This window comes from Stenotrophomonas sp. YJH_SMC_8, from assembly GCF_059371315.1.
This window is the reverse complement of sequence record NZ_JCAFUL010000012.1, coordinates 56,586-114,256: the sequence shown is the minus strand read 5'-3', so window position 1 is coordinate 114,256 and position 57,671 is coordinate 56,586. Positions and strand designations below refer to the sequence as shown.

The window sequence follows — 57,671 nt, the reverse complement described above, 5'->3', positions numbered from 1 at the left end:
GCCGGCGTACAGGCGCCAGCCGAGGCGGAACAGCACCAGCGCCAGCACGGTGATGCCGATCGACTTGTGCGCGGTGTAGACCCAGAAATACTTGGGGGTCTTGGGCAGTTCACCCATGGTCAGGCCGACCACGCCGAGGGCGAGGATCAGCAGTGCGATCAACCAATGCAGGATCTGGCTGACACTCCCCCAGGCGGCGGGGGTGTTCTTGGCGGTCATGAAGGGTCCTCTAGGGGGCCGTCTTGGGGTCGGAGTGCGGAACGGGAGCGGGAGTTCCCGGGGCGTCGCTGCGGTCGAGGGTGGCTTCAGCCTCGATCCTCAGCTGTACTGCATCACCGATGACGCCCGGCCAGGCGGTGATGCCGAACGCACGCCGGCTCAGTGTGGTGCTGGCGGAGAAGCCGGCGGTGCGTCGGAACGGGGGGAGCGGGTAGCGCTTGATGGCGTTGAGGGTCACATCCAGCGTGATTTCCTGGCTGACCCCGCGCAGGGTCAGCGTGCCGATCACGTGGGCGCGCTTGGCATCGATCGGTTCGACCCGGGTGGAGACGAAGTGTGCCTTCGGGAAACGCTCGCCATCCAGAAGGCTGCGGGCCAGCGTGGCCTGGTTCCATTTGGCATCACCAAGGTCCAATCGCGACACGGGGACCTCGACGTCCAGCGTGGCCTCGCGCCAGTTGTCGGGATCGAACTGCAGGCGGCCCTCGCTGCCGGACACCGTACCCATGGCCTGCGAATAGCCGGCGTGGTCGATGCTGAACAGCACCCGCGTGTGCACCGGATCGAGGCGGTAGGTGTCTGCATCCGCCCAGGCGGGGGCGGTGGCGAGCAGCATCGGCAGCAGGGCCAGGCAGGGACGCATCGATGGCGGGCTCCGGAAGGGGGACGCTGTGATCATACGCACAGGCCCCTGCCAACGATGCGTGCATGGCTGCAACAGTTCGTGGTGGTCCTGCCCCGGCAACAGGCTGTTGCAGCCATGACCCCGGCCCTGTGTGACAATCGGGACAGGACAGGGGGTTCAGGATGACGAGCAGCTGGCGCCTGTGGTGCCTGGGCATCGCGGCAACGGGGCTGCTGCTGTTGGCGTCTGCCACGGCGGCTGCAGCCCTGGACATGGCAGAAACACCACGCCTGCGGCGCTTCGGTGCCGCCGAAGGCATGCCTTCGCGCATGGTGCTGGCGCTGGCCGAAGACCGCCAGGGCCATGTCTGGGCCGCAACCGATGGCGGCCTGGTGCGTTACGACGGCAGCTCGCTGCGGGTCTGGGAACATGATCCGGAACAGCCCGGCTCGTTGCCCGGCAACGAGATCGAGACCCTGCTGGTCGATCCGCTGGACCGCGTGTGGGTGGGCATCAATGGCAAGGGCGTGGCCCGCCTGGATGCCGACCGCGAACGGTTCAAGACCTTCGATGCAGTCAATGGTCCGTGCCTGGGCCAGTTCTGGACGCTGGCCTACGCCGGGGATGCGTTGTGGATCGGCACCAGCAGCCAGGGTATCTGCCGGTTCGGGGAGGACGGCAGCCTGCGTTTCTTCAAGCACGACCCGGCCCGTGCCGACGGCCTGCCCAGCAACACCATCTACAGCAGCCTGGTGGATGCGCGGGGGCGCCTGTGGATCGGGACCGAGGCCGGCGTCGCACGCTGGAACGGCCGTGACTTCGAGCCTGTGGCGCCGCACGAGCTGGGCGCATTGAGCGTGCTGCGGATGAGCCGCGATCCGGATGGCTCGATCTGGGTCGGCAGCCAGAACGATGGCCTGTACCGCATCGACGCGCAGGACCGGGTCAGTCGTCCGCGCTGGAGCGACAGCGCCCGCCTGCGCTCGGCGCTGGTGCTGGCCGATCGCCAGGGCGGCTACTGGGCGGGCACGTCCGACGGCCTGCTGCGAGGCGACGCAAGTGCGCTGTGGCGGCTCGATGGCGACCGCGGCAGTGGTTTCCTCACTGCACAGAGCGGTGTGCTCGATCTGCTGCAGGACCATGAGGGCGGACTGTGGGTGGCCCTGCTGACCCAGGGGCTGGCCTATCTGCCGCCGGACTGGCGCCGCTTCTCGATCTGGAACCAGCTCGATGGCAAGCCGCTGGACAGCCAGTACCTGCTGGGCGCGGCCAGTGACGGCCAGAACTACTACGTGGGTTCGGCGCACGGCGTGTATCAGCTGGATGCGCACGGCACGCTGCGCCTGCTGGCCAGCGACCGCGAGATCGGCAGCGGTGCGGTGTGGTCGGTACTCCCGCGGCCGGACGGGCGCCTGTGGCTGGGGCGTGCCGGCCGCATCAGCGTGTATGACCCGGCCACCCGCGCGCTGCACGATTGGCATATCGATGGAGGTGCCGACCTGCGCCAGCGCATCGACCTGATGCGGCAGGCGCCCGATGGCACGGTCTGGCTTTCGGTGATGAACCTGGGCCTGCAGCAGCGCAGCGCGGATGGCCGGGTGCTGCGCAGCTATCCACTCGACGATTTCCGCAAGGCGGCTGATTCACCCATCGAGCAGATCCGCTTCGATGCCCATGGCAAGGCATGGGTGATGGGCGACATGGGCATCTGGCGTGAGCAGGCTGGGCGCTTCGAAGCGGTGCCGGGGGTCTCGCGCGGGCTGATCTACGACCTGGTGTGGGTGGATCCGCAGCAGCTGTGGCTGGCCCGCCAGGGCGCGCTGGAGCGCTACCAGTGGGATGGCATGAGCCTGCGCCTGATCCAGCGCATTGATGGAAGCGCCGGTGTGCCGCCGGTCAGCATGGGGGGCCTGGCATTGGCCGACAATGGCCGGGTGTGGGCGACCACGCCGCGCGGCCTGCTGCGCTGGGACCCGAAAACACGACGCCTGCAGTTGTTCAATGAACGCGATGGCCTGTCCGATGCCGAGTTCACCAGCCGGCCGCCGGCGGTGAATGCCGATGGCCGCGTGCTGGCCGTGGCCCAGACCGGCCTGGTCGCTTTCGACGTGAATGCCGACGACGTGGCGCTGCCCGGGTCGTCGCTGGTGATTGCCGAGGTGCGCGTGCGCCGCGACGATGCACGCGGCTGGCAGCCGCTGCCGAACACCGGCACCCTGCTGCTGGGACCGGATGATCGCGATCTGCAGATCGATGCGCGGCTGCTGTCGTATGCCAATCCACAGGGCAACCGCTACCGCTTCCGGGTACGCGGGTATGACCAGAACTGGGTGGAGCAGGGCGGCGACGGCCAGCGCACGCTGTCGCGACTGCCCACCGGCAGTTACGTTGTCGAAGTGCAGGCGGCCACCGCCAATGGTGCATGGACGCCTTCGCAGCAGCTGCAGGTGAAGGTGCTGCCACCGTGGTGGCGCAGCGGCATGGCGATCTTCGGCTACATCCTGATCGGTTCGCTGCTGCTGCTCATCCTGGTCTGGTCGATCCGTGCGCGCCTGCGCCGTCGCCAGCAATGGCAGCTGACCGTGCACAAGCAGGAGCTGGCCGAACAGGCCTCGCAGGCCAAGAGCCGGTTCCTGGCCACGCTGGGGCATGAAGTGCGCACGCCGATGACCGGCGTGCTGGGCATGAGCGAGCTGCTGCTGGCCACACCGCTGGACCCGGTGCAGCGCAGCTATGCCGGCTCCATCCAGCAGGCCGGTAGCCATCTGCTGCGATTGGTCAACGATGCGTTGGACCTCGCGCGCATCGAAGCGGGCCGGCTGGAGCTGGATCTGCACCCGTTCGACCTGGCCGGCCTGCTCGACCAGGTGCAGGCGCTGATGCAGCCCATGGCGAAACAGCGCAAGCTGGATTTCCAGCGTGGCGACGATCCGCCCGGCCCGATCAGCGTCAGTGGCGACGAGATGCGCGTGCGGCAGATCCTGCTCAACCTGCTGGGCAACGCCATCAAGTTCACCGAGCGCGGCCATGTCGGCCTGGCCGTGCACCTGGAAGAGAACGGCGGCGGTCTCTGTTTCGAAGTGCACGACAGTGGCCCGGGCATCAATGCCGAGCAGCAGGAGCGGCTGTTCCACCGATTCGAGCAGGCGGAGGGTCCGCGCACGGCCTCGCGCTATGGCGGCAGCGGGCTGGGCCTGGCGATCTGCCAGGAGCTGGCCGTGGCGATGGGCGGGCGCATCGAAGTGGACAGCCAGCCAGGCAAGGGCGCGCGCTTCCGGGTGCGGTTGCCGCTGCCCTGGACCCGGCAGGCCGCCGCCGCCGCGGGCGAAGCGCCTGCGCAGCCGGTGCTGCCGCCACTGCGCATCCTGCTGGTGGAGGACGATGCCACCGTGGCCGAGGTCATCGCCGGCCTGCTGCGCAGCCGCGGCCATGACGTGGTGCATGTGCTGCACGGCCTGGGGGCTTTGTCGGAGATCGCTACCGACGGCTTCGATGTTGGCCTGCTCGATCTCGACCTGCCGGCACTGGACGGCACTGCGATCGCTCGCCAGCTGCGCACCCTGGGCTACGAGCTGCCACTGGTGGCGGTGACCGCCCGCTCCGATGCCTATGCCGAATCGCAGGTGCTCGCTGCCGGTTTCGATGGTTTCCTGCGCAAGCCGGTCACCGGCGACATGCTGGTGGCAGCGATCATCCAGGCTCGCGCCAAACGACAGACCACAACTTGAAAACGTCGGCGCCGGGCGTGAACGGCGCGACTTTCGGTTTACCATGCCGACGCCCGCGGCGCGGGAATCATCAGGGCAGCGTGAGGAGGCAATCGGTGGTGTATCTGCGGGCGGCGATGCTGCTGCTGATCCTCCTGTGCGGCCTGTCACCCGCTGCCGCGCAGCCGGTGCCACCGAGCCCGCGCCAGGTGACGGTGTTCGACGGCCTGCCGTCCAATACCGTCAACCGCATGGCCGAAGACCGCTACGGCTACCTGTGGATCGCCACCAACGACGGCCTGGCCCGTTACGACGGGCGCAACTACCGGATCTGGCGTTCGGAGGATGGCCTGCGCGACAACCGTATCTGGACGGTCCTGGTCGATGCGCGCAACCAGCTCTGGATCGGGACCGAGAACGCGGGCCTGGTACGGATGTCGGCCGACCGCCGCCAGCTGCATTTCTACGACCGCAGCAGCCAGCCGTTGATGGGGACCAACACGGTCTGGAGCCTGGCGACCACCCCCGACGGTGCGATCTGGTTCGGGACCCACGAAGGTGGGCTGTACCGGTTGGACAGCCAGGACCGCCTGCAGCGTTTCCTGCCCGAGGCCAACAATCCACGCAGCCTGCCCGCTGCCTCGGTGCCGTATCTGGCGACGCTGGCCGATGGCAGCCTGTGGGTCGGCACCAAGCATGGCGTGGCGCGCTGGACCGGCACCGACTTCGAGCGGGTCGGCACGGATGTCATTCCCAGCCTGCTGATCAATGGGTTGACCAGCGAACCCGATGGCAGCCTGTGGATCAGTACGATGGCCGGCGCCACGGTGCGTCGCCCCGACGGGCGTTTTGAATCGCCGCCATGGAAACTACCGCCGGGCGAGCAGGTGCTCGGCATGATGCTGCGCGATGAACAGGGCGGGCATTGGCTGGATACCCGTACCGGGCTGGGCCGGGCCGTGGATGGGCAGTACCAGACCGTTCCGCTGTACAGCGCCGTTGCGCGCGGGCCGGTGCGGCCGAACTGGACTGGCGCCTACGAGGACCGCGAAGGCGGCATCTGGTTGGCCAGTACCAATGCCGGCCTGTGGCACCTGCTGCCGCGCTGGTGGCAGTTCTCGGTGTTGTCGCGATTGGAGGATGACGCCGGCTCGCTGCGCAATGCCTTCGTGCTGGGCACCAGCCCTTCCAGCAATGGCGGCATCTGGACGGTCGGCAGCCACGGCGCGCTGGACCGGTTCGATCCCAAGACCGGAAAGATCGAGCAGCACCGCACCTGGGTCAACGGCATGTACTGGCTGTCCTCGGTTCGCGAGGATCGCCGTGGCCAGGTCTGGATCGGCTCGACCGATGCGTTGCTGCGCTATGACCCGAAGCGGCGTGACCTGCGTCGCTGGGGCCGTGATGCCGGGGCCGACGCAACCATGGAAGGGGTCATCGAGTCGATGATGACCTGCGACGGCGACAGTCTGTGGTTGATGTTGCCTGCAGGCCTGCAGCAGCGTGACCTCGACGGTCGCCTGCGCCGCCAGCTGGACAACGGCCAGCGCGGCCTGCAGCAGGGCCAGCTCAACCTCGACGTGGAATGCGGACCACAGGACCACATCTGGCTGGCCAGCAGCCGTGGCCTGCTGCAGTGGCTGCCGGAGAGCGAGCGCTTCCAGCCGGTGCCGGGTGCGCCGGCGACGGCGATCCATGCGCTGCACGTGGGCCGCGATGGCCAGGTCTGGTTGTCGGAGGATGGCCGCCTGTCGCGCTACCGCTGGAGTCAAGGGCGGCTTGAACGGCAGGCGGTGGTCGGCGCGGAGCAGGGTTACCCGGCGATTTCCGCTTCCGGGCTGGTGGTCGACGCACAGGGCGTGGCTTGGGCCACCAGTGCGCGCGGCCTGGTGCGGGTTGGCGCCGACGGGCAGAGCGTGCGCCTGTATGGCGTGCACGACGGCCTGCCCAGCCAGGAGTTCCGCGAGCACACGTTGACGATGTCCGGCGATGGCCATCTGGTCGCCGGTACCCCGGCCGGCGTGGTGGTGTTCGACCCCGAACAGGTGCGGCCGTCGGTGCGGCGCGCGCCGTTGGTGATCGAACGCGTTGAAGTCCGCCGCAACGAGCAGGTACTCGACCTGACCCACGACACGCCGTTGCAGATTGCCGATGGTGACCGTGACCTGCGCATCGTCGCGCGACTGTTGTCGTTCGCCGATTCGGCTTCCAACAGCTACCGCTACCGCCTCGCCGGCTACGACCCCGATTGGGTGGAAGTGGGACCGGCCGGTGAGCGCCTGTTCTCGCGCCTGCCGCCGGGCAGCTACCGCCTGGAAGTACAGGCGCGCTCGGCAGACCATGTCTGGTCGCGGGTGCAGAGTCTGGAATTCCGCGTACAGCCACCGTGGTGGCGCAGCCTGTCCGGGCTGCTGGTGCTGGCCTCGATCGCGCTTCTGCTGACCAGTTGGTTTGCCTGGCTGTATCGCCGCCGCCTGCAGCGGCGCCATGCCTATCAGCTGGCACTGCACAAACAGGAACTGGCCGAGCAGGCCTCGGCGGCCAAGACCCGCTTCCTGGCCAATCTCGGCCACGAAATCCGCACGCCGATGACCGGCGTGCTCGGCATGAGCGAACTGCTGCTGGCTTCACCGCTGGACCCGCAGCAGCGCGGCTACACGCAGTCGATCCGGCACGCCGGCGAACACCTGCTTCACCTGGTCAACGATGCATTGGACCTGGCACGGATCGAGTCCGGACGGCTGGAACTGCAGTCCAAGCCGTTCGCGCTGAGCTGCCTGTTGCAGGACCTGGCCGCGTTGATGGGACCGCTGGCAGCACAGAAGGGCCTGCGTTTCACTCTCGACAACCAGCTGCCGCCGGGCCTGCAGGCGACCGGCGATGCGATGCGGGTAAGGCAGATCCTGCTCAACCTGCTCTCCAACGCGGTCAAGTTCACCAGCCGCGGCACCATCACCCTGCATGCGCGCAGCGATGGCGAGCTGCGCGCACTGCATTTCGAAGTGCGCGACACCGGGCCGGGCATCAGCCAGGAACAGCAGCAGCGCCTGTTCCGCCGTTTCGAGCAGGCCGACGGTGCCCGCACCGCTGCGCAGTACGGTGGCAGTGGCCTGGGCCTGGCCATCTGCCGCGAACTGGCGCAGGCGATGCAGGGGCGTATCCAGGTGGAGAGCCAGCTTGGCCGCGGCACGTGTTTTGGCGTGACCCTGCCGTTGCCGCTGGTGGTCGATGCCAGCGCAGAGGCCGAGGGCGAAGCGCACCGCGAGGATGCGGCCAACATGCCGCCGCTGCGCGTGCTGCTGGTCGAGGATGATGCAACCGTGGCTGATGTGGTGCGCGGGCTGTTGAGTGCACGCGGCCATGAAGTGGTACACGCGGGCCATGCGCTGGCGGCACTGCGCGAGATCAGTGCCGGTGATTTCGATGTCGGTCTGCTGGATCTGGACCTGCCGGGCCTGAGCGGCTTCGAGCTGGCCCAGCACCTGCGCAACCAGGGCTACATGCTGCCGCTGCTGGCGGTGACGGCGCGGACCGATCCGGACCTGCAGCAGCAGGTGGAAGCGGCCGGCATCGGCGGCTTCCTGCGCAAGCCGGTGACCGGTGAGCTGCTGGTGGAAGCGATTGCCAGGGTCATGGGGCGGTAGGGGGTTCGGCAGGGCCTGCGGCCCTGCACCTGCTGCAAGCCGGAGCAACAGCAACAGCAACAGCCGAAGCAAAAGCTGGCTTCCTGTGGGAGGCGGGGTGGATCCGGTTGCGGGAGACGCCGTAAACCCATCCATGGGGGCTTGGCCGCGGCATCCATGCCGCGGACACTCCCGCAACCGGACCCACCCCGCCTTCGACAGTTTTCCGCGATCTGTCGGAGCACGGGGTCGGATCCCGTTGCTGCGCAACGGGCTCTGACCCCAATCTGGAATTCGATATCTGACAGATGTGTCGACCAAGGTCGACACCTACCAACAGCTGCCGGAATCTGTCGGGGGTGGGGCGGTGTGGGCTTGCAGGACCGTTGGCGCCATGGATGGCGCCATCGAGCCCCCATGGATGGGTTTACGGCGTGTCCTGCAAGCCCACACCGCCCCGCCAACCCACGGAATGCTCGCTGTTGCTGTTGCTGTTGCTGTTGCTGTTGCTTCGGCTTCGGCTTCGGCGGGTGCAGGGCGCAGCCCTGCCGAACCACCCTCACTCCGCGACGTGCTCGACTTGCCGTGGCTCCGGCTTGGTATCGGGCAGCTGCCAGAAGATCATCGTCGAGGTCAGCGTGATCGCGCCCACGCACAGGAACGTCGCATGCAGCGCCGCGGTCGCGCTATTGCTGTCCAGGTGGTTGCCGAACGCGGCCAGCAGGCTGCCGGCCGCAGCAGCACCGAAGCCGGCCGCGAGCATCATCACCATCGACAGCAGGCTGTTGCCGGAACTGGCGAATTCGCGGTCCAGATCACGCAGGGTCACGGTGTTCATCACAGTGAACTGCAGTGAATTGACCGCACCGAAGAACGCCAGCTGCAGCAGGCGCCAGGCCAGGTGCTGGCCGGGTGTCATCAGGATGAAGCTGGCCATGGCCAGGCCTACCAGCACGGTGTTGACCATCAGCACGCGACGGTAGCCGTAGCGCTCCACCAGCTTCACTGCCAGTTTCTTGGAGACCATGCCAGCGGCGGCCACCGGCACCATCATCAGGCCGGCGTTCATCGGGCCCAGGCCCAGGCCGACCTGCAGCAGCAACGGGATCAGCATCGGCATGGCGCTGCTGCCGATGCGCGAGAACAGATTGCCGAGAATGCCGATGCGGTAGCTGGGCACGCGGAACAGCGCCAGCGAGAACAACGGCGCCGTCGAATTGGCCGCATGCAGCCAGTAGCCCACCAGTGCCGCCAGGCCTGCAACGGTCATCAGCATCACCAACGCGTGTGGCGTGCCCAGCCCGGAGATGCCGTCCAGCGCCAGTGACAGCACCACCATCGCGAAGGCCAGCATGATGTAGCCGCGCAGGTCGAAACGGGTGCGATGGCTGGCGTAGTGGTCGGGCATGATCTTCATCGCGGCGATGAATCCGATCACGCCGATCGGCAGGTTGATCAGGAACACCCAGTGCCACGAGGCGATCTCGACCAGCCAGCCGCCCAGCGTGGGACCGATCAGCGGGCCGACCAGGGCCGGGATGGCGATGAAGCTCATCGCGCGCAGGAAATCCTCGCGCGGGACCGACCGCATCACCGCCAGCCGCCCGACCGGCAGCAGCATCGCGCCGCCAATGCCCTGCAGCACGCGTGCGCCGACCAGCTGGTGCAGGTGCTGGGCCAGTGCGCAGGCCAGCGAGCCGAGGGTGAACAGGATGATCGCCACCAGGAAGGTGCGGCGGGTGCCGTAGCGGTCGGCGATCCAGCCGGAGGCAGGAATGAAGGTGGCCACTGCCAGCGCGTAGCTGAACACCACCGACTGCATCTGCAGCGGGCTTTCGCCCAGGCTGGCCGCCATCGCCGGCAACGCCGTGTTGACGATGGTCGAGTCCAGCATCTGCATGAAGATCGCCAAGGACACCAGCCACAGCAGGGGGCGCTGGCGGTTGTAGGTCGATGGCGATGTGGACATGGGGTGCGGCCGGTGCAGCGTGGGGGCTGCCATGATCGCGCACTGCGGGTCACGGCGCGATCAACATCGCGCCGCAACCGTATGCCGAATGCTCAGCGCTGGCTGTGCGCGTGCACCGCGTCGACCAGCACCTGCACGTGGGCCGGGTCCATGTCCGGCGACATGCCGTGGCCGAGGTTGAATACATGGCCCTCGCGCGAACCACCATTGCCTGCGGCATAGGTGTCGAGCACGCGCGCAGCAGCGGCAGCGATCGCATCCGGCGAGGCGTACAGCGTGGTCGGGTCGAGGTTGCCCTGCAGGGCGACGCGGCCACCGGTGCGGCGCATGGCCTCGTCCAGGTCCAGCGTCCAGTCCAGGCCGAGTGCGTCGGCACCGGTCTGCGACAGTGCTTCCAGGTGAAGGCCGGTACCCTTGCCGAACAGGATCAGCGGCGTGCGCTCGCTGCCTTCGCCACGCTCCAGGCCTTCGGCGATGCGCTGCAGGTAGCGCAGCGAGAACTCGCGGTACATGGCCGGCGACAGCACGCCGCCCCAGGTATCGAACACCTGCAGTGCCTGCGCGCCGGCCGCGCGTTGCGCGCCCAGATAGGCGATCACCGCGTCGGTGGTGACCTCCAGCAGGCGGTGCAGGGCCTGCGGGTGGTTCAGCGCCATCGCCTTGATACGGGCGAAATCCTTGCTGCCGCCGCCTTCCACCATGTAGCAGGCCAGCGTCCAGGGGCTGCCGGAGAAACCGATCAACGGTACCTGGCCGTCCAGCTCGCGACGGATCAGGCGCACTGCGTCCATCACATAGCCCAGGTCCTGTTCCATGTCCGGTACCGCCAGCCGGGCGATGGCCGCCTCGTCACGCACCGGATGGCGGAACTTCGGACCTTCGCCTTCGACGAAGTAGAGCTCCAGGCCCATCGCGTCGGGAATGGTGAGGATGTCCGAGAACAGGATGGCGGCGTCCAACGGGAAGCGGCGCAGCGGCTGCAGCGTGACTTCGCAGGCGATCTCCGGGTTCTTGGCCATGGCCAGGAAGCTGCCGGCCTTGGCCCGGGTTGCGCGGTACTCCGGCAGGTAGCGGCCGGCCTGGCGCATCAGCCAGACGGGGGTGCAGTCCACCGGTTCGCGGCGCAGGGCGCGCAGCAGGCGATCGTTGCGGAGAGGGCTGGTCACGATGGGCATTCCTTGGACGAAAGTTGGCAGCGGCGTCAGTCGCCGTGCGAAAGGATCTGGAAGCCGCGATGCAGTTCGGCATCGCGGGCTTTCTCGAAGGCATGGCGGGCTTCGTCGGCCTGCAGGAACAGCTCGCGCCGCAGCTGCGACCGGCTGCCGACGCGGCCGCTCTCGCGCAGCAGCTCCCAGCCGCCGAACAGGTCCGGCTGCAGGCTCAGGCGCAGGAAGCGCGGTGCCTGCGCACCGGCGTCGGGATGTTGCAGGTAGACGTGCATGGGCCGATTGTATCGCCCCGGGGCGGCATGGACCTGTAGCGCCGAGCCCACGCTCGGCTGCGCTTCATGCCGCGACACAATCCGGTAGCGCCGGGCCATGCCCGGCGAACACGGAAGGGTCAGCCCGCGCCCAGCACCTTCAGCACCGCTGCCTCATCCACGTCCGGCACCACTTCGGCGCGGCCCATGCCCCGCCACAGCACCAGGCGCAGGCGGCCGGCCACGTTCTTCTTGTCCAGCCGCATGCGGCCGAGCAGGGCCTGCGGGTCCAGCCCGGCCGGGATCGCCACCGGCAGGCCAAGGCGTTCCAGAAGCGACTGCAGGCGCGCGCGGTCGGCATCGTCGGCCAGGCCCAGGTCGGTGGACAGCTTAGCAGCCAGTACCATGCCCACCGCCACCGCCTCGCCATGGTTCAGCGCATCGCGGCCCGGGGCCGAGTAGCCCTGTTCGGTTTCGATGGCATGGCCGAAGGTGTGGCCCAGGTTGAGCAGGGCACGCTCGCCCTTCTCGAACGGATCGCGTTCGACGATCGCGGCCTTGTGCCGGCAGCTGCGTGCGATGGCTTCGGAAAGCACGTTGTCTTCGCCGGCGGCCAGCGCATCGGCATGCTGCTGCAGCCATTCGAAGAACACGGCATCACCCAGTGCGCCGTACTTCACCACTTCGGCCAGGCCGGCACGCAGCTCGCGCGGCGGCAGGGTGCCCAGCACGCGGGTATCGGCAATGACTGCACGCGGCGGATGGAACGCACCGACCAGGTTCTTGCCGGCAGGAATGTCGACCGCCGTCTTGCCGCCCACCGACGAATCGACCATTGCCAACAGGGTGGTCGGCAGCTGCACGCAGTCCACGCCGCGCATCCAGCACGCCGCGGCGAAGCCCGCCAGATCACCAACCACGCCGCCGCCGAGGGCGAACACGCAGGCGTCGCGGGTGGCGCCGAGCGCGGCCAGCGCTTCGATCGCGCGGCCGAATTCGGCCAGGGTTTTGGACGCCTCACCGGCGGCCAGCACGTGCTCGCCGACGATCAGGTCGGGGCGTGCGGCCAGCAGGGTCTGTTTCACGGCATCCAGATAGCGCGGGGCCACTTCGCTGTCGCTGAGCAGCAGCACATGGCGGCCGCGCACATGCGAGGCCAGCGCGGCGCCGTCAGCCTGGGCACCGGCGCCGATGGTGATGGTGTAGGGGCGGTCGCCGCCAACGGCGACCTGCAGCAGGGCGGGGGAAGTCATGCAGTCAGGTCCTGGCGCTGCCATTGCGTGGCCAGCTTCACCACCAGGTGGGCGGTTGCGTCGGCAGCGGTGTACGGGTCGGTATCAAGGGTGAGGTCGGCCAGTTCGCGGTACAGCGGGTCGCGGTGCGCGGCCAGATCATGCAGCACCTGCTCGCGGTCCGGGCGCTGCAGCAACGGCCGGCCCTTGTCGCGGGCCAGGCGTTCCAGCTGCGCGGCCACGCTGACCCGCAGGTAGACCACGAAGCCGCGTCGTGCGATCAGCGCACGGTTGTCCGGATCGAGTACGGCGCCACCGCCGGTAGAGACCAGCTGGCCGCGGCCCTCCAGTACGCGGGCCAGGGCCTCGCGTTCATGGCTGCGGAAGCCGGCTTCGCCGGAGTGCTCGAAGATGGTCGGAATGCCTGCGCCGGCGGCATCGACGATGACCTGGTCGACATCGACGAAGTCCAGCGTGAAGCGCTCGGCCAGGCGGCGGCCGATGCAGGTTTTGCCGGCGCCCATCGGGCCGATTAGGATCAGGTTCGGAGCAGGATTCATGCCCCGTGATGCTAACACCTCCGTGTCCCGACCTTTACGTTCTTCACGTCAGGCTGGGCACTCCTGCGGGCCTCCCGCATCAGCCAGAGTACAGGTCATGACGGTCGCCAAGGTCATCGAAATCACCGCCTCCTCGCCGAAGAGCGTGGAGGATGCTGTGCGCAATGGGTTGAAGAAGGTCTCCGAGACGGTCAAGGGCATCCAGGGCGCCTGGGTGAACGAGACCAAGGTGGTGACCAATGGCAGCGGCGAGATCACCGAATGGCGGGTCAACCTGCGGGTGACCTTCCTGGTGGAGTAGGCGCGCTCAGCGCACGTCCTGCACCTGGCGCTGGCCGTCCAGCACCACCACGTGGTCGGCGAGCGAGGGCAGGGCACGCAGCGCCTGCCGGCTGACCCGCTCGTAGTACTGCACGAAGCGCTCAAGCTGCGGCCGGCTCATGCCGTGCCGGCCTGGTTGCGCGGCCTGAAGGTTCTGCTCCTGCTGCCAGCGCCAGCGCGGTACCACCGAAAAGTCCGGTGGCTGCAGGAACCACAGGCGATCACAGCGCTGCCACAGCGCCGGATAGTCGCGGGCCAGGGCCTGGTTGCACCAGCGCCGCCAGCGGCCATCGGCATCGGCTTCGCGTTCCAGCGCGTTCAGCGGGCTGTCCAGCGCGTCATCGTTCTGTGCGGGCGTGCCCAGGAACCAGCCCTCGAATACCAGCAGGTCGAGGGGCTGCTCGATACGTGGCCACTGCGCTTCGGGCAGGCGTTCGTCGGCCAGCTTGTCGAAGCGCGGCATCGCGAAGGGCTGGCGTGCGGCCACGGCGTCCAGTACTCCGTGGGCCAGCGGCAGGTCATGAGTGCCGGGCGGACCGCGGGTGATCAGCAGTGGATGCACCTGTCGGGCCAGCCGCTGGCGCTGTGCGCGGGTCAGGTAGACGTCATCGATGGACAGCGTCGCCGCGTTCAGGCCGCGCGCCTGTGCACGCGCCACCACCTGCGCGGCCAGCGTCGATTTGCCGCTCCCCTGCAGGCCGCTGATCGCCAATACTGGAACCGCTGCGCCGCTGCCCAGCGCATCGTCCAGCGCCTGTTCGGCCAATGTTTCGGGGAATCCTTTCACCTGGGGCATATACGCAGCAGCGGCCATGCAGCCACAATAGCCCAATCCGTGTGAGAAGAACGCAATCATGAGCGACCTGTACGCCGAAGCCCTGTCCAAGTTTGCCGGCCTGTTCGAAGAGGCCAAGCAGAGCCGCGAGGTCGAGCCGAACGCGATGACCGTGGCCACCGCCGATACGCACGGCCGTCCCTCGGCGCGCACGGTGCTGCTGAAGGCGTTCGATGAGCGTGGCTTCGTCTTCTACACCCATCTGGACAGTCACAAGGGCCAGGAACTGCAGGCCAATCCGCAGGCGGCGCTGCTGTTCCTGTGGCGCAGCCTGCGCGAAGCCGGCATCCAGGTGCGCATCGAAGGCCGTGTCGAGCAGGTTGCCGATGCCGAGGCCGATGCTTATTTCGCCAGCCGTCCGCGCATGAGCCAGATCGGCGCGTGGGCCTCGCAGCAGTCGAAGACGCTGGCAACGCGCGAGGAGTTCGACGCGCGCGTGGCCGGGATCGAGGCCCGCTTCGAGGGCAAGGACGTACCGCGCCCGGAAGGCTGGAGTGGCCTGCGCGTGGTGCCCGACCGCATCGAATTCTGGTACGGCGCGCAGTTCCGCCTGCACGAGCGCTGGTGCTATGAGGCCGGTGCCGAAGGGCGCTGGAGCAAGCGCCTGCTGTACCCGTAAGTCGGGGTGGGGCTGGGGCTGCCGTAGAGCCGAGCCCACGCTCGGCTGCTCCTGCGAGAACATCAGCCGAGCATGGGCTCGGCTCTACAGAAACCTGCGTTTGTCGCGAACGGACTGGTCCGCTTCATGCGCGAGCAGGTCGGCGACGGGCACACTCGCTGCGATGCCCTCGATCTGCGGAGTTGCCATGCCCTCCTGGCGTTGCCTCTTTGCCGTGCCGCCACCACGCCGCGGCGTGGAAGCGTTGTTGTTGCTGCTCGCCCGCATCGTCGCCGGTGTGATGTTCTGCGTGTCCGGCTGGAACAAGGTGTTCACCGATGCCGGGCGCGAGCGCATGGTGCATACGCTGGTCGATGCCGGCATCCCGTTCCCGGTGTTCAGTGCGCCGGTGCTCGGTGCGATTGAATGGATTGCGGGTGGCCTGCTGGTGCTGGGGCTGTTGAGCCGCCCTTCGGCCCTGCTGTTGGCGGCGATCTGCGCGGTGGCGGCGCTGACCGATGGTATCGCGCGCATTCCCGCTGGACTGAGCGTGCCGGATTGGCTCAGCTGGTTCTTCTATCTGAGCGAAGTGCCGTTGGGTGTGCTGTTGCTGTGGGTGGCGGCGGTGGGCAGTGGCCGGTTCGCGATAGAGGTGCGCTGGGCGCGCTGACGGCACGCATCCTGTAGAGCCGAGCCCATGCTCGGCTGCTGTCCCCGTAGAAGCAGCCGAGCATGGGCTCGGCTCTACAGCCCTTCCGCGCGCAGCCAGCGCCACAGGGTGGTGCGTGATACGCCCAGCGCCTGGGCCATGCCCTCGCGGTCATTGCGGTGTTCCTGCAGCAATGCTTCCAGCTGCGCACGCGGCGGGCGCTTGCCGTTGCTTTCCAGCGGCAGTGCCGTCGCACCTTCGCTTGCCAGCTCGGGCGCCAGCTGCAGCAGTCGCGCAGCATCGATCGGGCCTTCACTGGGCTGCCAGTGGATGCGCAGGCGATCCACCAGATTGCGCAGCTCGCGCACGTTGCCCGGCCATTCGGCGGCGGTCAGCACGGCCAGTGCTTCTTCATCCAGCGGCGCATCGACGCCACGCAGCTGGCGGAAGAAATGCTGTGCCAACAGCGGAACGTCACCGCGTCGCGCGCGCAACGAGGGCAGGGCGATGCGCAGTGCCGCCAGCCGGTAATACAGGTCGCGCCGGAAGCTGCCGGTCGCTGCGCGCTGCTCCAGCGATTGCAGGGTAGCGGCGACCACGCGCAGGTCGACCGGGGTCGGTTCGGTGGCGCCCACGCGCAGCACTTCGCGTTCTTCCAGTACCCGCAGCAGGCGGGTCTGCAACGGCAGCGGCAGCTCGCCGATTTCATCCAGGAACAAGGTGCCACCGTCTGCGGCTTCAACCAGGCCGACGCGGCCGCCACGACGCGCGCCGGTGAAAGCGCCATCGCTGTAGCCGAACAGCTCGGCTTCCAGCAGCGATTCACTGATCGCGCCGCAGTTCAGTGCCACGAAGCGGCCACGGCGGCCGCTGGCCGCGTGCAGCTGGCGCGCGACCAGTTCCTTGCCAGTGCCGGTCTCGCCGGTGACCAGTACGGTGCTGTCATGCGGGGCGTACAGCGCGATCTGTGCGCGCACCTGCGCCATGGCCTCGCTGTCGCCGAGCAGTTCATGCGCGTCTGTGCGTGCCGCAGGGCGCCGGCGCGGCGCGGCGCGGTTGCCAGCGGAGCGGGCAAGGGTCTGGGTCAGCTCCAGCGCATGTTCGAAGGCCTGGCGCACCGAGTCGGCTGAGTACAACAGCACCCCGGGCAGGCCGGCCTGTTCGGCGTGGTCGATGGCCATGCCGGTGCCGACGATCACCTCGATGCCATTGGCGCGCAGGTCTGCAATGCAATCGCGCGCGTCTTCGCGGGTGACGAATCGGCGGTGTTCGATGTCCAGGCCGAAACTCTGCTGGAAGTTGCTGAACACCGGCACGTCGCTGGCATGGGTGACCAGGCCGATGCGGCTGGCGATGCGGCGTGCACGCGCCAGCGCCTCCATCAGATCGAAGCCGTTGGCCTGGATCGGCACCAGCGGCAGCTCCAGCCGGCTGCGCAGCCAGGCGGCATTGGAGCCACCGGCGATCACCACGTCGCAATGCTCACGGCGCAGGCGCTGGCCGATCACCTCGACGGCTTCCTCGAAGCCGAGATTGATCTGCTCGATGCGAGCGCGGCGGTCGAACTCGGGAATGACGTCGCCCAGCAGGCCGGTCAGTCGCGAGACACTGACCGTCCAGATCACCGGGCGGCCGGGGTCGGCATCGGTGTGGCGCAGGGGCGAGCGGGGCAGGTACATGGTGGCTCGGACCGAGAGGGGTGTTTCATGATACATCTGTTTCAGTGTTTCATATGTTTCACTGATGCGGGTCAGTCATCCCCGTGAAATCAAGCGCTTGCAGGTTGGCATGGTGTTTGCGCCTACACACACGTTCTCCAACCTGGATTGCCGCATGACCGCTTCCACTCCTTTCTCTGCCGGTGCCCGCTTCCGTGAGGCGCTGGCTGCCGAATCGCCGCTGCAGGTGATCGGCGCGATCAACGCCAACCACGCCCTGCTGGCCAAGCGCGCCGGTTTCCGCGCCATCTACCTGTCCGGTGGCGGTGTGGCCGCCGGCTCGCTGGGCCTGCCGGACCTGGGCATCAACACCCTGGAAGACGTGCTGGTGGACGTGCGCCGCATCACCGATGTCTGCGACCTGCCGCTGATGGTCGACATCGACACCGGCTTCGGCCCGAGCGCGTTCAACATCGCGCGCACCGTGAAGTCGCTGATCAAGGCCGGCGCGGCCGCCTGCCACATCGAAGACCAGGTCGGCGCCAAGCGCTGCGGTCACCGCCCGGGCAAGGAGATCGTCTCGCAGGGTGAAATGGTCGACCGCGTGAAGGCCGCCGCCGATGCCAAGACCGACCCGGACTTCTTCCTGATCGCCCGCACCGACGCCATCCAGGTGGACGGCGTGGACCAGGCCATCGAACGCGCCATCGCCTGCGTCGAGGCCGGTGCCGACGGCATCTTCGCCGAGGCCGCCTACGACCTGGACACCTACCGCCGCTTCGTCGATGCGGTGAAGGTGCCAGTGCTGGCCAACATCACTGAATTCGGTGCGACCCCGCTGTTCAGCCGCGACGAACTGGCCTCGGCCGGTGTGGCCATCCAGCTGTTCCCGCTGTCGGCGTTCCGAGCGGCCAACAAGGCGGCCGAGAACGTCTACCAGGCGGTGCGCCGCGATGGCCACCAGCGCAACGTAGTGGAAACCATGCAGACCCGCGAAGAACTCTACGACCGCATCGGCTACCACGCCTTCGAGCAGCAGCTCGACGCACTGTTCGCCGCCAAGAAATAAGCAGTACCCTGCACCATCAAGTTTTCGGAGGGAAACATGAACGATACGACCGCAACCCCGACCTTCAAGCCGAAGAAGTCCGTCGCCCTGTCCGGCACCGCTGCCGGCAACACCGCGCTGTGCAGCGTGGGCCGCAGTGGCAACGACCTGCACTACCGTGGCTACGACATCCTGGACCTGGCCAACACCAGCGAATTCGAGGAAATCGCCTACCTGCTGGTGCACGGCAAGCTGCCGACCCGCGCCGAGCTGGTCTCGTACAAGGCCAAGCTGAAGTCGCTGCGTGGCATTCCGGCCGCGGTGAAGGCCGCGCTGGAAGAACTGCCGCCGTCGGCACACCCGATGGACGTGATGCGCACCGGCGTGTCCGTGCTCGGTTGCGTGGCGCCGGAGAAGGACGACCACAACCATCCGGGTGCGCGCGACATCGCCGACAAGCTGATGGCCTGCCTCGGTTCCATGCTGCTGTACTGGTACCACTGGAGCCACAACGGCCGCGCCATCGACGTGGAAACCGACGATGACTCGATCGGCGGCCACTTCCTGCACCTGCTGCATGGCGAGAAGCCGCAGGAGTCGTGGGTGAAGGCGATGCACACCTCGCTGATCCTGTACGCCGAACACGAGTTCAACGCCTCGACCTTCACCTGCCGCGTCATCGCCGGTACCGGCAGCGACATGTACAGCGCGATCTGCGGTGGCATCGGCGCGCTGCGTGGCCCGAAGCATGGCGGCGCCAACGAAGTGGCGTTCGAAGTGCAGAAGCGCTACGACAACCCCGATGAGGCCGAGGAAGACATCAAGGCCCGCGTCGAGCGCAAGGAAGTGGTGATCGGTTTCGGCCACCCGGTCTACACCGTCTCCGATCCGCGCAACAAGGTGATCAAGGACGTGGCCCGCGAGCTGTCCGAGGAGCAGTCCAGCATGAAGATGTACGACATCGCCGAGCGCCTGGAGTCGGTGATGTGGGACATCAAGAAGATGTTCCCGAACCTGGACTGGTTCAGCGCCGTCAGCTACCACATGATGGGCGTGCCGACCGCGATGTTCACCCCGCTGTTCGTGATCGCCCGCACCGCCGGCTGGAGCGCGCACATCGTCGAGCAGCGCATCGACGGCAAGATCATCCGTCCGAGCGCCAACTACATCGGTCCGGAAGACCGCGACTTCGTCGCCATCGACAAGCGCGTCTGATCCACCTGCAATACCCATCCGGCCGGCCCTGCGCCGGCCGGATGCTTTCGCCGCCGCACCGCCGGCACCCGGCCCGCCCCAAGTACTCCGCCAGCCCATGAATACCGATTACCGCAAGAACCTCCCCGGCAGCGCGCTGGACTATTTCGACGCGCGCGCCGCCGTCGATGCGATCCAGCCCGGCGCCTATGCCACCCTGCCGTACACCTCGCGCGTGCTGGCCGAGAACCTGGTGCGCCGCTGCGATCCGGCCACGCTCAGCGACTCGCTGAAGCAGCTGATCGAGCGCCGTCGCGACCTCGATTTCCCGTGGTTCCCGGCGCGCGTGGTCTGCCACGACATCCTCGGCCAGACCGCGCTGGTGGACCTGGCCGGCCTGCGTGATGCGATCGCCGACAAGGGCGGCGACCCGGCCAAGGTGAATCCGGTGGTACCGGTACAGCTGATCGTCGATCATTCGCTGGCGGTGGAGTGCGGTGGTTTCGATCCGCAGGCGTTCGAGAAGAACCGCGCCATCGAGGACCGCCGCAACGAAGACCGTTTCCACTTCATCGACTGGACCAAGCTGGCGTTCGAGAACGTGGACGTGATTCCGCCGGGCAACGGCATCATGCACCAGATCAACCTGGAGAAGATGTCGCCGGTGGTCTACGTGCAGGACGGCGTGGCGTTCCCGGATACCTGCGTCGGCACCGACAGCCACACCCCGCACGTGGATGCACTGGGCGTGATCGCGATTGGTGTTGGCGGCCTGGAAGCCGAGAACGTGATGCTCGGTCGCGCGTCGTGGATGCGCCTGCCCGACACTGTCGGCGTCGAACTGAGCGGCCGCCCGCAGCCGGGCATTACCGCCACCGACGTGGTGCTGGCCTTGACCGAGTTCCTGCGCAAGGAGCGTGTGGTCGGTGCCTGGCTCGAATTCTTCGGCGAGGGTGCGGCGGCACTGACCATCGGTGACCGCGCCACCATCTCCAACATGTGCCCGGAATATGGCGCCACCGCCGCCATGTTCTACATCGATCAGCAGACCATCGAATACCTGCGCCTGACCGGCCGCGAGGAATCGCAGGTGGCGCTGGTGGAGAACTACGCGCGCACCACCGGGCTTTGGGCTGACGATCTGGCCACCGCGCAGTACGAACGCGTGCTGCGCTTCGACCTGTCCAGCGTGGTGCGCAACATGGCTGGGCCGAGCAATCCGCACCGCCGCCTGCCGGTGTCCGAGCTGGCCGAGCGTGGCATTGCCGACGAAGCCAAGCTGGAAGCGGGCAAGGCCGAGCAGGCGCAGGGCCTGATGCCCGATGGCGCGGTGATCATCGCCGCCATCACCAGCTGCACCAACACCTCCAACCCGCGCAACGTGATCGCCGCCGCACTGCTGGCGCGCAAGGCCAATGAACGTGGCCTGGTGCGCAAGCCATGGGTGAAGTCGTCGCTGGCGCCAGGTTCGAAGGCGGTGCAGCTGTACCTGGAAGAGGCCGGCCTGCTGCCGGACCTGGAAAAGCTGGGCTTCGGCATCGTCGCCTTCGCCTGCACCACCTGCAATGGCATGAGCGGCGCGCTGGATCCGGCGATCCAGCAGGAGATCATCGACCGTGATCTGTATTCGACCGCCGTGCTGTCGGGTAACCGCAACTTCGACGGCCGCATCCATCCGTATGCGAAGCAGGCCTTCCTGGCCTCGCCGCCGCTGGTGATCGCCTACGCCATCGCCGGTACCGTCCGCTTCGATATCGAAAAGGACGTGCTGGGCGTTGACGCCGATGGCAACGAGGTGCGCCTGAAGGACATCTGGCCGAGCGACGCCGAGATCGATGCCGTGGTCAAGGCGGCGGTGAAGCCGGAGCAGTTCCGCAAGGTCTACAACCCGATGTTCAACGTGCGCGTGGAGCACGGCGCGGCGGTCAGCCCGCTGTACGACTGGCGCCCGCAGAGCACCTACATCCGCCGTCCGCCGTACTGGGAGGGTGCACTGGCCGGTGAGCGCGCGCTTGCAGGCATGCGCGCGCTGGCGGTGCTGCCGGACAACATCACCACCGACCACCTGTCGCCGTCCAACGCGATCCTGGCCTCGAGCGCCGCCGGCGAATACCTGGCGAAGATGGGCCTGCCGGAGGAAGACTTCAATTCCTACGCCACCCACCGCGGCGACCACCTGACCGCGCAGCGCGCCACCTTCGCCAACCCGAAGCTGTTCAACGAGATGGTGCGCAACGACGACGGCAGCGTGAAGCAGGGTTCGCTGGCGCGCGTGGAGCCGGAAGGCAAGGTGATGCGCATGTGGGAAGCGATCGAGACCTACATGGACCGCAAGCAGCCGCTGATCATCATCGCTGGCGCCGACTACGGCCAGGGCAGCTCGCGTGACTGGGCCGCCAAGGGCGTGCGCCTGGCCGGCGTGGAAGCGATCGTGGCCGAAGGCTTCGAACGCATCCACCGCACCAACCTGATCGGAATGGGCGTGCTGCCGCTGGAGTTCAAGCCGGGCACCACCCGCCTGACCCTGGGCATCGACGGCACCGAGACCTTCGACGTGATCGGCGAGCGCACTCCGCGCGCCGACCTGACCCTGGTCATCCATCGCCGCGACGGCCAGGACGTGATCGTGCCGGTCACCTGCCGCCTGGACAGCGACGAGGAAGTGGCGATCTACGAAGCCGGTGGCGTGCTGCAGCGCTTCGCCCAGGACTTCCTGGAAGGCGCCAAGGTGGCGTGATGGTGGGCTGAATGCCTGCCCCCTACGGTTGGGGGCGGGCTTGTCCGATACACAGGCGCGGCGCACACTGGCTTGGCAAAAACTGCCAAAGGAGAGTTTCATGGCCACCATGAACATTTCGCTGACTGATCCGCTCAAGCAGTTCGTGGACGAAGAAGTGCGCGAGGGCGGCTACTCCAGCACGTCGGACTATGTGCGCGACCTGATCCGCCAGCGCCAGCGCAGCAAGGCCGAAGCACTGCTCAAGCAGCTGATTGCCGAGGGGCTGTCTTCTGGTCCTTCGGCGCCTCTGGCGCAGGATCACTTCGACAAGCTCCGTGAGCGTGCTCGGAACCGTAAGTGAAACCTTCGCACTGGTCTCCTGCAGCGGTTCGAGATCTTGACCAGGCAGCAGCCTGGTATGCAGATCAGGGCGGAGAAGTGCTGGAAATCGGCTTCATCGATGCGGTGGAATCCGTCGTCAAGCTGATCGAAGCCCACCCGGGTGCTGGTTCCACACTGCATGCGGGTCTGTTGCCCTCGCTGCCAGCGCCGTTGCGTTTTCATCCGGTTCGTCGCTTCGACGGCTACCTGGTCTACTACGTGGAGCTACCTGTGCACGTTTCCATCGTGCGCCTCTGGAATGCTTCGCGGGGCATGGAAGCATTGTTCGAAGACGAGGAGCTCAACCCCGATATTGGTTCGTCGCATCCAGGATACTGATCCATGACCTTCCTCCCGCAACTCCGTATTCCCGCCACCTACATGCGCGGCGGCACCAGCAAGGGCGTGTTCTTCCGCCTGCAGGACCTGCCCGAAGCCGCGCAGGTGCCAGGTACCGCACGCGATGCACTGCTGATGCGCGTGATCGGCTCGCCCGATCCGTATGGCAAGCAGACCGATGGCATGGGCGGTGCCACCTCCAGCACCAGCAAGTGCGTGATCATCTCCACTTCTTCGGTGCCGGACCACGATGTGGACTACCTGTACGGCCAGGTGTCGATCGACACCGCCTTCGTCGACTGGAGCGGCAACTGCGGCAACCTCAGCACCGCGGTCGGCCCGTTCGCGATCGCCAACGGGCTGATCGATCCCGCCCGCGTGCCGCGCGATGGCCTGTGCACCGTACGCATCTGGCAGGCCAACATCGGCAAGACCATCATCGCCCACGTGCCGATGCGCGATGGCGAAGTGCAGGAGATCGGCGATTTCGAGCTGGACGGCGTGACCTTCCCGGCGGCCGAGATCCAACTGGAATTCATCGACCCATCCGATGACGGCGATGCGGGCGCGATGTTCCCGACCGGCAATCTTGTGGACACGCTGGACGTTCCGGGCGTGGGCAGCTTCGAGGTGACGATGATCACCGCCGGCATTCCGACCATCTTCCTCAATGCTGCCGACCTCGGCTACACCGGTACCGAGCTGCAGCCGGCGATCAACGAAGACAAGGCGGCACTGCAGAAGTTCGAGACCATTCGTGCCTACGGCGCGCTGCGCATGGGCCTGATCAACACGCTGGAAGACGCGGCAACCCGCCAGCACACACCGAAGGTCGCCTTCGTGGCACCGGCACAGGACTACGTGTCGTCCAGCGGCAAGGCCATTCCGGCCTCGGCGATCGACCTGCATGCGCGTGCGCTGTCGATGGGCAAGCTGCACCACGCGATGATGGGGACCGCCGCCGTGGCGATCGCTACCGCAGCGGCGATTCCGGGCACGCTGGTCAATCGTGCGGCCGGTGGTGGCGAACGTGAAGCGGTGACCTTCGGCCATCCCTCCGGCACGCTGCGCGTGGGCGCGCAGGCCGGCCTCGTTGACGGCCAGTGGACGGTGACCAAGGCCATCATGAGCCGCAGCGCCCGCGTGCTGATGGAAGGCAAGGTGCGGGTGCCGGCCGATACGTTGTAAGTCAGGTTCATTGCGGTAGCGCCGGGCCACGCCCGGCGAGCGCAGCGGGCCCTGCCGATGAACCGCCGGGCGTGGCCCGGCGCTACCGGAGAACACATGATGTCCAGCAGCCACACCCCATCCAACGAGCGTGCAGCGTGGGATGCGCTGCTGGTGGACATCGTCGATTACGTACGCGACGCCCGCATCGACTCACCGCTGGCGTTCCAGACCGCACACCATTGCCTGCTCGACACGCTCGGTTGCGGGCTGGAAGCGCTGTCCTTCCCGGCCTGCAGCAAGCTGCTTGGTCCGCTGGTGCCGGGCATCAGCGTGGTCAACGGCGCGCGCGTACCGGGCACGCACTACGTGCTGGACCCGGTGCAGGCCGCCTTCAACCTCGGCGCAATGGTGCGCTGGCTGGATTTCAACGACACCTGGCTGGCCGCCGAGTGGGGACATCCGTCGGACAACCTGGGCGGAATCCTGGCCGTCTGCGATTGGCTGGGGCGCAATGCGCAGGCCCTGCGCCGGCCGCCGCCGACCGTGCACGATGTGTTGCTGGCGATGATCAAAGCGCACGAGATCCAGGGCGTGCTGGCCCTGCAGAATTCCTTCAACCGGGTCGGGCTGGACCATGTAGTGCTGGTCAAGGTCGCCACCACCGCGGTGGTCGCGCAGCTGCTTGGCCTGGACCGCGAGCGCATGCTCAATGCGCTGTCACTGGCCTGGGTCGACGGCCAGGCACTGCGCACCTACCGGCACGCGCCCAACACCGGCTCGCGCAAGAGCTGGGCGGCCGGTGATGCGACCAGCCGCGGCGTGCGCCTGGCGCTGATGGCGGCCAGCGGCGAGATGGGCTATCCCAGCGTATTGAGTGCACCGACATGGGGTTTCGAGGCTGTATCCATGCACGGCCAGGCGTTGACGCTGGGGCGGCCGCTGGGCAGCTATGTGATGGAGAACGTGCTGTTCAAGATCAGTTACCCGGCCGAATTCCATGGCCAGACTGCCGTGGAGGCGGCGATTGCACTGCACCAGCAACTGCGCGCGATGGGGCGGCGGGTCGAGGACATCGCGCACATCGCCATCCGTACCCAGGAAGCCTGCATCCGCATCATCGACAAGCAGGGGCCGCTGCATAATCCGGCCGACCGTGACCACTGCGTGCAGTACATGGTCGCCATCGCGCTGCTGCATGGGCGGCTGGTGGCCGAGGACTACGAGGACGACGTCGCCGCCGATCCGCGCATCGATGCCCTGAGGGCGAAGATGGCCTGCCATGAGGATCCGCAGCTCAGCGCCGATTACCTGGACCCGGACAAGCGCAGCATCGCCAACGGCCTGAGCGTGCGCTTCAGCGATGGCATGGAACTGCCGGAGGTGCTGGTGGAGTATCCGCTCGGCCACGCCCGACGCCGCGAGGAAGGTATTCCCCTGCTGATGGACAAGTTCCGCCGGCACCTGGCCCACCGCTTCCCGACCGCCCAGCAGCAGCGCATCCTGGCCGCATCGCTGGACCCGGTGGCGCTGGCAGCGATGCCGGTGACCGACTACGTGGACCTGTACCTGCCGGGGTAGGGCGCCCCTTGGTGGGTCTGACACCGCACCTGCTTGCCGGGCACGTGGCTCGATCGGCTTTGGTAGGTGCCAACCTTGGTTGGCACGGGCCCAACGCCAACCAAGGTTGGCGGCTACCGGGGACCGCCGGGCGTGGCCCGGCGCTACCGTTCCGATGCATTCCTGCCGAATCCGCGTCAACACCTTGACGTGGCCTGCCTATAATGGCCACCTCGATCAAGGAGTGACGACATGAGCGGTCCGGCACGGCGGAAGCGGTGGGGATGGGCGGCGGCGGTACTGGCAGGAGGCCTGTTGCTGGGCCTGGCCGGCTGCCGCAACGACAGCGGGCAGCTGCCCAAGGCCAGCGGTGAAGCCATCACCACCAAGGCCGAGCAGGTGAAGGAGTTCACCCTGCTGCGTGCCTACCCGGACCAGAAGAATGACGGCCTGTCGCTGGCGCTGGAGTTCTCGCGCCCGCTGGTCGGTACGCAGGACTTCGACAAGCTGGTGCGCTTCGAGGAGAAGGTCGGCACCGACGACAGCAGCTGGACGCTGTCCGATGACGGCCTGACCCTGCGCTACCCGTTCGTCGAGGCGGGCAAGGAATTCAGCCTGGCGGTCTCGCCAGACCTGCTGGCCGCTGATGGCAGCCGGCTGGGCAAGGAACTGAAGCAGAAGGTGTTCAGCGGCGAGCTGAAGCCGGTGGTCGGTTTCGCTTCGCAGGGCAGCGTGCTGCCGGCCAAGGACAGCCGTGGCCTGCCGGTGGTGTCGGTGAACGTGCCCGAGGTCGACGTCGAGTTCCTGCGCGTGCGCGAGAAGGACCTGCCAACCTTCTTCAGCCAGTATCAGCGCGGCGGCCGCCGCGGCAGCTGGGAACTGAGCAGCGACTACGAGCGCAGCCCGATCAACAAGCTGGCCGAGCCGGTCTACGTCAACCGCTTCATCCTTGGCGGCAAGAAGAACGAGCGGGTGCTGACCTACCTGCCGACCCAGGACATCAAGGAGCTGCAGGAGCCGGGCCTGTACTTCGCCCTGCTCAAGCGCACCGGTGACTACGAGGGCGAGTTCGATACCGCGTTCTTCTCGGTCAGTGACATCGGCCTGCATACCCGTGCCTACAAGGACAAGCTGTTCGTGCACACCGCCGGCCTGAAGGACGGTGCGCCGCTGAAGGGCATCGACCTGCGCGTGCTCGATGCCAAGGGCGAGGTGGTGCTGAAGGGCAGCACCGACGGCAACGGCAATGCGCTGCTGAACTACACGCTGGATGCCACCCACGTGCTGGTCGCCAGCAGTGGCAAGGACACCAGCTTCCTGCCGTTCAACCAGCCGGCGCTGGACCTGAGCGAATTCGCCGTGGCCGGCCGTGACAATGCCTGGTTCGACGTCTACGCCTGGTCCGGCCGCGACCTGTACCGCCCGGGCGAGACCGTGCGCCTGTCCGCGCTGCTGCGCGACAACGATGGCAAGCCGGTCAAGGCACAGCCGGTGTTCCTGCGCCTGAAGCAGCCCGACGGCAAGACCTTCCGCGAGACCCGCCTGCAGCCGGGCGAGCAGGGCTACATCAACTTCGAGCAGGTCATCCCCGCCGAGGCGCCGACCGGGCGCTGGCAGGTCGAGTTCCGTACCGACCCGGCCAGCAAGGAAGCGATCCAGGGCATGACCCTGCGCATCGAGGAGTTCCTGCCCGAGCGCATGAAGCTGGACCTGGACAGTGCGCAGAAGACGCTGAAGCCGGGCGAGGACCTGCGCCTGCAGGCCAATGGCGCCTATCTGTACGGTGCGCCCGCCGATGGCAACCGCTTCACCGCGCGCATGGCGGTAGCCGCCGAGCAGCGGCCGGTGGAAGGCCTGCCGGGCTACTTCTTCGGCGACCCGACCCTGCAGCTGCCGCGCGAAGCCAAGGACGTGATCGATACCACGCTGCCGGCCAACGGCCAGCTGCGCGAGGACGTGGCCCTGCCGGAAGAGGCGGCCAAGGCCAAGGCGCCGATCGCCGTGGTGCTGTCCGGCAGCCTGTACGAGACCGGTGGCCGTACGGTCACCCGCACCCTCAAGCGGGTAATGTGGCCGGCCAATGCGCTGGTGGGCGTGCGTCCGCTGTTCAACCCTGAGGACGGCGCCGATTCCAACGGCAACGCGCGTTTCGAATTGATGCGCGTGGATGCTGCCGGTACGCCGCAGCCGGCCAAGGGCCTGAAGATCACCCTGGTGCGCGAACTGCGCGATTACCACTGGACCTTCAACGACAACCGCTGGGACTACGACTTCACCCGCCGTTTCGAGAACAAGGAAACCCGCACCGTCGATGCCGGCAGCAGCGCGGTCGCCTTTGATTTCCCGGTGGAGTGGGGCGAGTACCGGGTGGACGTGTTCGATCCGTCCACCGGCCTGACCAGCCGTTACCCGTTCCGTGCCGGCTGGAGCTGGGGTGATGACAACCGTGGCCTGGACGCGCGCCCTGACAAGATCAAGCTGGGCCTGGACAAGACCGGCTACAAGGCAGGCGACACGCTCGAGGTGACGGTGACCCCGCCGCACGCCGGCAAGGGCATCCTGATGGTCGAGACCGACCGCATGCTGTACGTGCAGGACATCGAGGCCAAGCCGGGTTCGACCTTCAAGATCCCGGTCACCGCCGACTGGGAACGCCACGACGTCTACATCACTGCGCTGGTGTTCCGTGGCGGCAGTGCGCCGAGCAAGATCACCCCGGCCCGTGCCGTGGGCGTGGTGCATGTGCCGATGGACCGCAAGGGCCGCACCGTGGCGGTCGGCCTGGCCGCGCCCAAGCAGATGCGGCCGGAGCAGGACCTGCCGGTGACGGTCAGCGCACCGCAGCTGGCCGGCAAGACCGCGCACGTCACCGTCTCGGCGGTGGACGTGGGCATCCTCAACATCACCCGCTTCCCGGTGCCCGATGCCGGCGCGCACTTCTTCGCCCAGCGTCGCCTCGGCATCGATGCCTACGACATCTACAGCCGGGTGATCGAGAGCTTCGACGGCGGCGCCGGCAAGCTCAAGTTCGGTGGCGACATGGCGCTGCAGGCACTTCCGCAGGCCAAGCGCCCGACCGCACGCGTGCAGACCGTGGACCTGTTCTCCGGACCGGTGCAGCTCGACGCCAAGGGCATCGCCCGCATCCGCCTGAAGGTGCCGGACTTCAACGGCACGCTGCGGGTATCGGCGCTGGTCTACAGCGATGACCAGTACGGCAAGCGTGACGTGGAAACCGTGGTGCGCGCGCCGATCCTGGCCGAAGCCAGCATGCCGCGCGTGCTTGCTCCGGGCGACCGCAGCACCGTGACCCTGGACGTGCAGAACTTCACCGGCAAGCCGGGTGCGTTCAATGTGCGGGTGGAAACCGAGGGCCCGCTGAACCTGGGCGAGGGTAGCCGCAACGTGCAGTTGAATGCCGATGCCAAGACCACGCTGAGCTTCCCGTTGTCCGCGCGCGAAGGCCACAGCGTGGCCAAGGTGCGGGTGCGCGTGGACGGCAACGGCTTCAAGGCCGACCGCCGCTACGACCTGCCCGTGCGTGCGGCATGGCCGCAGGTGCTGCGTTCGCAGGTGCGCACGCTGGATCCGCTGGCTGCGGTCAGCCTCGACAACAGCCTGACCGAGGGCCTGATGTCCGAGTCGGTGAACGCACGGTTGCTGGTCAGCCCGCTGCCGCCGATTCCGTTCGCCAGCGCACTGCAGGGCGCGCTGAACTACCCCTACGGTTGTGCCGAGCAGACCACCAGCAAGGGCTACGCCGCGCTGATCCTGGACCAGGCGACGTCGTCGATGCTCGGCGCCGATGGCCTGGACGCCAAGGCCCGCCGTGAACGCATGGAAGGTGCGTTCGGTCGCCTGGCATCCATGCAGGTGGCCAATGGCAACTTCTCGATGTGGGGTGACGATGGCTACGTGAACCCGTGGCTGACGCCGTATGTCACCGAGTTCCTGCTCGATGCCAAGGACGCCGGCTTCGCGGTGCCCGACAACGTGCTGCAGAAGGCACTCAACCGCCTCAGCGAGGACCTGCTGTCCGGTGGCAACCAGTTCTATGGCCAGGATGACCGCGAGAAGCTGACGTTCTCCAACAAGGCGTATTCGGGCTATGTGCTGGCCCGGGTCAACCGCGCACCGCTGGGTACCCTGCGCGCGCTGTACGACAACGAGCGCAGCAAGGCAGTCGGCGGCCTGTCGCTGGTCCACCTGGGCGTGGCGCTGTCGCTGCAGGGCGATGCCAAGCGTGGCCAGGCGGCACTGGCGGCGGCCTTCGCCAAGTCAAGCAGCGAACGTCCGTCGTACTTCGGCGACTACGGCAGCGCGATCCGCGATGACGCACTGATGATCGCGCTGACGCACGAGAACAAGCTGGCCAAGCCGGCCTGGGACGCACGTGCCGTCGATCTGGGCCGTGGCCTCGATGCGCGCCGCAGTGCCGGCTGGATGTGGTTGAGCACGCAGGAACAGGTAGCCATTGCCCGCCTCGGCAAGGCACTCGCCGCCAACCAGAAGGCACTGGTGGCGGGCGAACTGGTGATCGGTGGCACGACCGAAGCGATCGGCGAACGCAAGCTGTTCGGCCGCAACTTCAGTGCCAGCGAACTTGCCAGCGGCGTGCGCTTCACCCCGCAGGGCCAGCCGCCGATGTTCGCCAGCATCGACGTGGCCGGCATCCCGCGCAGCGCACCGGCGCCGGACAACAGCGTGCTGGGCGTCGAGCGCAGCTACTACGGTACCGATGGCAAGCCGTGGTCGCCGCGCCCGCTGAAGGAAGGTGAAGCCCTGATCGTGCGCGTCACTGTCACCGCCGATACCACGATGCCGGATGCACTGCTGACCGACCTGTTGCCGGCCGGCCTGGAGATCGAGAACTTCAACCTGGGCGACGCCAAGCAGTGGGCCGACGTGGTGGTCGATGGCATCACCATCAGTGATCGCGGTGAAGCGGCCGATACCAAGCACGAAGAGTTCCGCGACGACCGCTACGTGGCCGCGCTGAAGCTCTCGCGTGGCAGCAAGGCCAACGTGTTCTACCTGGTGCGTGCGGTGACTCCGGGTACCTACTCGGTGCCGCCGCCGCTGGTGGAGGACATGTACCGGCCGCAGCTGCGTGGCGTTGGCCGCAGCAACCCGACCACGATCACGGTGGTGCAGCCGTGATCCCACGGATGGGCCGCGACGGCGCGGCCCGTCCTGCGGGCACTACGCAATGAAGGACGCAATGAAGGCCCGGCTGGCGGCCCTGCGCCGCCGGCTGCGGCCGCTGTGGCCGTGGCTGCGCTGGGGCACCGCAGCGACGCTGACGCTGCTGCTGGTGCTGGACGTCGCCTTCCCGCCGCCACTGCCGAAGCAGCGTGATACCAGCACCCTGGTGGTATCGGCGGACGGCACACCGCTGCGTGCGTTCGCCGATGCCGAGGGCGTGTGGCGCTATCCGGCCTCGATCGACAGCGTCTCACCGCTGTACCTGCAGGCGCTGCTGACCTACGAGGACCGCTGGTTCTGGAGGCACCCGGGCATCAATCCGCTGGCGATCCTGCGTGCCAGCGGCCAACTGCTGCGCGGCGGCCGTATTGTTTCCGGTGGCTCGACCCTGACCATGCAGGTCGCCCGCATCCTTGATCCGCACACGCGCACCCCCTGGGGCAAGCTCAAGCAGATGCTGCGTGCGGTGCAGCTGGAAGTGCACCTGAGCAAGCGGCAGATCCTGGCCCTGTATCTGGAGCGCGCGCCGTACGGCGGCACCATTGAAGGCGTGGAAGCCGCCAGCTGGGCCTATCTGGGCAAGCCGGCGGCACAGCTGTCGCATGCCGAGGCCGCGCTGCTGGCGGTGCTGCCGCAGGCGCCGAGCCGGCTGCGCCCGGACCGCCATCCGGAAGCGGCACAGAAGGCGCGCGACAAGGTGCTGTCACGCATGGCCGAACTGGGTGCATGGACACCGGAAGAGGTGGAAGACGCGCGCATCGAGAACGTGGTGGCGCGCTCGCTGCGGCCGCCGCTGCATGCTGCGTTGCTGGCGCAGCGCCTGCACTCGGCGCATCCGGGCCAGGCGCGCATCCAGAGCAGCATCGACATCGGCCTGCAGCGCACCCTGGAAGAGCGCGTGGCCAGCTATTTCTCGACGCTGCCCGAACGCACCTCGGCCGCGCTGCTGGTGGTCGACAACCAGACCCTGCAGGCGCGTGCCTATGTCGGTACGTTGTCCTTTGGCGACCGCCAGCGGCTTGGCCACGTGGACATGGTGCAGGCCTGGCGTTCGCCGGGCTCCACGCTCAAGCCGTTCCTCTACGCAATGGCGCTGGATGATGGCCTGATCCATTCGGAAAGCCTGCTGGTCGATGCGCCGCAGAGTTTCGGCAGCTATCGCCCGGGCAATTTCGATATGGCCTTCAATGGACCTGTTGGCGCCTCCAGCGCATTGCGGCTGTCACTCAACGTGCCCTCGGTGGACCTGCTGCAGCGGGTCGGTGCGGCGCGCTTCGCCGCGCGGCTGTCGCACGCCGGCATCCAGCTGCGGTTCCCGCCGGGCAGTACGCCCAACCTGTCGCTGATCCTGGGGGGCACCGGTGCGCGCCTGGAAGACCTGGTCGGCGCATTCGCCGCACTCAACCGCAACGGCATTGCCGGACGCGTGCGCTACACCGATGACGAGCCGATGATCGAGCGGCGCCTCGCGTCGCCGGGTGCCAGCTGGATCGTGCGCGAGATGCTGGAGTCGAATCCGCGACCGGGATACAGCATCGGCACCTTCGATGTCGGTGGCCGCCCGCGTGTTGCGTGGAAGACCGGCACCAGCTATGGCTACCGCGATGCGTGGGCGATCGGTAGTACCCGCCATTACACCGTGGGCGTGTGGGTGGGCCGGCCCGACGGCACACCGCTGCCGGGGCAGTACGGTGCGGTCACCGCGTTGCCGTTGATGTTCGAGGTGGTGGACAGCCTGCCACGCCAGCGCGGTGACTCGGCCGCTGCGCCAATGCCGGCCAGCGTCAGCCAGGAAGACGTCTGCTGGCCGACCGGCGAGCGTGCCGAAGGCCTGACTGCTGCGTTGTGCCAGCGGCGGATGCCGGCCTATCTGCTGGAGGGGGCTGCACCACCGACCTTCCCCGAGCGCGAGGCGCGGCGCTGGCAGCCGGGTCGGCAGCGCTACCTTGCCGACGCGCGTACCGGGCTGCGCGTGTCGGCTGATTGCCGCTTGCCACACGAAGAAGTCGCGCGCGAGATCGCGCGCTGGCCAGCGTTGCTGTCGCCGTGGCTGTCCAAGGCCACGCGCGAGGCCTCGCAGCTGCCGGCGCTGTCGCCGGACTGCCGTGATGATGGCCGTGAGGCCAGCGTCGCGCTGCACATCGACGGGCTCAACGATGGCGCCGCACTGGCGCGCGCGCCCAATGCGGAGCATGGCGTGCGCCTGCAGCTGCGCGCGCTGGGCAGCGAGCAGGCGGTGGACTGGCTGCTGGATGGCCGCTGGATCGCGCAGACCCGTGGGGCGCAGCTGATGCAGCGCGAGTTCGCCGACCCCGGCACGCACACACTGACCGCGTTGGCGGCCGACGGCGCCTGGACGCAGGTGCGGTTCAACGTGCTGCGGTAGCGCCGGGCCATGCCCGGCGGAACCGTTCGGATCACATTGCATACGCCGGGCATGGCCCGGCGCTATCGGTTTCACTATTCCCCGATCCACCCATCCAGCAGGTCGGCGAATTCATCGGCATGCTCCTCTTCCTGCGCCAGGATTTCCTCAAGGATGCGCTTGGTGGTGGTATCGCGGTCGCCGATGAAGTTGATCATCTCGCGATAGCTGTCGATGGCGATGCGCTCGGCCACCAGGTTCTCGCGCACCATGTCGCGCAGGTCGCTGCCTTCCTTGTACTCGGCATGCGAGCGCGCGGTCAGCGTATCGGGATTGAAATCGGGTTCGCCGCCGAGCTGGACGATGCGCTCGGCCAGCTTGCCGGCGTGCGCCTGTTCCTGCTGTGCATGCTCGAGGAACTCGGCTTTCACCGCATCGGCCAGCATGCCCTTGGCCATGAAATAGTGCCGGTAGTAGCGCAGCACGCAGACGTACTCGGTGGCCAAGGCGTCGTTGAGCAGCTTGATCACCACCTTGCGGTCGGCGCTGTAGCTGTCGGTGATCGCGCCGTCCTCGATGTTGCGCCGGGCGCGATCACGCAGGGTCTTGCGGTCGCTGATGCCGGGAATCCTCGCGGCGGGCTTGCTGGCTTTGGCTGGCTTGCTGGACATGGCTGGCCGTTTCCTCTTGCGGTGGAGAATCAGGTGGGCAGGTGCTCCAGCACGTACTCGGCGGAAGACACTTCGAACTGGCCGGGCTGTTCGACCCATGCCGCGCGCACCACGCCATCGACCACGTACAGTGCGAAGCGGCGCGAGCGGATGCCCATGCCCGAGGCGCTGGCGTCGAGCTCCAGGCCGAGCGCGCGGGTCAGTTCTGCATTGCCGTCGGACAGCATCAGCAGGCCGTCGGGCACGTGCTGGTCGGCGGCCCAGGCTTTCATCACGAACGGATCGTTGACCGCCACGCAGTAGAGGTCGATGCCGCGCTGGCGGAAGGCCTCGAACTTTTCGACGTAGCCGGGCAGGTGACGGGCCGAACAGGTCGGGGTGAACGCACCGGGCACGGCGAACAGGACCACCTTGCGCGCGTCGAACAGCGAATGCGTATCGAGCGTTTCGATGCCCTCGCGGATGCGCTTGAGGGTCACTTCGGGAATACGGTCGCCAACGTGGATGGTCATGGGGAACTCCTTGCTGGGGCAGGCTAGTGGGCCGGATGGGACAGGGGCGTCAAGACATTGGAAACCCGGTGTGCAGGCCCCATCTTCAGGCTTTGTGGCAGGGGCTTCCAGCCACAGCGTGGCGCACGGGGATGGCAGCCGCATTGCGCAGGATCAGTCGGCCTCACCGGGGCCGCACGAGGGGCGGCGTAGCATCGCCGGCGCGTAGAATGAACCCGGGGCGGCGCCACCGGCGCGGCCGAAGCGAATCGAGGTAGCTGGATGGAATTCAAGGATTACTACGCCACCCTGGGGGTGGAACCGAGCGCGGGCGAGGCGGAAATCAAGACCGCCTACCGCCGGCTGGCACGCAAGTACCACCCGGACGTCAGCAAGGAGGCCGGGGCCGAAGACAAGTTCAAGGCGGTCAACGAGGCCTACGAGGCGCTGCGCGACCCGGAGAAGCGCGCGGCCTACGACCAGCTGCGCGCGCAGGGCTATCGCCCGGGCGAGGAGTTCAACGTGCCGCCGAACTACGGCGGCGCCGGGGGTTTCAATTTCGAGGAAGTGTTCGGCGGCGGCGGCCCCAACGGCGGCTTCAGCGACTTCTTCGAAAGCCTGTTCGCGCGCCAGCGTGGCGGTGGCGGCGCTGGTCCGGGGCCGGGCTTCAGCAGCCAGGGCCATGCGCCCAATCGAGATACCCGCGCCAAGCTGTCGGTACCGCTGGAGGCGGCCTACAACGGTGACAGCCTGCGCATCACCGTCAACGGCAAGCAGCTGGACGTGCGCGTGCCCAAGGGCATCCGTCCGGGCCAGGTGATACGGCTGGCCGGGCAGGGCAATCATGGCGGCAACCTGCTGCTGGAAGTGGAGTACGCCGCGCACCCGCAGTTCGAGGTCGATGGCCGCAACATCCTCTATACGCTGCCGGTCACACCGTGGCAGGCCGCGTTGGGGACCAGCATCAGCGTGCCGACCCTGGGCGGTGCGGTGGAGCTGAAGATTCCGGCCGATTCCGATGCCGGGCGCAAGCTGCGCCTGCGTGGCCGTGGCCTGCCGGGCAATCCGGATGGCGACCAGATCGTCGAGATCGAGATCGTGGCCCCGGCCGCGACCGATGAGGCGCAGAAGAAGGCGTACCGGAACCTGGCCAAGGCGTTCGGCGAAACGATCTGAGGTGGATTCTGGTGGGTGCGGACCTGGGTCCGCCAGCGGCCGGCACGACAAAAGCGTGCCAACCAAGGTTGGCACCCACCGGAATGTTTCAGCCCTGCCCGGCGAACACCCGTTCCAGCACTTCGGACAGTTCGTCTTCCGAGAACGGCTTGGTGATGTAGGCCTTGGCGCCCTGCCGCATGCCCCACATGCGGTCGGTGTCCTGGTCCTTGGTGGTCACCAGGATCACCGGGATGTGGCGGGTTGCCTCGTCGCGGGCGAGGGTGCGGGTGGCCTGGAAGCCGTTGAGGTTGGGCATCACCACGTCCATCAGGACGAGGTCGGGCAGCTCGGCCTTGGCGGTTTCGACCCCGGCGGCGCCATCGGTGGCGGTCAGGATCTGGTGCCCGAGCTTCTCGACGATGCGCTGTATCCCCAACAGCTGCGACGGTGAGTCGTCGACGATCAGAATGCGTGCCATGTTGTTCCCCATGTAATGCCCGCAGTGTAGTGCGGGCACATTACCGGCGGGAGGGGAGCGCCTGCCGTCCGTCGCCTGCCTGCGACGTTCAGTCGATCCGCACCACGGTGCGGCCCAGCGAGCCGCCGGCCAGCATCCGCTCGAACACGGCGGGCAGGCCATCCAGGCCGACTTCGGCAGTGCAGATGCGCTCCAGGTGCTGCGGCTTCCAGTCACTGCCCAGTCGCGACCACACCTCTTCGCGCAGCCCGCGCGGCGCATTGGCCGAGGACACCCCCAGCAGCGAGACACCCCGCAGGATGAACGGCATCACGGTCATGTCCAGCGTCGGGCTGGCGGCCAGGCCGGCGCTGACCACGCTGCCGTAGGGCACGGTCTGCGCCAGCAGGCTGGCGAGCATGCTGCCGCCGGCATTGTCCAGGCCACCGCCGAAGCGCGCCGACTGCAGCGGGCCGGTATCGGCCAGCGCGTCGCGAGGCAGTACCTCGGTGGCGCCGATGCTGCGCAGGAAATCGGCCTGGTCCGGCTTGCCGCTGACCGCGTGCACGCTGTAGCCGGCACGGCTGAAGATCGACAGCGCCAGCGCACCGACGCCGCCGCTGGCACCGGTGACTGCCAGCGGGCCGAGTTCCGGGGTCTGCCGGTTGTCCTGCATGCGCAGCAGGGCCAGCGCCGCGGTGAAGCCGGCGGTGCCCAGCACCATCGCCTCGCGCGGGGTCAGCCCGGCCGGCTGGGCGATCACCGCGCGCGATTCCAGCCGCACGTACTGGCTGTAACCGCCATCACGGGTCTCGCTGAGGCCGCAGCCGGTGGCCAGCACCGCATCGCCTTCACGCCAGTCCGGGTCGGAGCTGGCGACCACGGTACCGGCCACGTCGATGCCGCCGACCAGCGGGAAGCGACGCAGGATCTTCCCCTTGCCGGTGCCGGCCAGCGCGTCCTTGTAGTTGACCGAGGACCAGTGGGCGCGGATCAGCACCTGGCCGGGGTTGAGGTCGTCGACACCCAGCTGGGCCAGGCCGCTGCGGTAGCCGGCGTCGTCGTTTTCGATGCGGAAGGCGGTGAACGGGGTGGTGGGGGCCATCGGCGTTGCCTGACTTCGAGGAAAACGCCACCTTACCCCGTTGCCCCCCTTTCGATCCTGCCGATCCGCCCCATCTTGTATGATCGGTGATGGTTTCACGGCTGGCGGTGCGGGAAGGGCCCGCGCCGCAGCCCAAATCTTGATGGAGCGTGCATGGCCTGGAATACACCCGGCGGCAACAAGGGCGGACAAGGCCCCGAGGACAATCGACGCGGGCCGTTCGGGTCACGCGGCGGTGGCAATGGTGGTGGCTGGGGCGGATTGCCCGGGCCACTGAAGGACCTGTTCGACGGCGGCATCGTGCGTTGGGTGGTGGCGGCCGTGGTGCTGCTGGTGCTGTTCTCCAGCTTCCAGCTGATCGGCGAACAGCAGCGTGGCGTGGTGCTGCGCTTCGGCCAGTTCTCGCGCATCCTGCAGCCCGGCCCGAACTTCAAGCTGCCGTGGCCGATTGAGTCTGTCACCAAGGTCAACGCCACCGAGATCAAGACCTTCTCGATCCAGGTGCCGGTGCTGACCCGTGACGAGAACATCGTCAACGTCTCGCTGAACGTCCAGTACCGCATCGACGACCCGCAGACCTACCTGTTCGGTACCTTCAACGCCGACCAGGTGCTGGAGCAGTCCGCGCAGAGTGCGGTGCGCGAGGAAGTCGGCCGTGCCGACCTCAATTCGGTGCTGAACAACCGTGGCCCACTGGCCGTGGCCGCCGAGGAGCGCCTGCAGGCACTGCTGAAGGCCTTCAAGACCGGCCTGACCGTGACCGGCCTGACCCTGCAGGACGCCCGTCCGCCGGAAGAAGTGAAGCCGGCCTTCGACGAGGTCAACGGTGCCCAGCAGGTCAAGGAACGCCTGATCAACGAAGCCCAGGCCTACGCCGCCAAGGTCGTGCCGGAAGCCCGAGGCCAGGCCTCGCGCGCCCGTACCACCGCCGAAGGCTACAAGCAGGCCGTGGTGTCCAAGGCCGAGGGTGACGCGCAGCGCTTCAGCCTGTTGCAGGCCCAGTACAAGGACGCCCCGGAAGTGACCCGCAAGCGCCTGTGGCTGGAGACCGTGCAGCAGGTGCTGAGCGAGAACCGCAAGGTGATCGGCGGCGATGGCCGCCAGCTGATCTACGTGCCGATGACCGGCGATACCCGTCCCACCACCTCGGCCCCGCCCGGGGTGACCAACCCGGAGGTGGTGATGCCGTCGCTGCCGGGTACGGCGGTGGAACAGTCCCGTGATCCGGGCCGGCCGGTGGGCCGCCCGACCGGGCGACCGAGCGGCCGTGAGGAGGGCAGCCGATGAAGAGTCCTATCTGGATCGCCGTGATCGTGGCGGTGGTGCTGGGCCTGCTCGGCTCGGTGTACGTGGTCCGTGAGGACCAGACTGCCATGGTGCTGAACCTGGGCAAGGTGGTGCGTTCGGACATCAAGCCGGGCCTGCACTTCAAGGTGCCGGTGGTGGAAACGGTGAAGGTCTTCGACCGCCGCTTCCAGGTGCTCGACACCGCGCCGGCACGTTACTTCACCGCCGAGCAGAAGGACGTCAGCGTCGACTTCTTCGCCATCGGTTACATCTCCAACGTGGGTGACTACTTCCGTGCCACCGGCGGCGATCCGCGTATCGCCAATGCCCGCCTGGCACCGATCATCACCGACTCGCTGCGCAACCAGATCAACTCGCGCACCCTGCAGCAGCTGGTGTCCGGCGACCGCAGCGAGCTGATCGCCGAGCAGCTGAAGGGGATCAATGAAGCCGTTGCCGGCCTGGGCATGCAGATGATCGACCTGCGCATCAAGCAGGTGGACCTGCCGACCGACAGCCAGGTGATCAACGACGTGTACGAGCGCATGCGCGCCCAGCGCAAGCAGGAAGCCGCCAAGCTGCGTGCGGAGGGCGAGGAGCAGTCGCTGACCATCCGCGCCCAGGCCGACCGTGACAGCACCGTGCTGATCGCCGAAGCCGAGCGTGATGCCCAGCGCCTGCGCGGTGAAGGCGATGCCGATGCCGCCCGCATCTACGGCAAGGCCGGCTCGGCCGACCCGTCGTTCTACGCGTTCTACCGCAGCCTGGAGGCCTACCGTGGCTCCATGACCGACGGCAACGGCGTGATCGTGCTGGACAAGAACGACCCGTTCCTGCAGTACCTGAAGAACGACCGCTGAGGTCGCAGGGCATTACCCCACGGGGCCCGGCTGAATGCCGGGCCCCGTGTTTTTTCCGGAGTCCCCCATGAAAGATCTGTTCGCCGCCGTCTGCCTGGTGGCGGTGCTGGAAGGCCTGTTCCTGTTCGTCGCACCGTTCGCCTGGAAGCGCATGGCCGAGCGCCTGCTGGACCTGCCCAGCCCGGCCCTGCGCAGCTTCGGTGGGCTGGTGCTGCTGGCCGGCCTGAGCCTGCTGTGGTGGGTGCGGCATTAGCAGGGGTCAGATCCCTTTCCGCAGGAAAGGGATCTGACCCCGTTTCGGTCCCCTGACCGGTGGGTGAAGCCGTCCGTCGGAAAGGTGGCACCCGACCCCGGAAACCCGGATAATGCACAAAAGCCGGACGGGCCTCCCCGTTCGGCTTTTTCCGTGTCTGGGCCTTCCATCGCCGGCGCTCCCCGTTTGGAGCCGCCATCCAGGTGCTGGCCAGCCCCGCCACGGTTTACCCGTCCGCGGCCCCGATGGCCGCAACATATGAGGAGCCCGTCATGGGTCAGTCTGTCGTAGTGCTTGGTGCCCAGTGGGGCGATGAAGGCAAGGGCAAGATCGTCGATCTGCTCACTGAGGAAATCGGCGCCGTCGTGCGCTTCCAGGGCGGCCACAACGCCGGCCACACCCTGGTCATCAACGGCAAGAAGACCGTCCTGCACCTGATCCCGTCGGGCATCCTGCGTGACGATGCGCTGTGCCTGATCGGCAACGGCGTGGTGATCTCGCCCGCCGCGCTGCAGAAGGAAATCGCCGAGCTGGAAGCCTCCGGCGTGGAAGTGCGTTCGCGCCTGAAGATCTCGCCGGCCGCGCCGCTGATCATGCCGTACCACATCGCCCTGGACCAGGCGCGCGAACGCGCTGCCGGCGGCAAGGCGATCGGCACCACCGGCCGTGGCATCGGCCCGGCCTACGAAGACAAGGTGGCGCGTCGCGGCATCCGCATCGCCGACCTGCACTACCCGAAGCAGCTGGAAGAACTCCTGCGCACTGCGCTGGATTACCACAACTTCGTGCTGACCAAGTACCTGAACACCGATCCGGTCGATTTCCAGAAGACCTTCGACGAAGCGCTGGCCTTCGGCGAGTACGTGCAGCCGATGAAGTCCGACGTGGCCGGCATCCTGCACGACCTGCGCAAGCAGGGTAAGCGCGTGCTGTTCGAAGGCGCGCAGGGTGCGCTGCTGGACATCGACCACGGCACCTACCCGTACGTCACCAGCTCCAACACCACCGTCGGTGGCGCGCTGGCCGGTTCCGGTGTCGGCGCCGATTCGATCGACTACGTGCTGGGCATCGCCAAGGCCTACGCCACCCGCGTCGGCGGCGGCCCGTTCCCGACCGAACTGGACGACGAAGTCGGCCAGGGCATCCGTGACCGCGGCGCCGAGTACGGTGCGTCGACCGGTCGCCCGCGTCGCTGCGGCTGGATGGACATCGTCGCGCTGAAGCGCGCCGTGGCCATCAACGGCATCAGCGGCCTGTGCATCACCAAGCTGGACGTGCTCGATGGCATGGAAAAGCTGAAGGTCTGCATCGCCTACGAATACAACGGCAAGCGTACCGAGTACGCGCCGCTGGACGCGCAGGGCTGGGAAGACTGCACCCCGGTGTACCTGGAGTTCCCGGGCTGGAGCGAGAACACCCACGGCATCACCAACTGGGACGAGCTGCCGCCGGCCGCCCGTGCCTACCTGCGTTCGCTGGAAGAGCTGGCCGGTTGCCCGATCAGCATCGTCTCCACCGGCCCGGACCGCGACCACACCATGGTCCTGCAGGATCCGTTCGCCTGAGTGCGTGACCGGTAGCGCCGGGCCGCGCCCGGCGTCGCTGCAAGGAAAAGCCCCGCGGAAGCGGGGCTTTTTCGTTATGCGATTTCAATGGCGGCGACTACTGAAATCTCAAGAGTTACCTGGCCCGGCCGATCTTGGATGTATGAACATCAAGAGTGGAGGGGGTGATTGAACAGGATCATGAGACGGGTTTGCGATCATTGGAAGCGCATCGATCGCAAGGCAGGGCTAGGGATCCTTGGATCAGGCGCATTGATGATGCTGGCGATGCTACCTGCGAAAGTAATGCAATTCGGTTCCCAGGAACTCGCCGCGCTGATCGGGCTGGGGCTTCTGCTGGCGGGCTATGCGCTGATGGCCTATGTCACCAATAGCCGCCTGCGCTATCGGCAAAAGGATGGGATCTTTGCTCCCCTGCTCTATGTGATGACATCGTCGATGCTCATCGGTGTGTTTGCCTTCTACTACGCTAGGTTCCCGTGGGCTGGTCCGGCCGCACAGTCAGGCTGGACGATTGGGAGTCTCATCGACTCGCTGTACTTCTCCGCGGCGACATTCACGACGTTGGGATTCGGTGACATGGTGCCGAAGTCGGATCTTGGGAAGTGGGCGGTGATCGTCGAATCAATTCTTGGGACCATGCACTCGGTGTTCTTCATCCTCGTGTTTCTACGCAACGCCAACGCGGATGTTGGTTCACATCGGCAATCACCTGTCTGAACCGTACCCGGATGGATGGCATTGCTGCCATCAAGCCATGGCGCAAAGCTGCCGATAGGGGCGCATCCCCCCGTTTTGGATGTACCCATGAACTACTTGAGGAATGTCAGGGTTGCCTGGCGTCTTGGGCTGGGCTTTGGCCTGTTGCTGCTGCTGGTCGCCGCCGTGGTGGCCACCGGCGCCACCGCCAGTGTCGTGCAGAAGCGCGCGATGCAGCAGGTGGTCGACGTCAGCGTGGCCAAGGTGCGCCTGTTGTCGCAGATGCTCGATGCCAACAACCAGATGATGGTGGTGCGCCGCGAAATGCTGATCCGCCAGGGCGAAGACCGCGGCAGCGACGAGAAGCGCATTGCCGACCTGGTCAAGCGCTATGAGGCCAGCTGGACCGCCTACCAGGCGCTGCCCAGCGACGCCCAGGGCAAGGCCATCGCGGAAACCATCGCGGCCAAGCGTGCCGTCGCGCGCCCGCTCAACAAGCAGACCAGCGAATTGATGGAGCAGGGCGACTACCCGGGCGCCGTGGCGCTGACCCTGGGCCCGGTGCAGGAAGCGGCCAATGGCTGGAACAAGGCGCTGTCCGACGGCGTGGACTTCGAAGAGAAGGAAAGCCGCACCGCCGCAGCCGAAGCGATCCGCCTCGGCGAGCGCAGCCTGCTGCAGCTGCTGGTGCTGGGCGGTGTGGCATTGCTGGTCGGCATCGGTGCCTCGGTGATGATCGGCCGCAGCCTGACCGGCCCGCTGGCCCGCGCGGTGAACCTGGCCGAGCGCCTGTCCAAGGGCCAACTGGACCAGGAGTTCCGCCTCGGCGGCCGCGATGAACTGACCCAGCTCGGCGAGGCGATGGCCAGCGTGCGGCAGAGCGTGCAGGCGGCGATCGGCGCGCAGCTGAAGATGGCAGAGCAGCACGAGGCCGGCGCGATCCGCTATCGCATGGATGCCAGCGCATTCCCCGGTGACTTCGGCCGCATGGTGCAGGCCACCAACAGCCTGGTCGAATCGCACGTGCAGGTGGAACTGCTGATGGCCGAGGTGATGCAGCGCTACGCCATCGGTGACCTCACCCGCGACCTGCCGGACTACCCGGGCGAGAAGGGCACGCTGACCCGCACCCTGGCGGCGGTGAAGCAGAGCCTGATGGCGATCAACGCGCAGATCGATGAACTGGCCCGCGCCGCACGCGCCGGTGATTTCAGCATGCGTGGCGATGCCGCTGCGTTCCAGTACCAGTTCAAGGCGATGGTGGAGCACCTCAACGGCATGATGGCCAGTTCGCAGGCCAGCATCGCCGATGTTTCCGACGTGCTGCGCGCGATCTCGCACGGCGACCTGACCGCACGCATGGATGGCGAGTACGACGGCGTGTTCGCGCGCATGCGCGACGACGCCAACACCACCACCGCGCAGCTGACCGGCATCGTGCGGGGTATCCAGGTGGCTGCCGACAGCATCAACAACGCGGCACAGGAACTGGCCGCCGGCAACAACGACCTGTCGCGCCGTACCGAGCAGCAGGCCGCCAACCTGGAAGAGGCCGCAGCATCGATGGAGGAACTGACCTCCACCGTGCGCCAGAACGCCGAGCTGGCGCGCCAGGCCGACAGTGAAGCGCATGCGGCCGGTGCCGCCGTACGCGAGACCGAGCAGGCGATGGCGCAGATGGCGTCGGTGATGGGCGAGATCGATCAGTCCTCGGCACGCATCTCGGAAATCTCCACGGTGATCGACGGCATCGCGTTCCAGACCAACATCCTGGCGCTGAATGCTGCAGTGGAAGCCGCGCGTGCAGGCGAGCAGGGCCGTGGCTTTGCCGTGGTCGCCAGCGAAGTGCGCACGCTCGCGCAGCGTGCCGGTGTCGCCGCCAAGGAGATCAAGGAGCTGATCGAAGACGCCGCTGCCAAGGTGAAGAGTGGCCTGGCGGTGACTGTTGAATCCGAAGCCGCGATCGCACGCGTGGCCCAGGCCAGCTCGCGTACCACCCAGCTGATGAGCGACATCGCCGCGGCCAGCAAGGAACAGGCGGCCGGTATCGAGCAGGTCAACCAGGTGGTGGTGCAGATGGACCAGGTGACCCAGCAGAACGCCGCACTGGTGGAAGAAGCGACCGCGGCCAGCCGCGCGCTGGAAGAACAGGCGCATGCACTGACCACGTCGGTGTCGGTGTTCCAGCTGGAGCAGGGCGCGCGCATGACCATCATGCCCGCGCGGGCGGCGTAAGCAACCTGCAACTGGATGTTGGATGACGCCCTGCATGCGATGCCCCGCATGCAGGGCATCGCATGCACGCAAACGATCGGTGCCGCTAGCTAGCGCCCGCGCGCGGAGCGTTCGATCAGCCAGCCGGCTGCATACAGCAACAGCAGTGTTGGCGGAACCAGCACTGCATACGCGGTCGACCAGGGTTTGCCGTACAGCAGGCTGCCTGCGCCGATGGCATCGAGTGCAGCAGACTGCAGGGTGATGGGGAGCGACATCAGGATATAGGCCCCCTTCGGGTCCGCATCCGACTGTGCGCCGTGAACCAGCCATGCGGTCAACAGCAGGTAGACCACGCAAAGCGCAAGACCGGTCCAGCTCAGTAATCGCCGCATCTTCATCCGCACGCCTCCGTTCAACGGACGTCGAAGCGAGCCTGCAGAGGCAGGCTCACATTCCGCAGCAGATCCTTGACCACCACCTGCGCAGTCCACGTGCCTTTCGGATCACTGGCCTCGGCCACGAACTTCAGGTGCAGGTTGGTCATGTACAACAGGGTTGGCGGGCCGGGCAGGGCAGCGGTGAAACAGGGAACTTCGCGTTCGTCGATGCTGGTACTGCCGTCCGGGCGCAGCATGCGCAGATCGCAGTGCACCTTGGGTACGCGGTTCTCGTCCAGTTGGGGGTTGGACAGGAATGTCAGCAGGAACAATTCACCGCCCAGGTGGACTTCTTTGGCCTCGGTAAAACCTGGAGTGATCTCTGGTGGGGTATCCCACTTGGCCTGCCAGTCGGCATCGGAGGTGACCAGCAGCGACGCCGCAAAGCCACCGCTGGATTTCATTGCATCGGTATCCGGCATCGCTTTGCCGTCCCCATTTATCCAACCATCGCTGGCGGAGCTGTTCAGTGGCAGCATCATGGCCATCATGGCCATCATGGCCAGCGCGTAGGTCCATCGCATCAACCGCTCTCCTTGGTAGCCGCATCCGGCGGCAGAGCGGGCAGTATTGCTCAACCTTGACCGGCAAAGCAGCAGGACAACAGGAGTAGAGTTTTCGTTGCCTGCCGATGTGGGCGATGCTTGCCAGCAATGGAGGTGACATGGGAATCGGGAGCGAGGAAAAGCCGGGCCGTGATTCAGCATCGCCCACGCCGCAGCACGTGCTGATGCTGCCCGGCCTGGATGGCTCCGGCAGGCTGTCGACCCCGTTTCTGTCAGCACTCCAGGCTCATGGGCTGACGACGCAGGCGATCACGTTGCCTGCGCAGGGAGGGCAGGATCACGCCACGCTAGCCCAACGGCTGTGGTCGCAGCTGCCCGGCCATCCCTTCATTCTGCTTGCCGAGTCCTTCTCGGGCCCGTTGGCGATTGAACTTGTCGCGCGACAGCCCGCCGGGCTACGCGGACTGGTGCTTGCCGCGACCTTTGCGCGTCGGCCGGTGCCATTGCCGGCAGCCAGCGCAGCCCTGCTGACGCCGGCCTGGCCCCTACCTCCCGTGGCGTTGCTGGCGCGCCTGCTGCTGGGGCGGTGGCGCACCCGTGAGCACACGTCGTTGCTGTGCGATGCGTTGGCTCAGATTCCGGCGACCACGTTGCGGCAACGCGCCGCAGCGACCCTGCGGGTCGACGTACGCGCATTGCTGCCGGGAATCGAAGTGCCAACGTTGTGTCTGCATGCCCTACAGGACCGCCTGCTGTGGTCGCCCAGCGTGGCCGAGCTGCAGGCGTTGCTGCCCGATGCCCGGCATGTGTCGTTGGAGGGACCACATCTGCTGCTGCAGGCACGTGCGGACGCAGCTGCTGCCGAAGTTGCCGCGTGGATGAGGATGCTGCCGCCCTGAACGATGCTCTCAGCCGCGCGCGCGGGTACGTGCCGCTTTCTTCGCCGCCACTTTGCGCACGGTCTTCTTCGCCGCACGGGTCTTCGCCGCCTTCTTCGCAGCAGCACTACGCGAGGCGAGTGCTGGCCTTCTTGGCCACCGTCTTCTTTGTTGCCTTCTTCGTGGCTGTCTTGCGGGCCGGTGCCTTCTTCGCCGTTGTCTTCTTCGCAGCAGCCTTGCGGGTGGCCTTTTTCGCCGATGCCTCCTTCGCCACCTTGCGCCCACTACCACTGCGCTTGCCACCACCGTCCTGCTTGTTCACGGTGGCCCAGGCGATGCGTTCGGCGGTGCTTTCGCTGGCGCCACGCTCGCGCTCGCTCTCTTCGATGTGCTCGGCCTGGCGCTTCTGCTTTTCGGTATAGGCGGACTTGTCACCGCGGGGCATGGCCGGTTCTCCAGTGGGGACTGGCCTCCACGGTGGCCCTGGCGGCGTTAAGCGCAAGTCCCGCAAGGGTGATCGCACCGGCAAGGGGCCTCGGCTATGCTTGCCGCATGCGAGTCGAGCCCGCCGACATCGAAGCCCTGTTCGACGCCATCCCGGATGTGCTGTTCTTCATCAAGGATCTTCAGGGGCGTTACACCCACGTCAACCAGACCATGCTGCGGCGGCTGGGCCTGCGCGCGCGCAAGGACGTGATCGGGCGCACCGCGGCCGAAATCTACCCGACCGGCCTCAGCGCGGACTACGTCGATCAGGACGCCCGCGTGCTGTCCGGTGAGGTCATCGAGAACCTGATGGAGCTGCACCTGTTCGCCAACCGCGAACCAGGCTGGTGCCTGACCTGCAAGCGCCCGCTGGTGGTCGATGGGGCCATCGAGGGGCTGATCGGCATTTCCCGCGACCTTGGCCAGAAGGACAGCCTGGGTACCCAGTACGAACAGCTGCGGCTGGCACTGGCCCACCTCAACGCGCACTACGCCGAGAACGTGCGCATGCAGACCCTGCTGGACATCACCGGCTTTTCGCTGTCCAAGCTGGAGCGCAGCTTCCGCAAGGTGTTCCAGATGACCCCGCAGCAGGTGCTGACCCGGCTGCGGATCCAGATGGCCATGCACCTGCTGCACGGTGACGAGAGCATCGCCAGCATCGGCCAGGCCTGTGGTTTCAGCGACCAGAGCGCCTTCACCCGCAAGTTCAAGGCTGAAACCGGTTTCTCGCCGCGCGCCTACCGTGCCCGTATCGGCGGCAACGTCGGCGAGCCCGCACTGGCCTGAGCGGCCTGCTGCGCTGTGCCTATCCCCGCGGGCATGGGACAGGGTAAGGTGTCGCCCCTGTAGCCCGCCGCCAGCCCCGCCGATGCCCAACTCGATTCCGACCGCTTCGCCGTCCCGCCTCGGACATTCGCTCAAGCCCCGCCAGCTGATCATGATGGGCCTGGGCAGCGCCATCGGCGCCGGCCTGTTCCTCGGCTCGGGCGTGGGCGTGCAGGCGGCCGGTCCGGCGGTGCTGGTGTCGTATCTGGTCGCTGGCGCGCTGGTGATCATCGTGATGAACGCACTGGGTGAAATGGCGGCGGCCAAACCAACCAGTGGCGCGTTCTCGGTCTATGCCGCCGATGCCATGGGCGCCACCGCCGGTGCCACCGTGGGCTGGCTGTGGTGGGTGCAGCTGGTGATCGTGATCGCTGCCGAAGCGGTGGGGGCGGCCGGTCTGCTGGCCACTGTCTGGCCGGCGGTACCTGTACCGATGGCGGCGCTGGCCTTCATGCTGTTCTTCACTGCGATCAACCTGCTCGGGGTGAAGAACTTCGGCGAGTTCGAATTCTGGTTCGCCATCCTCAAGGTCGCGGCGATCCTGGCCTTCATCGCCATCGGCGTGGCGCTGCTGATGGGCTGGCTGCCGCAGGTGACCTCGCCGGGCCTGAGCAACTTCACCGAACATGGCGGCTTCGCACCGAAGGGCCTGGCCGGCATCGGTGCTGCGCTGCTGGTGGTGGTGTTCGCCTTCGGTGGTACCGAGATCGTAGCCGTTGCGGCGGCGGAGACCGAAGACCCGGAACGCAGCATTGCCCGTGCCATCCGCACCGTGGCCTGGCGCATCCTGGTGTTCTACATCGGCTCGCTGAGCGTGATCATCGCCGTGGTGCCCTGGACCAGCGAGGCGCTGAAATCGCCGTTCGCTGCGGTGCTGGATATCGCCCGTATCCCGGGTGCGGGCACCGCCATCACGCTGATTGCGGTGATCGCGCTGCTGTCGGCGCTCAATGCCAATCTCTACGGCGCCTCGCGCATGATGTATTCGCTGGCGCAGCGTCGTGAAGCGCCGGCGGTGTTGGGCTGGACCGATCCGCGCCAGGTGCCGGTCATCGCCGTGCTGGCCAGCGTGCTGTTCGGCTTCGCCGCCACGGTGATGGAACTGCTGTTCCCGGACCGGGTGCTGCCGGTGCTGCTGAACATCGTCGGTTCCACCTGCCTGCTGGTGTGGACCCTGTCGCTGGTCTCGCAGCTGGTGCTGCGCCGCCGCGCGGATCGCCTGGGCACCCGCCTGCCGTTCCGCATGGCTGGCTTCCCGTGGCTGACGGTGTGCGCGCTGGCGATCCTGGCGCTGATCTTCGGCCTGCTGCTGAGCGAGTCGCACACCCGCCTGCAGTTCCTGTCGATGGTGGCGCTGACCGCCACCATCGCCGCCGGCAGCGCCATCGCCCGGCGCATGCGCGAGGCCTGATCGGGTAGAGCCGACCCCACGGTCGGCTGCGGTCGCCGAGTTTTCTGTAGCGCCGACCCTGTGGTCGGCTGCTGTTTGCGTGGTCGCCGGCCGAGCATGGGCTCGGCTCTACAGCGGGCACACATTCCGCGTGGCACTGTGTGCAGATAGGCCGTCATCGGCCCGTCGACCGGGAGTACCGCATGCTGCGCAGCCGTCCCTTCCTGATGTTCACCGGCCAGGCCGAGGCCGCGCTGGCTCTGTACGCCGAAGCCTTTGCCGATTTCCGCCTGCTGGCCCTGCAACGCCATCCCGATGGCGCCGGCGCCGGCGTGCCCGGGCAGGTCCGCCAGGCCATCTTCCTGCTCGGTGGCACCCACTACCTGTGCTTTGACAGCCTGGACGTGCACGACTTCACCTTCAGCCCGTCGATCTCGCTGTTCGTCGAGTGTTCCGGTGCCGAGCAGTTCGAGCGCGCCGCGCGGGTGCTGGGCGAGGGTGGGCACTGGCTGATGCCGGTGGGCGATTACGATTTCAGCAACCGCTACGGCTGGGTGCAGGACCGCTTCGGGGTGTCGTGGCAGTTGAGCCTAGGGCAGATGCCGGACCCGTGATCGGATCATGGTGGGTGTGGACCTTGGTCCACACTCTTTAAAAAAAACGGCCCGCTTGCGCGGGCCGTTTGTCGATCATGCCTCGACTTCATCGTCCTTGTAGGCATCGACCGGGATGCAGGCGCACATCACGTTCTTGTCGCCGTACACGTTGTCCACGCGCGCCACCGGCGGCCAGTACTTGCTCTGCTTCAGGCTGGCCAGCGGGAATGCAGCCAGTTCACGCGGGTAGGCGTGGGTCCACTCGCTGGCGGTCACCGCGGTCGCAGTGTGCGGCGCGTTCTTCAGCGGGTTGTCCTCGCGGTCCAGGCGGCCGTCTTCGATCGCGGTGATTTCCTCGCGGATCTGGATCATCGCGCTGATGAAGCGATCCAGTTCGTGCAGCGATTCGCTCTCGGTCGGCTCGACCATCAGCGTGCCAGCCACCGGGAAGCTCAGGGTCGGGGCATGGAAGCCGAAGTCGATCAGGCGCTTGGCCACGTCCTCGGCGCCGATGCCGCTGGTCTTCTCCAGCGGGCGCACGTCCAGGATGCACTCATGCGCCACCAGGCCGTTGCGGCCGGTGTACAGGGTCTTGAAGTGCGGGGCCAGGCGCTTGGCGATGTAGTTGGCGTTGAGCTGCGCGACCTGGGTGGCCTTGCGCAGGCCTTCGCGGCCCATCATCGCGATGTACATCCAGCTGATCGGCAGGATCGAGGCGCTGCCGAAGCTGGCGGCGCTGACCATGCCGACCGGGCCGTTGTCACCCAGCTTGCCCGGCAGGAACGGTGCCAGGTGCTCCTTGACCGCGCACGGGCCGACGCCCGGGCCGCCGCCGCCGTGCGGGATGCAGAAGGTCTTGTGCAGGTTCAGGTGCGAAACGTCCGAACCCCACTTGCCCGGCTTGGCCACGCCCACCAGGGCGTTCATGTTGGCGCCGTCGGTGTACACCTGGCCACCGTGCTGGTGGATGATCTCGCAGATCTCGACAACTTCTTCCTCGAACACGCCGTGCGTGGACGGGTAGGTCATCATGATCGCGGCCAGGCGGTCGCTGTACTTCTCGGCGTTGAGGCGGATGTCCTCGACGTCGACGTTGCCGTTGGCATCGGTCTTGGTGACCACGACCTTCATGCCACACATCTGTGCCGAAGCCGGGTTGGTGCCGTGCGCCGAATCCGGGATCAGGCAGATGTCGCGGTGGCCCTCACCGCGCGAGCGGTGGTAGGCGCGGATCGCCAGCAGGCCGGCGTACTCGCCCTGCGCGCCGGAATTCGGCTGCAGGCTGACCGCGTCGTAGCCGGTGCATTCGACCAGCATCGCTTCCAGCGTATCGATCAGTTCCTTGTAGCCCAGCGCCTGGTCGGCCGGCACCAGCGGATGGATCTGCGAGAACTCCGGCCAGGTCACCGGGATCATTTCGGCGGTGGCGTTGAGCTTCATCGTGCACGAGCCCAGCGGGATCATCGTGCGGTCCATCGCCAGGTCCTTGTCGGCCAGCGAGCGCAGGTAGCGCAGCAGTTCGTGCTCGCTGTGGTGGGTGTTGAACACCGGGTGGGTCAGGAACGCGGACTGGCGCAGCAGGCCGGCCGGCAGCGCATCGGCGGTGCTGGCATCCAGCGCATCGACATCCAGCGTGGCACCGAACACGGCAGCCACGGCAACAATGTCGGCGCGGGTGGTGGTTTCGTCCAGGCTGATGCCGACCGAGTCGCTGTCGATCGCGCGCAGGTTGTAGCCGGCGGCGCGGGCCTTGGCATGGATCTCATCGGCGTGCACGCCGGTGACATGCAGGGTGTCGAAGAAGTCGCCACCAACCTGCACGCCGGCATTGCGCAGCGCTGCGGCCAGGATCGAGGCCAGGCGATGGGTGCGGCGGGCAATGCGGGTCAGGCCGTCCGGGCCGTGGTAGACGGCGTACATCGAGGCCATCACCGCCAGCAGCACCTGCGCGGTACAGATGTTGGAAGTCGCCTTCTCGCGGCGGATGTGCTGCTCGCGGGTCTGCAGGGTCAGGCGGTAGGCCGGGTTGCCCTGGGCATCGACCGAAACGCCGATCAGGCGGCCCGGCATCGAGCGCTTGTAGGCGTCACGGCAGGCCATGAAGGCGGCGTGCGGGCCACCGAAGCCGAACGGCACGCCGAAGCGCTGGCTGTTGCCGACCACGATGTCCGCGCCCCATTCGCCCGGGGCGGCCAGCAGGGTCAGGGCCAGCAGGTCCGTGGCCACGGCCACCAGGCCGCCGCGTGCGTGCACGGCATCGACCAGCGCCTTGTAGTCGCCCACCTGGCCGAAGGTATCCGGATACTGCAGCAGCAGGCCGAAGGCTTCCGCTTCCAGCGCTTCGGCCGGGGTGCCGACGCGCAGCACGATGCCCATGGGCTCGGCGCGGGTACGCAGCAGTTCCAGCGTCTGCGGATGCACGGCGTCGTGCACGAAGAAGGTGTCCGACTTGGACTTGGCCGAACGCTTGGCCAGGGTCATCGCTTCAGCAGCGGCGGTGGCTTCGTCCAGCAGCGAGGCGTTGGCGATTTCCATGCCGGTCAGGTCGGCGCACAGGGTCTGGAAGTTGATCAGCGCTTCCATGCGGCCCTGCGAGATTTCCGCCTGGTACGGGGTGTAGGCGGTGTACCAGGCCGGGTTTTCCAGGATGTTGCGCAGGATCACGTTCGGCGTGTGGGTGCCGTAGTAGCCCTGGCCGATGAAGCTGCGCAGCACGGTGTTCTTGTCGGCGATCGCACGGATCTTCGCCAGTGCCTGCACTTCGGTCATCGACTCCGGCAGCGCCAGCGGCGCCGGCGACTTGATCTTGGCCGGCACGATGGCATCGGTCATCGCATCCAGCGACGCGTGGCCGACGACATCGAGCATCTGCGCGATCTCGGCGTCGTTGGGGCCGATGTGGCGCTCGACGAACGCGTTGTGGTGCTCGAGCTCACGCAGGGAAGGGGTGTTCTGGGACATGGCGAAGGATCCGTCAGGAAAGGGCACACGCACGGGCACAAGCCGCCGGTCGGCGGTCTGCGGGGCGCCCCTCTGTCCTTTTGCCTGAGAGTTTAAAAGCGCGGAAAACCGCAGCTTCTTGCCCCTTCGGCGCCGGATCGAACCGGTCTCTCCAGAGTTGTGTTACGGGTGGTATCGGGCCTGAGCGATTACGGGCGTTGCGCCTTCGGCAGCGGTGTTCCGCTTCTCCCACCGTGTTGCCCGCCGATTATAGCCCGTTGCGGGCGCGGCGGCCGCCTCCGCCCCAGGTCGCCGCGCCTGAATGGCCGATGGCCCGGGCGTGCGTTTTGTGCAGTGCTGCATGGCGCCGGGCGCAATCCCCGCCTATGATGGGCGGATACCCGAATTCATCTGGCGCCGTCCCCGTGCAGCGGGACCGGCGCCCGCCGTGCGTGCCCCGCATGGCCCTGCCGGACGCTTCCTCCATGACCGCCGCCGTTGCTCCCTCCACCCGCCGCATGGCCCTGCTGCTTGCCGGCCTGGCCATGTTCGGCCCGTTCTCGATCGACACCATCTTCCCGGCGTTCCCGCAGCTGGCCCAGCGCCTGGCGGTGGACGAGGTGGCGGTGCAGCAGACCATCAGCGTGTACCTGCTGTTCTACGGCCTGATGAGCCTGGCGCACGGCCCGCTGTCCGATGCCTGGGGCCGCAAGCGGGTGATCCTGGGCGGCCTGGTGGTGTTCGTCGGCGCCTCGGTCGGCTGTGCGCTGTCCACCGACCTGACCACGCTGCTGGCGTTCCGCGCGCTGCAGGGCCTGTCGGCGGGTGTCGGCATGATCGTCGGCCGCGCGGTGATCCGCGACCTGTACCACGGCCACGATGCCCAGCGGCTGATGAGCCAGGTGTCGATGCTGTTCGGCATCGCCCCGGCCATCGCACCGATCATCGGCGGCTGGATCCTGCTCAGCGGCGCCGGCTGGCCGCTGATCTTCTGGTTCCTGGTAGTGTTCGGGCTGGTGCTGCTGGCGGCCACCGCGCGCTTCCTGCCGGAAACCCATCCGGTCGAGGCACGCGTACCGTTGTCGCCACGGGTGCTGCTGCGTGACTACGTGTGCATCGGCTTCAACCCGCGCTTCCTGCGCCTGGCGCTGGCCGGCAGCATCGGTTTCGGCGGCATCTTCCTGTACATCTCCTCGGCGCCGGTGTTCGTGATGCAGCACCTGCATCTGGGCGAGGGGGGCTTCGCCTGGCTGTTCATTCCCACCATCGGCGGCATGACCACCGGCTCGTTCCTGTCCGGGCGCATGGCCGGGCACACCACGCCCACCCGCCAGGTCGCCATCGGTTTCAGCCTGTGCGCGCTGTCGGCGCTGCTGAATGTCGGCTACGTGGCGCTGTCGCCGCAGTTCGTGCTGCCGTGGGCGGTGCTGCCGATCTTCCTGGGCGGCATGGGCATGTCGCTGATCTTCCCGATCCTGGCCCTGGCGGTGCTGGACATGTACCCGCACCAGCGTGGCCTGGCATCGTCGCTGCAGGCCTTCGTGCAGCTGATGATCAGCACCGTGGTGGCCGGCGTGGTGTCGCCGCTGCTCAGTGCCAGCCCGCTGCACCTGGCGCTGGGCCAGGCCGCGTTCTTCGCTGCCGGCTTCGTGTTCTGGTACTGGGAACACCAGCGTGAACGCGCGGCGCAGGCAGCCTGCACGGGCCATTGAGCAGCGCGCAGGGGTAGGGCAGGCCGAGATGCCCGCAACGCTTGCGGCGAGGAACGACCGGACTAGGCTGGGCACTCCAGCCAGCCGGTGCGTGGATGCACGACAGCCAGCCGATCCGATGTCGTTACGTGAGGTTCCCCATGGCTGCGCAGCAGACCTACCGCCTGTTCGAGGTGGCGCTGAAGGAGCGCCGCGTTCTTTCCCCTTCCCTGGACCGCATGGTGTTCACCGGTGCCGACGTGGCGCGGATGAAGACCGAAGGCCCGGACCAGCGCATCAAGGTGTTCTTCCCCTTGCCCGGCCAGGACGTGCCGCAGGTGCCCAGCGGCGAGGACTGGTATCCGCGCTACCGGGCGCTGCCGGACGATCAGCGCCCGCCCATGCGCACCTACACCATCCGCCAGCTGCGTGCCGAGCAGGGCGAGGTCGACGTTGATTTCGTGCTGCATGGCGAGACGGGGCCGGCCTCGCGCTGGGCCATCCACGCGCGGCCGGGCGACCGCGTAGTGCTGCTGGCCCCCGATGCCGACTGTGCCGACAGCAGCGAAGGCTGGGAATGGAAACCGCCGGCGGGTGTCGGCCAGGTGCTGCTGGTGGCGGATGAAACCGCGCTGCCGGCAGTGGCTGGCATCCTCGAGGAACTGGCCGCGCTGGCCGATCCGCCACGCACGCTGGCGCTGCTGGAAGTGGCGCAGGCCGGCGATGCGGTGCCGCTGAAGGCGCCGACCACGGCCGAACTGGTCTGGCTGCCGCGTGGTCAGGCGGCCCACGGCCAGCCGCTGCTGCAGGCGGTCCAGGCGCGGCTGGCAGCGGCCTCGGCGGTGTCTGCCGGTGACGAACTGGAGGAGATCGATGTCGACGCGCAGATCCTCTGGGAGCAGGCCGATGCCAGCGTGGCCGGGCCGCTGTATGCCTGGGTGGCAGGCGAGGCGGGGGCGGTGATGGCGATCCGTCGCCATCTGGTCCGCGATTGCGGGCTGGACCGCCGCGCGATCACCTTCATGGGCTACTGGCGGCACGGCAAAGTGCTGGACTGAGGGGCGTGAAGCGGCGTGGCGGGCGGGGTGCGCTATCCTTGCGCCCCCCTTTCGCAGCGGTACCGCACCATGTCCACCAGCTCCAAGACCCGCCGCGACCAGCGCCGTCGCCAGGAAAAGCAGGCCGCCAACAAGGCCGCTGCCCAGGCCTCGCCGGTGGAGCCGCATGCGGAACTGCGCGATGCACAGCGCACCCTGCTGGCCGGTGTCGTGCGCCGCGACGGCGAATGGGTACTGGGCATGGATGGCCGCATTGCCGGCCACAGCGAGAGCGCCGCACAGGTGCTGGCGTTGATCATGCAGGCCGGTGAGCTGCACGAGCGCAATGGCACGCCGGTGCGTCTGATGTACTCCGACGCGCTGCGCGATGCCGCACAGGCCGAAGCCAGGGAGAAGGGCCAGACCTTCGAGGAATTCAAGGCCGAGCTGGCCGCAGCGATGGCGGCGAAGAAGAACAGCTGATCCGCCGTGGGTAGCGCCGGGCCATGCCCGGCGAGCGCAGCGGTGCGATGAAGAGCCGCCGGGCGCGGCCCGGCGCTACCGGAAACATCAGGGGCGGATCCTCGCGGACCCGCCCCTTCTTTCATTTCGCCGCCGGGGCCACGTTGGCCTGCCAGCCGCACATCTGGCCTTCGTTCTGCTGCTTCAGCCACTCGTTGACCGGCGTGAAGTACTCGATCATCGGGCCGGCATCGAGCTTGTCGGTACCGGTCAGCTCCTTCAGCGTGGCCTGCCACGGCTGGCTGGCACCCTTGCTCAGCATCGCCCAGTACTTCTGGCCGGCTTCCTTGTTGCCGTAGAAGGTGCACTCATGCAGCGGGCCCTTGTAGCCCGACGCGTCGCACAGGCCCTTGTAGAACTGGAACTGCAGGATGCGCGCCAGGAAGTAGCGGGTGTAGGGGGTGTTACCCGGCACGTGGTACTTCGCGCCCGGGTCGAAGAACTCCTCGCCACGGGTGCTGGCCGGGGCCACGCCCTGGTACTTGGCCTTCAGGTCCCACCACGCCTTGTTGTAGTTGTCGGCGGTGATCGAACCGTCGAACACGCCCCAGCGCCAACGGTCGATCATCAGGCCGAACGGCAGGAACGACACACCGGACAGCGCCATGCGCATCTGGTTGTTGATGACCGCCTCGCGGCTCTCGGTCGGCGCATCCACCAGGCCGATCGAGCTGAGGTACTTGGGCGTCATCGCCAGCACGATGGTGTCGCCGATCGCTTCATGGAAGCCATCATTGGCACCGCCCTGGAACAGCGGCGGCAGCGGGTTGTAGGCCAGGTCGTAATAGATGTGGCCCAGCTCGTGGTAGATGGTGGTGAAGTTCTCTTCGTTCGGCTTGATGCACATCTTGGTGCGCACATCGCCTTCCATGTTCATGTCCCAGGCGCTGGCGTGGCAGACCACGTCGCGGTCATCGGGCTTGATGAACTGGGTTTTTTCCCAGTACGACTGCGGCAGCGACGGCATGCCCAGCGACACGTAGAAGTCCTGCGCGCGCTCGGTCATCTGCTTGGCGGTACGCAGTTCGGCCTCGCGCTGCGCCTTGTACTGCGCGGCCACGTTGGCATCCTTGCCAGCCTTGGCCAGCGCGGCGCTCAGGTTGGTCTGGTACTGCTTTTCCAGCGCCGCGGTGATGTCCAGGCTGCCTGCGCCCGGATACGGTTCCAGCTGGTCCCACAGGTTCGACCAGTCCTGCTGCCACATGTTGCCCAGCAGGTGCGCGGCGATCAGACCGTTGCCCACTTCCGCCTTGTCCTTGCCGTAGGTCTTGTCCAGCTTGCCGCGTGCGTAGCAGTGCAGCTGCTCGTACATCGGCTTGACCTGTTCCCACAGGCGGTCGGTTTCCGGACCGATCTGCTCCGGCGGCATGTCGTAGCCGCTGCGCCACATCTGGCCGGCATCGGTGAAGCCCATGCCCTTGGCGCCTTCGTTCACCAAACCGACGAACTTCTGGTAGTCGCCACGCATGCTCTTGGTGGTGCTGTGCCAGCCCTGCCAGGCATCGAGCTGCTTGTCGTAGTCGCGGCTGCGTGCCAGCACCTGCTCCAGCTCGCCGAGCTGGCGGCAGGAGTTCGGATCATTGGCATCGGTGCAGTACTTGCCGGCACCGTAGCTACCTTCCATGCGGGTGGCGATCTGGGTCAGTTCGGCCAGCTTGGCCGGATCGCGCGGCGCCGGCATCGAGGACATCAGCTTCAGCAGATGGATCGCGCGCTTGCTGTCCTCGCTCATCGGCTTGCCATCGAACTTGGCGGCCTGCTCGATCCAGCTGTTGAGCTGGGTCAGCGAGCGCTCATTGGCCTTGGCCGCGATGCGTTCGGAATCACTGTTGATGTAGGTGGAGGACAGCCACTGCGCCGAGGTCATCTCCGGGTAGGCGGCCTTGAATTCGGCATTGATGCGGGCCACGAACTGGTCGGCGGTTTCGCCGGCCGGAGCGCTGCTGCTGGCGGTATCGGTGCCTGGGGTGGGTTCCTTCTTGCAGGCGACCAGGGCCAGCGTGGCGGCGGCGACAGCCGAAGCCAGCAGGAGATGACGGTGCTTCACGGGCGATCCTTGGGTGGTGAACGACGGCCGAAGGCTAGTGGGCAGTGGCTGCCACCGCAAGTGGCGGAAGTCGGCCGGGCGGCGCCCGGCACCCGCAGAGGCGTTCAATCAAGGGCAAAGGCCGAAGCAACAGCGGACTATCCGTGGTTTGGCGGG

The 57,671-nt window shown here is 67.2% G+C and carries 45 protein-coding genes, 1 pseudogene and 1 riboswitch (1 of these 47 only partly in view); of the genes and pseudogenes, 28 read left to right on the top strand and 18 right to left on the bottom strand.

The genetic code is table 11. The features are described from left to right. On the bottom strand, nt 1-219 hold the beginning of the coding sequence (locus tag AC5P88_RS15685) for a cytochrome b (RefSeq protein ID WP_005410672.1). 354 nt of this gene lie to the left of the window's left edge; 219 of the gene's 573 nt are visible here — the first part of the coding sequence; the start codon lies at nt 217-219; its stop codon lies off the left edge, out of view. A 10-nt stretch (nt 220-229) separates the two neighbouring features. After that, complete coding sequence (locus AC5P88_RS15680; protein ID WP_106551025.1) at nt 230-862, bottom strand: YceI family protein; 633 nt, start codon at nt 860-862, stop codon at nt 230-232. A 164-nt stretch (nt 863-1,026) separates the two neighbouring features. On the opposite strand from AC5P88_RS15680, the gene AC5P88_RS15675 reads away from it, so the two are divergent. Further along, nucleotides 1,027-4,572, top strand: coding sequence for a hybrid sensor histidine kinase/response regulator (locus tag AC5P88_RS15675; RefSeq protein WP_495225457.1), 3,546 nt, complete (start codon nt 1,027-1,029; stop codon nt 4,570-4,572). 95 nt (nt 4,573-4,667) lie between these two features. Then, nucleotides 4,668-8,195, top strand: coding sequence for a hybrid sensor histidine kinase/response regulator (locus tag AC5P88_RS15670; RefSeq protein WP_106551027.1), 3,528 nt, complete (start codon nt 4,668-4,670; stop codon nt 8,193-8,195). Between the two features lie 538 nt (nt 8,196-8,733). Here the strand turns inward: AC5P88_RS15670 and mdtD are convergent. The 5 genes from mdtD to AC5P88_RS15645 all read right to left on the bottom strand — a co-directional run bounded on the left by mdtD (nt 8,734) and on the right by AC5P88_RS15645 (nt 13,355). Continuing rightward, a complete protein-coding gene (mdtD, locus tag AC5P88_RS15665) occupies nt 8,734-10,143 on the bottom strand; it encodes a multidrug transporter subunit MdtD (RefSeq protein ID WP_010482759.1) in 1,410 nt (469 codons plus the stop codon). A gap of 92 nt (nt 10,144-10,235) precedes the next feature. Beyond that, nucleotides 10,236-11,318, bottom strand: a complete 1,083-nt coding sequence (gene hemE / locus AC5P88_RS15660) for a uroporphyrinogen decarboxylase (RefSeq protein WP_012481016.1) — start codon at nt 11,316-11,318, stop codon at nt 10,236-10,238. Between the two features lie 26 nt (nt 11,319-11,344). Continuing rightward, on the bottom strand, nt 11,345-11,584 hold the full coding sequence (locus AC5P88_RS15655; RefSeq protein ID WP_032127800.1) for a WGR domain-containing protein: 240 nt from the start codon (nt 11,582-11,584) through the stop codon (nt 11,345-11,347). Between the two features lie 119 nt (nt 11,585-11,703). Then, nucleotides 11,704-12,816 (bottom strand): 3-dehydroquinate synthase, encoded by a 1,113-nt coding sequence (gene aroB / locus AC5P88_RS15650; protein WP_106550302.1) that lies wholly within the window; start codon nt 12,814-12,816, stop codon nt 11,704-11,706. After that, a complete protein-coding gene (locus tag AC5P88_RS15645) occupies nt 12,813-13,355 on the bottom strand; it encodes a shikimate kinase (protein ID WP_106550303.1) in 543 nt (180 codons plus the stop codon). The genes aroB and AC5P88_RS15645 overlap by 4 nt, the downstream gene beginning before the upstream one ends. A gap of 97 nt (nt 13,356-13,452) precedes the next feature. Here AC5P88_RS15645 and AC5P88_RS15640 point away from each other — a divergent pair, with 97 nt between their 5' ends. Next, complete coding sequence (locus tag AC5P88_RS15640) at nt 13,453-13,656, top strand: dodecin family protein (protein ID WP_106550304.1); 204 nt, start codon at nt 13,453-13,455, stop codon at nt 13,654-13,656. Between the two features lie 6 nt (nt 13,657-13,662). Here the strand turns inward: AC5P88_RS15640 and AC5P88_RS15635 are convergent, their stop codons facing one another. Continuing rightward, complete coding sequence (locus AC5P88_RS15635; RefSeq protein WP_106550305.1) at nt 13,663-14,490, bottom strand: kinase; 828 nt, start codon at nt 14,488-14,490, stop codon at nt 13,663-13,665. Nucleotides 14,491-14,530: 40 nt separating this feature from the next. On the opposite strand from AC5P88_RS15635, the gene pdxH reads away from it, so the two are divergent. Together pdxH and AC5P88_RS15625 are read left to right on the top strand one after the other, a co-directional pair. Further along, nucleotides 14,531-15,130, top strand: coding sequence for a pyridoxamine 5'-phosphate oxidase (gene pdxH, locus AC5P88_RS15630; protein ID WP_495225456.1), 600 nt, complete (start codon nt 14,531-14,533; stop codon nt 15,128-15,130). 187 nt (nt 15,131-15,317) lie between these two features. Continuing rightward, a complete protein-coding gene (locus AC5P88_RS15625; protein WP_495225455.1) occupies nt 15,318-15,779 on the top strand; it encodes a DoxX family protein in 462 nt (153 codons plus the stop codon). A gap of 74 nt (nt 15,780-15,853) precedes the next feature. Here the strand turns inward: AC5P88_RS15625 and prpR are convergent, their stop codons facing one another. Then, nucleotides 15,854-17,437 carry a propionate catabolism operon regulatory protein PrpR gene (prpR, locus tag AC5P88_RS15620; protein WP_495225454.1) on the bottom strand — a complete coding sequence of 528 codons (1,584 nt, stop codon included), beginning with the start codon at nt 17,435-17,437 and terminating at the stop codon, nt 15,854-15,856. 154 nt (nt 17,438-17,591) lie between these two features. On the opposite strand from prpR, the gene prpB reads away from it, so the two are divergent. The 9 genes from prpB to pbpC all read left to right on the top strand — a co-directional run bounded on the left by prpB (nt 17,592) and on the right by pbpC (nt 33,415). Next, on the top strand, nt 17,592-18,485 hold the full coding sequence (gene prpB / locus AC5P88_RS15615; RefSeq protein WP_495225453.1) for a methylisocitrate lyase: 894 nt from the start codon (nt 17,592-17,594) through the stop codon (nt 18,483-18,485). 36 nt (nt 18,486-18,521) lie between these two features. Then, on the top strand, nt 18,522-19,679 hold the full coding sequence (gene prpC, locus AC5P88_RS15610; protein WP_014038133.1) for a bifunctional 2-methylcitrate synthase/citrate synthase: 1,158 nt from the start codon (nt 18,522-18,524) through the stop codon (nt 19,677-19,679). Nucleotides 19,680-19,776: 97 nt separating this feature from the next. Next, nucleotides 19,777-22,395, top strand: coding sequence for a Fe/S-dependent 2-methylisocitrate dehydratase AcnD (gene acnD / locus AC5P88_RS15605; protein WP_106550309.1), 2,619 nt, complete (start codon nt 19,777-19,779; stop codon nt 22,393-22,395). 100 nt (nt 22,396-22,495) lie between these two features. After that, nucleotides 22,496-22,738 (top strand): type II toxin-antitoxin system ParD family antitoxin, encoded by a 243-nt coding sequence (locus AC5P88_RS15600; protein WP_111111174.1) that lies wholly within the window; start codon nt 22,496-22,498, stop codon nt 22,736-22,738. After that, nucleotides 22,735-23,097: a type II toxin-antitoxin system RelE/ParE family toxin gene (locus AC5P88_RS15595; RefSeq protein WP_111202729.1), complete on the top strand. Its 363-nt coding sequence runs from the start codon at nt 22,735-22,737 to the stop codon at nt 23,095-23,097. The genes AC5P88_RS15600 and AC5P88_RS15595 overlap by 4 nt, the downstream gene beginning before the upstream one ends. 3 nt (nt 23,098-23,100) lie before the next feature. Next, on the top strand, nt 23,101-24,285 hold the full coding sequence (prpF, locus tag AC5P88_RS15590; RefSeq protein ID WP_495225452.1) for a 2-methylaconitate cis-trans isomerase PrpF: 1,185 nt from the start codon (nt 23,101-23,103) through the stop codon (nt 24,283-24,285). A gap of 99 nt (nt 24,286-24,384) precedes the next feature. Continuing rightward, nucleotides 24,385-25,845, top strand: coding sequence for a bifunctional 2-methylcitrate dehydratase/aconitate hydratase (locus AC5P88_RS15585; protein WP_111111208.1), 1,461 nt, complete (start codon nt 24,385-24,387; stop codon nt 25,843-25,845). Nucleotides 25,846-26,076: 231 nt separating this feature from the next. Further along, a complete protein-coding gene (locus AC5P88_RS15580; protein ID WP_495225451.1) occupies nt 26,077-30,984 on the top strand; it encodes an alpha-2-macroglobulin family protein in 4,908 nt (1,635 codons plus the stop codon). Nucleotides 30,985-31,033: 49 nt separating this feature from the next. Next, the gene (pbpC, locus tag AC5P88_RS15575) at nt 31,034-33,415 is read left to right on the top strand and encodes a penicillin-binding protein 1C (protein ID WP_495225450.1); all 2,382 of its coding nucleotides are present in this window, start codon (nt 31,034-31,036) and stop codon (nt 33,413-33,415) included. A gap of 74 nt (nt 33,416-33,489) precedes the next feature. Here pbpC and AC5P88_RS15570 read toward each other — a convergent pair whose 3' ends face one another. Then, complete coding sequence (locus AC5P88_RS15570; RefSeq protein WP_062607931.1) at nt 33,490-34,065, bottom strand: ferritin-like domain-containing protein; 576 nt, start codon at nt 34,063-34,065, stop codon at nt 33,490-33,492. A 29-nt stretch (nt 34,066-34,094) separates the two neighbouring features. Then, nucleotides 34,095-34,577 carry a peroxiredoxin gene (locus tag AC5P88_RS15565; RefSeq protein ID WP_106550315.1) on the bottom strand — a complete coding sequence of 161 codons (483 nt, stop codon included), beginning with the start codon at nt 34,575-34,577 and terminating at the stop codon, nt 34,095-34,097. 261 nt (nt 34,578-34,838) lie between these two features. Between AC5P88_RS15565 and AC5P88_RS15560 the strand changes: the two genes are divergently transcribed. Next, a complete protein-coding gene (locus AC5P88_RS15560; protein ID WP_043399085.1) occupies nt 34,839-35,732 on the top strand; it encodes a DnaJ C-terminal domain-containing protein in 894 nt (297 codons plus the stop codon). A gap of 88 nt (nt 35,733-35,820) precedes the next feature. Here the strand turns inward: AC5P88_RS15560 and pilH are convergent, their stop codons facing one another. Together pilH and AC5P88_RS15550 are read right to left on the bottom strand one after the other, a co-directional pair. Beyond that, a complete protein-coding gene (gene pilH / locus AC5P88_RS15555; RefSeq protein ID WP_005410644.1) occupies nt 35,821-36,192 on the bottom strand; it encodes a twitching motility response regulator PilH in 372 nt (123 codons plus the stop codon). Between the two features lie 88 nt (nt 36,193-36,280). Continuing rightward, complete coding sequence (locus AC5P88_RS15550; RefSeq protein WP_495225449.1) at nt 36,281-37,276, bottom strand: YhdH/YhfP family quinone oxidoreductase; 996 nt, start codon at nt 37,274-37,276, stop codon at nt 36,281-36,283. Between the two features lie 153 nt (nt 37,277-37,429). On the opposite strand from AC5P88_RS15550, the gene hflK reads away from it, so the two are divergent. The 6 genes from hflK to AC5P88_RS15520 all read left to right on the top strand — a co-directional run bounded on the left by hflK (nt 37,430) and on the right by AC5P88_RS15520 (nt 44,175). Continuing rightward, nucleotides 37,430-38,563 (top strand): FtsH protease activity modulator HflK, encoded by a 1,134-nt coding sequence (hflK, locus tag AC5P88_RS15545; protein WP_286074015.1) that lies wholly within the window; start codon nt 37,430-37,432, stop codon nt 38,561-38,563. Then, nucleotides 38,560-39,423 carry a protease modulator HflC gene (gene hflC / locus AC5P88_RS15540; RefSeq protein WP_010482785.1) on the top strand — a complete coding sequence of 288 codons (864 nt, stop codon included), beginning with the start codon at nt 38,560-38,562 and terminating at the stop codon, nt 39,421-39,423. The genes hflK and hflC overlap by 4 nt, the downstream gene beginning before the upstream one ends. Nucleotides 39,424-39,490: 67 nt before the next feature. Next, nucleotides 39,491-39,676: a DUF2065 domain-containing protein gene (locus tag AC5P88_RS15535; RefSeq protein ID WP_005414170.1), complete on the top strand. Its 186-nt coding sequence runs from the start codon at nt 39,491-39,493 to the stop codon at nt 39,674-39,676. Nucleotides 39,677-39,948: 272 nt separating this feature from the next. Beyond that, nucleotides 39,949-41,241: an adenylosuccinate synthase gene (locus AC5P88_RS15530; RefSeq protein ID WP_495225448.1), complete on the top strand. Its 1,293-nt coding sequence runs from the start codon at nt 39,949-39,951 to the stop codon at nt 41,239-41,241. Nucleotides 41,242-41,409: 168 nt separating this feature from the next. Further along, nucleotides 41,410-41,961: a potassium channel family protein gene (locus AC5P88_RS15525; RefSeq protein ID WP_146146983.1), complete on the top strand. Its 552-nt coding sequence runs from the start codon at nt 41,410-41,412 to the stop codon at nt 41,959-41,961. Nucleotides 41,962-42,048: 87 nt separating this feature from the next. Further along, nucleotides 42,049-44,175, top strand: coding sequence for a methyl-accepting chemotaxis protein (locus AC5P88_RS15520; protein ID WP_164147311.1), 2,127 nt, complete (start codon nt 42,049-42,051; stop codon nt 44,173-44,175). A gap of 89 nt (nt 44,176-44,264) precedes the next feature. Here AC5P88_RS15520 and AC5P88_RS15515 read toward each other — a convergent pair whose 3' ends face one another. Then, the gene (locus tag AC5P88_RS15515; RefSeq protein ID WP_088026789.1) at nt 44,265-44,555 is read right to left on the bottom strand and encodes a hypothetical protein; all 291 of its coding nucleotides are present in this window, start codon (nt 44,553-44,555) and stop codon (nt 44,265-44,267) included. 14 nt (nt 44,556-44,569) lie between these two features. After that, on the bottom strand, nt 44,570-45,118 hold the full coding sequence (locus AC5P88_RS15510; RefSeq protein ID WP_495225447.1) for a hypothetical protein: 549 nt from the start codon (nt 45,116-45,118) through the stop codon (nt 44,570-44,572). Nucleotides 45,119-45,258: 140 nt separating this feature from the next. On the opposite strand from AC5P88_RS15510, the gene AC5P88_RS15505 reads away from it, so the two are divergent. Next, nucleotides 45,259-45,999 carry an alpha/beta fold hydrolase gene (locus AC5P88_RS15505; RefSeq protein ID WP_111203336.1) on the top strand — a complete coding sequence of 247 codons (741 nt, stop codon included), beginning with the start codon at nt 45,259-45,261 and terminating at the stop codon, nt 45,997-45,999. Nucleotides 46,000-46,008: 9 nt separating this feature from the next. Here the strand turns inward: AC5P88_RS15505 and AC5P88_RS15500 are convergent. Continuing rightward, nucleotides 46,009-46,423, bottom strand: a pseudogene (locus AC5P88_RS15500) (hypothetical protein). Between the two features lie 107 nt (nt 46,424-46,530). Here AC5P88_RS15500 and AC5P88_RS15495 point away from each other — a divergent pair. The 3 genes from AC5P88_RS15495 (at nt 46,531) to AC5P88_RS15485 (ending at nt 49,296) form a co-directional block, all read left to right on the top strand. After that, nucleotides 46,531-47,253 carry a helix-turn-helix transcriptional regulator gene (locus AC5P88_RS15495; RefSeq protein ID WP_049429965.1) on the top strand — a complete coding sequence of 241 codons (723 nt, stop codon included), beginning with the start codon at nt 46,531-46,533 and terminating at the stop codon, nt 47,251-47,253. 82 nt (nt 47,254-47,335) lie between these two features. Further along, entirely contained in the window at nt 47,336-48,703 is a 1,368-nt protein-coding gene (locus AC5P88_RS15490) for an amino acid permease (protein ID WP_049429964.1), read from the top strand. A gap of 182 nt (nt 48,704-48,885) precedes the next feature. Further along, nucleotides 48,886-49,296 (top strand): VOC family protein, encoded by a 411-nt coding sequence (locus AC5P88_RS15485; RefSeq protein WP_106550323.1) that lies wholly within the window; start codon nt 48,886-48,888, stop codon nt 49,294-49,296. 75 nt (nt 49,297-49,371) lie between these two features. Here AC5P88_RS15485 and gcvP read toward each other — a convergent pair whose 3' ends face one another. Then, nucleotides 49,372-52,239: an aminomethyl-transferring glycine dehydrogenase gene (gene gcvP / locus AC5P88_RS15480; protein ID WP_062607902.1), complete on the bottom strand. Its 2,868-nt coding sequence runs from the start codon at nt 52,237-52,239 to the stop codon at nt 49,372-49,374. 62 nt (nt 52,240-52,301) lie between these two features. Then, nucleotides 52,302-52,404, bottom strand: a riboswitch (glycine riboswitch). A gap of 299 nt (nt 52,405-52,703) precedes the next feature. Here gcvP and AC5P88_RS15475 point away from each other — a divergent pair. From AC5P88_RS15475 to AC5P88_RS15465, 3 genes are all read left to right on the top strand, one after another. Then, nucleotides 52,704-53,930 carry a multidrug effflux MFS transporter gene (locus AC5P88_RS15475; protein ID WP_495225446.1) on the top strand — a complete coding sequence of 409 codons (1,227 nt, stop codon included), beginning with the start codon at nt 52,704-52,706 and terminating at the stop codon, nt 53,928-53,930. 140 nt (nt 53,931-54,070) lie between these two features. Next, nucleotides 54,071-54,967 (top strand): siderophore-interacting protein, encoded by an 897-nt coding sequence (locus AC5P88_RS15470; RefSeq protein ID WP_106550325.1) that lies wholly within the window; start codon nt 54,071-54,073, stop codon nt 54,965-54,967. Between the two features lie 69 nt (nt 54,968-55,036). Continuing rightward, a complete protein-coding gene (locus tag AC5P88_RS15465) occupies nt 55,037-55,429 on the top strand; it encodes a hypothetical protein (protein ID WP_005410623.1) in 393 nt (130 codons plus the stop codon). Between the two features lie 121 nt (nt 55,430-55,550). On the opposite strand, the gene AC5P88_RS15460 is transcribed toward AC5P88_RS15465, so the two are convergent. Next, nucleotides 55,551-57,515, bottom strand: coding sequence for a M2 family metallopeptidase (locus AC5P88_RS15460; protein WP_495225445.1), 1,965 nt, complete (start codon nt 57,513-57,515; stop codon nt 55,551-55,553). Nucleotides 57,516-57,671: the final 156 nt, after the last annotated feature.

What these genes read in the sequence shown, in the direction of transcription:
- AC5P88_RS15530 (WP_495225448.1), top strand. Translation starts at nt 39,949, where the DNA reads ATGGGTCAGTCTGTCGTAGTGCTTGGTGCCCAGTGGGGCGATGAAGGC.
- AC5P88_RS15465 (WP_005410623.1), top strand. Translation starts at nt 55,037, where the DNA reads ATGTCCACCAGCTCCAAGACCCGCCGCGACCAGCGCCGTCGCCAGGAA.
- AC5P88_RS15535 (WP_005414170.1), top strand. Translation starts at nt 39,491, where the DNA reads ATGAAAGATCTGTTCGCCGCCGTCTGCCTGGTGGCGGTGCTGGAAGGC.
- AC5P88_RS15520 (WP_164147311.1), top strand. Translation starts at nt 42,049, where the DNA reads ATGAACTACTTGAGGAATGTCAGGGTTGCCTGGCGTCTTGGGCTGGGC.
- hflK (WP_286074015.1), top strand. Translation starts at nt 37,430, where the DNA reads ATGGCCTGGAATACACCCGGCGGCAACAAGGGCGGACAAGGCCCCGAG.
- aroB (WP_106550302.1), bottom strand. Translation starts at nt 12,816, where the DNA reads ATGACTTCCCCCGCCCTGCTGCAGGTCGCCGTTGGCGGCGACCGCCCC.
- gcvP (WP_062607902.1), bottom strand. Translation starts at nt 52,239, where the DNA reads ATGTCCCAGAACACCCCTTCCCTGCGTGAGCTCGAGCACCACAACGCG.
- AC5P88_RS15680 (WP_106551025.1), bottom strand. Translation starts at nt 862, where the DNA reads ATGCGTCCCTGCCTGGCCCTGCTGCCGATGCTGCTCGCCACCGCCCCC.
- pbpC (WP_495225450.1), top strand. Translation starts at nt 31,034, where the DNA reads ATGAAGGACGCAATGAAGGCCCGGCTGGCGGCCCTGCGCCGCCGGCTG.
- AC5P88_RS15550 (WP_495225449.1), bottom strand. Translation starts at nt 37,276, where the DNA reads ATGGCCCCCACCACCCCGTTCACCGCCTTCCGCATCGAAAACGACGAC.
- AC5P88_RS15495 (WP_049429965.1), top strand. Translation starts at nt 46,531, where the DNA reads ATGCGAGTCGAGCCCGCCGACATCGAAGCCCTGTTCGACGCCATCCCG.
- AC5P88_RS15655 (WP_032127800.1), bottom strand. Translation starts at nt 11,584, where the DNA reads ATGCACGTCTACCTGCAACATCCCGACGCCGGTGCGCAGGCACCGCGC.
- pilH (WP_005410644.1), bottom strand. Translation starts at nt 36,192, where the DNA reads ATGGCACGCATTCTGATCGTCGACGACTCACCGTCGCAGCTGTTGGGG.
- AC5P88_RS15600 (WP_111111174.1), top strand. Translation starts at nt 22,496, where the DNA reads ATGGCCACCATGAACATTTCGCTGACTGATCCGCTCAAGCAGTTCGTG.
- AC5P88_RS15625 (WP_495225455.1), top strand. Translation starts at nt 15,318, where the DNA reads ATGCCCTCCTGGCGTTGCCTCTTTGCCGTGCCGCCACCACGCCGCGGC.
- AC5P88_RS15645 (WP_106550303.1), bottom strand. Translation starts at nt 13,355, where the DNA reads ATGAATCCTGCTCCGAACCTGATCCTAATCGGCCCGATGGGCGCCGGC.
- prpB (WP_495225453.1), top strand. Translation starts at nt 17,592, where the DNA reads ATGACCGCTTCCACTCCTTTCTCTGCCGGTGCCCGCTTCCGTGAGGCG.
- hemE (WP_012481016.1), bottom strand. Translation starts at nt 11,318, where the DNA reads ATGCCCATCGTGACCAGCCCTCTCCGCAACGATCGCCTGCTGCGCGCC.
- acnD (WP_106550309.1), top strand. Translation starts at nt 19,777, where the DNA reads ATGAATACCGATTACCGCAAGAACCTCCCCGGCAGCGCGCTGGACTAT.
- AC5P88_RS15510 (WP_495225447.1), bottom strand. Translation starts at nt 45,118, where the DNA reads ATGCGATGGACCTACGCGCTGGCCATGATGGCCATGATGGCCATGATG.
- pdxH (WP_495225456.1), top strand. Translation starts at nt 14,531, where the DNA reads ATGAGCGACCTGTACGCCGAAGCCCTGTCCAAGTTTGCCGGCCTGTTC.
- prpR (WP_495225454.1), bottom strand. Translation starts at nt 17,437, where the DNA reads ATGTACCTGCCCCGCTCGCCCCTGCGCCACACCGATGCCGACCCCGGC.
- prpC (WP_014038133.1), top strand. Translation starts at nt 18,522, where the DNA reads ATGAACGATACGACCGCAACCCCGACCTTCAAGCCGAAGAAGTCCGTC.
- hflC (WP_010482785.1), top strand. Translation starts at nt 38,560, where the DNA reads ATGAAGAGTCCTATCTGGATCGCCGTGATCGTGGCGGTGGTGCTGGGC.
- AC5P88_RS15640 (WP_106550304.1), top strand. Translation starts at nt 13,453, where the DNA reads ATGACGGTCGCCAAGGTCATCGAAATCACCGCCTCCTCGCCGAAGAGC.
- AC5P88_RS15675 (WP_495225457.1), top strand. Translation starts at nt 1,027, where the DNA reads ATGACGAGCAGCTGGCGCCTGTGGTGCCTGGGCATCGCGGCAACGGGG.
- AC5P88_RS15585 (WP_111111208.1), top strand. Translation starts at nt 24,385, where the DNA reads ATGTCCAGCAGCCACACCCCATCCAACGAGCGTGCAGCGTGGGATGCG.
- AC5P88_RS15565 (WP_106550315.1), bottom strand. Translation starts at nt 34,577, where the DNA reads ATGACCATCCACGTTGGCGACCGTATTCCCGAAGTGACCCTCAAGCGC.
- AC5P88_RS15570 (WP_062607931.1), bottom strand. Translation starts at nt 34,065, where the DNA reads ATGTCCAGCAAGCCAGCCAAAGCCAGCAAGCCCGCCGCGAGGATTCCC.
- AC5P88_RS15580 (WP_495225451.1), top strand. Translation starts at nt 26,077, where the DNA reads ATGAGCGGTCCGGCACGGCGGAAGCGGTGGGGATGGGCGGCGGCGGTA.
- AC5P88_RS15470 (WP_106550325.1), top strand. Translation starts at nt 54,071, where the DNA reads ATGGCTGCGCAGCAGACCTACCGCCTGTTCGAGGTGGCGCTGAAGGAG.
- AC5P88_RS15515 (WP_088026789.1), bottom strand. Translation starts at nt 44,555, where the DNA reads ATGAAGATGCGGCGATTACTGAGCTGGACCGGTCTTGCGCTTTGCGTG.
- AC5P88_RS15635 (WP_106550305.1), bottom strand. Translation starts at nt 14,490, where the DNA reads ATGGCCGCTGCTGCGTATATGCCCCAGGTGAAAGGATTCCCCGAAACA.
- AC5P88_RS15560 (WP_043399085.1), top strand. Translation starts at nt 34,839, where the DNA reads ATGGAATTCAAGGATTACTACGCCACCCTGGGGGTGGAACCGAGCGCG.
- AC5P88_RS15490 (WP_049429964.1), top strand. Translation starts at nt 47,336, where the DNA reads ATGCCCAACTCGATTCCGACCGCTTCGCCGTCCCGCCTCGGACATTCG.
- prpF (WP_495225452.1), top strand. Translation starts at nt 23,101, where the DNA reads ATGACCTTCCTCCCGCAACTCCGTATTCCCGCCACCTACATGCGCGGC.
- AC5P88_RS15475 (WP_495225446.1), top strand. Translation starts at nt 52,704, where the DNA reads ATGACCGCCGCCGTTGCTCCCTCCACCCGCCGCATGGCCCTGCTGCTT.
- AC5P88_RS15485 (WP_106550323.1), top strand. Translation starts at nt 48,886, where the DNA reads ATGCTGCGCAGCCGTCCCTTCCTGATGTTCACCGGCCAGGCCGAGGCC.
- AC5P88_RS15505 (WP_111203336.1), top strand. Translation starts at nt 45,259, where the DNA reads ATGGGAATCGGGAGCGAGGAAAAGCCGGGCCGTGATTCAGCATCGCCC.
- mdtD (WP_010482759.1), bottom strand. Translation starts at nt 10,143, where the DNA reads ATGTCCACATCGCCATCGACCTACAACCGCCAGCGCCCCCTGCTGTGG.